The 57,671-nt window shown below is 36.2% G+C and carries 54 protein-coding genes, 1 riboswitch and 1 other annotated feature (2 of these 56 cut by a window edge); of the genes, 12 read left to right on the top strand and 42 right to left on the bottom strand.

Going from position 1 to position 57,671, the window contains the following annotated elements:
- Positions 1 to 427, top strand: partial view of an ABC transporter ATP-binding protein gene (locus tag IGJ32_RS10395; RefSeq protein WP_010720765.1) — the final stretch only. The gene continues 683 nt to the left of window position 1, outside the view; the window shows 427 of its 1,110 coding nt (coding positions 684-1,110); its start codon lies beyond the left edge, outside the window; the stop codon is at positions 425 to 427.
- Between the two features lie 171 nt (positions 428 to 598).
- Here IGJ32_RS10395 and IGJ32_RS10400 read toward each other — a convergent pair whose 3' ends face one another.
- The 6 genes from IGJ32_RS10400 to IGJ32_RS10425 all read right to left on the bottom strand — a co-directional run bounded on the left by IGJ32_RS10400 (position 599) and on the right by IGJ32_RS10425 (position 6,423).
- Entirely contained in the window at positions 599 to 1,225 is a 627-nt protein-coding gene (locus tag IGJ32_RS10400) for a hypothetical protein (RefSeq protein WP_010720766.1), read from the bottom strand.
- Between the two features lie 704 nt (positions 1,226 to 1,929).
- Positions 1,930 to 2,394 (bottom strand): hypothetical protein, encoded by a 465-nt coding sequence (locus IGJ32_RS10405; RefSeq protein WP_342082125.1) that lies wholly within the window; start codon positions 2,392 to 2,394, stop codon positions 1,930 to 1,932.
- A gap of 328 nt (positions 2,395 to 2,722) precedes the next feature.
- Entirely contained in the window at positions 2,723 to 3,613 is an 891-nt protein-coding gene (rsmA, locus tag IGJ32_RS10410) for a 16S rRNA (adenine(1518)-N(6)/adenine(1519)-N(6))-dimethyltransferase RsmA (protein WP_342082126.1), read from the bottom strand.
- Positions 3,606 to 4,172 (bottom strand): ribonuclease M5, encoded by a 567-nt coding sequence (gene rnmV, locus IGJ32_RS10415; protein ID WP_010720769.1) that lies wholly within the window; start codon positions 4,170 to 4,172, stop codon positions 3,606 to 3,608. The genes rsmA and rnmV overlap by 8 nt, the downstream gene beginning before the upstream one ends.
- Entirely contained in the window at positions 4,165 to 4,941 is a 777-nt protein-coding gene (locus IGJ32_RS10420; protein ID WP_010720770.1) for a TatD family hydrolase, read from the bottom strand. The genes rnmV and IGJ32_RS10420 overlap by 8 nt, the downstream gene beginning before the upstream one ends.
- Before the next feature lie 162 nt (positions 4,942 to 5,103).
- Complete coding sequence (locus IGJ32_RS10425) at positions 5,104 to 6,423, bottom strand: APC family permease (RefSeq protein ID WP_161651994.1); 1,320 nt, start codon at positions 6,421 to 6,423, stop codon at positions 5,104 to 5,106.
- 172 nt (positions 6,424 to 6,595) lie between these two features.
- On the opposite strand from IGJ32_RS10425, the gene IGJ32_RS10430 reads away from it, so the two are divergent.
- On the top strand, positions 6,596 to 7,183 hold the full coding sequence (locus tag IGJ32_RS10430; RefSeq protein WP_088745481.1) for a hypothetical protein: 588 nt from the start codon (positions 6,596 to 6,598) through the stop codon (positions 7,181 to 7,183).
- Between the two features lie 179 nt (positions 7,184 to 7,362).
- Here IGJ32_RS10430 and ribH read toward each other — a convergent pair whose 3' ends face one another.
- Genes ribH through ribD form a run of 4 tightly spaced genes read right to left on the bottom strand, consistent with a single transcriptional unit; the run spans position 7,363 to position 10,693 of the window.
- Positions 7,363 to 7,824 carry a 6,7-dimethyl-8-ribityllumazine synthase gene (gene ribH, locus IGJ32_RS10435; protein ID WP_010720773.1) on the bottom strand — a complete coding sequence of 154 codons (462 nt, stop codon included), beginning with the start codon at positions 7,822 to 7,824 and terminating at the stop codon, positions 7,363 to 7,365.
- An 18-nt stretch (positions 7,825 to 7,842) separates the two neighbouring features.
- Positions 7,843 to 9,018 carry a GTP cyclohydrolase II gene (gene ribA / locus IGJ32_RS10440; RefSeq protein WP_342082127.1) on the bottom strand — a complete coding sequence of 392 codons (1,176 nt, stop codon included), beginning with the start codon at positions 9,016 to 9,018 and terminating at the stop codon, positions 7,843 to 7,845.
- Complete coding sequence (ribE, locus tag IGJ32_RS10445; protein WP_088762121.1) at positions 9,015 to 9,635, bottom strand: riboflavin synthase; 621 nt, start codon at positions 9,633 to 9,635, stop codon at positions 9,015 to 9,017. Before ribE ends, ribA begins: the two co-directional genes overlap by 4 nt.
- A complete protein-coding gene (ribD, locus tag IGJ32_RS10450) occupies positions 9,620 to 10,693 on the bottom strand; it encodes a bifunctional diaminohydroxyphosphoribosylaminopyrimidine deaminase/5-amino-6-(5-phosphoribosylamino)uracil reductase RibD (RefSeq protein ID WP_342082128.1) in 1,074 nt (357 codons plus the stop codon). Before ribD ends, ribE begins: the two co-directional genes overlap by 16 nt.
- Positions 10,694 to 10,802: 109 nt before the next feature.
- Positions 10,803 to 10,936: riboswitch (FMN riboswitch) on the bottom strand.
- 344 nt (positions 10,937 to 11,280) lie between these two features.
- On the opposite strand from ribD, the gene IGJ32_RS10455 reads away from it, so the two are divergent.
- Positions 11,281 to 11,907, top strand: a complete 627-nt coding sequence (locus IGJ32_RS10455) for a helix-turn-helix domain-containing protein (protein ID WP_342082129.1) — start codon at positions 11,281 to 11,283, stop codon at positions 11,905 to 11,907.
- Between the two features lie 72 nt (positions 11,908 to 11,979).
- Here IGJ32_RS10455 and IGJ32_RS10460 read toward each other — a convergent pair whose 3' ends face one another.
- The 3 genes from IGJ32_RS10460 to IGJ32_RS10470 form a co-directional block, all read right to left on the bottom strand.
- On the bottom strand, positions 11,980 to 12,177 hold the full coding sequence (locus IGJ32_RS10460; protein ID WP_025480301.1) for a P-loop NTPase fold protein: 198 nt from the start codon (positions 12,175 to 12,177) through the stop codon (positions 11,980 to 11,982).
- Positions 12,178 to 12,455: 278 nt separating this feature from the next.
- Complete coding sequence (locus IGJ32_RS10465) at positions 12,456 to 13,298, bottom strand: nucleotidyl transferase AbiEii/AbiGii toxin family protein (RefSeq protein WP_034700623.1); 843 nt, start codon at positions 13,296 to 13,298, stop codon at positions 12,456 to 12,458.
- A gap of 12 nt (positions 13,299 to 13,310) precedes the next feature.
- Positions 13,311 to 13,904: a type IV toxin-antitoxin system AbiEi family antitoxin domain-containing protein gene (locus tag IGJ32_RS10470; RefSeq protein ID WP_010737159.1), complete on the bottom strand. Its 594-nt coding sequence runs from the start codon at positions 13,902 to 13,904 to the stop codon at positions 13,311 to 13,313.
- A gap of 379 nt (positions 13,905 to 14,283) precedes the next feature.
- Between IGJ32_RS10470 and IGJ32_RS10475 the strand changes: the two genes are divergently transcribed.
- Positions 14,284 to 14,451, top strand: a complete 168-nt coding sequence (locus IGJ32_RS10475) for a hypothetical protein (RefSeq protein ID WP_430610485.1) — start codon at positions 14,284 to 14,286, stop codon at positions 14,449 to 14,451.
- A gap of 23 nt (positions 14,452 to 14,474) precedes the next feature.
- On the opposite strand, the gene metG is transcribed toward IGJ32_RS10475, so the two are convergent.
- Entirely contained in the window at positions 14,475 to 16,484 is a 2,010-nt protein-coding gene (gene metG, locus IGJ32_RS10480; protein WP_342082130.1) for a methionine--tRNA ligase, read from the bottom strand.
- Positions 16,485 to 16,915: 431 nt separating this feature from the next.
- Between metG and IGJ32_RS10485 the strand changes: the two genes are divergently transcribed.
- Positions 16,916 to 17,194, top strand: coding sequence for a hypothetical protein (locus IGJ32_RS10485; protein WP_081128502.1), 279 nt, complete (start codon positions 16,916 to 16,918; stop codon positions 17,192 to 17,194).
- A 102-nt stretch (positions 17,195 to 17,296) separates the two neighbouring features.
- Positions 17,297 to 18,118 carry an NUDIX domain-containing protein gene (locus tag IGJ32_RS10490; RefSeq protein ID WP_010737158.1) on the top strand — a complete coding sequence of 274 codons (822 nt, stop codon included), beginning with the start codon at positions 17,297 to 17,299 and terminating at the stop codon, positions 18,116 to 18,118.
- A 310-nt stretch (positions 18,119 to 18,428) separates the two neighbouring features.
- Here IGJ32_RS10490 and IGJ32_RS10495 read toward each other — a convergent pair whose 3' ends face one another.
- From IGJ32_RS10495 to opp3b, 5 genes are read right to left on the bottom strand one after another with little or no spacing between them, the layout of a single operon-like run.
- Entirely contained in the window at positions 18,429 to 19,436 is a 1,008-nt protein-coding gene (locus IGJ32_RS10495; protein WP_034700625.1) for an RNA-guided endonuclease TnpB family protein, read from the bottom strand.
- A gap of 13 nt (positions 19,437 to 19,449) precedes the next feature.
- Positions 19,450 to 20,406: an ABC transporter ATP-binding protein gene (locus IGJ32_RS10500; protein WP_010720784.1), complete on the bottom strand. Its 957-nt coding sequence runs from the start codon at positions 20,404 to 20,406 to the stop codon at positions 19,450 to 19,452.
- The gene (locus IGJ32_RS10505) at positions 20,381 to 21,457 is read right to left on the bottom strand and encodes an ABC transporter ATP-binding protein (RefSeq protein ID WP_010720785.1); all 1,077 of its coding nucleotides are present in this window, start codon (positions 21,455 to 21,457) and stop codon (positions 20,381 to 20,383) included. The genes IGJ32_RS10500 and IGJ32_RS10505 overlap by 26 nt, the downstream gene beginning before the upstream one ends.
- Before the next feature lie 5 nt (positions 21,458 to 21,462).
- Positions 21,463 to 22,506, bottom strand: a complete 1,044-nt coding sequence (locus IGJ32_RS10510; protein WP_010737155.1) for an ABC transporter permease — start codon at positions 22,504 to 22,506, stop codon at positions 21,463 to 21,465.
- A complete protein-coding gene (gene opp3b / locus IGJ32_RS10515; protein ID WP_010720787.1) occupies positions 22,507 to 23,448 on the bottom strand; it encodes an oligopeptide ABC transporter permease in 942 nt (313 codons plus the stop codon). It lies immediately after the preceding gene.
- An 83-nt stretch (positions 23,449 to 23,531) separates the two neighbouring features.
- Here opp3b and IGJ32_RS10520 point away from each other — a divergent pair, with 83 nt between their 5' ends.
- A complete protein-coding gene (locus tag IGJ32_RS10520; protein ID WP_010720788.1) occupies positions 23,532 to 23,876 on the top strand; it encodes a DUF3899 domain-containing protein in 345 nt (114 codons plus the stop codon).
- Between the two features lie 79 nt (positions 23,877 to 23,955).
- Here IGJ32_RS10520 and IGJ32_RS10525 read toward each other — a convergent pair whose 3' ends face one another.
- Positions 23,956 to 25,620 carry a peptide ABC transporter substrate-binding protein gene (locus tag IGJ32_RS10525; RefSeq protein ID WP_010720789.1) on the bottom strand — a complete coding sequence of 555 codons (1,665 nt, stop codon included), beginning with the start codon at positions 25,618 to 25,620 and terminating at the stop codon, positions 23,956 to 23,958.
- A gap of 353 nt (positions 25,621 to 25,973) precedes the next feature.
- The gene (gene aac(6'), locus IGJ32_RS10530; RefSeq protein WP_081128496.1) at positions 25,974 to 26,522 is read right to left on the bottom strand and encodes an aminoglycoside N-acetyltransferase AAC(6')-Ii; all 549 of its coding nucleotides are present in this window, start codon (positions 26,520 to 26,522) and stop codon (positions 25,974 to 25,976) included.
- 550 nt (positions 26,523 to 27,072) lie between these two features.
- Between aac(6') and IGJ32_RS10535 the strand changes: the two genes are divergently transcribed.
- On the top strand, positions 27,073 to 27,684 hold the full coding sequence (locus tag IGJ32_RS10535) for a hypothetical protein (RefSeq protein ID WP_179299845.1): 612 nt from the start codon (positions 27,073 to 27,075) through the stop codon (positions 27,682 to 27,684).
- A 251-nt stretch (positions 27,685 to 27,935) separates the two neighbouring features.
- Here the strand turns inward: IGJ32_RS10535 and rlmN are convergent, their stop codons facing one another.
- The 6 genes from rlmN to IGJ32_RS10565 form a co-directional block, all read right to left on the bottom strand.
- Positions 27,936 to 29,009 carry a 23S rRNA (adenine(2503)-C(2))-methyltransferase RlmN gene (gene rlmN, locus IGJ32_RS10540; RefSeq protein ID WP_010737151.1) on the bottom strand — a complete coding sequence of 358 codons (1,074 nt, stop codon included), beginning with the start codon at positions 29,007 to 29,009 and terminating at the stop codon, positions 27,936 to 27,938.
- A 250-nt stretch (positions 29,010 to 29,259) separates the two neighbouring features.
- Entirely contained in the window at positions 29,260 to 31,701 is a 2,442-nt protein-coding gene (locus IGJ32_RS10545; RefSeq protein ID WP_034700630.1) for a DNA translocase FtsK, read from the bottom strand.
- Positions 31,702 to 32,047: 346 nt separating this feature from the next.
- A complete protein-coding gene (locus IGJ32_RS10550) occupies positions 32,048 to 33,484 on the bottom strand; it encodes a glycoside hydrolase family 1 protein (RefSeq protein ID WP_010720794.1) in 1,437 nt (478 codons plus the stop codon).
- A 272-nt stretch (positions 33,485 to 33,756) separates the two neighbouring features.
- Entirely contained in the window at positions 33,757 to 34,575 is an 819-nt protein-coding gene (locus IGJ32_RS10555; protein WP_010720795.1) for an amino acid ABC transporter substrate-binding protein, read from the bottom strand.
- Positions 34,576 to 34,591: 16 nt separating this feature from the next.
- Entirely contained in the window at positions 34,592 to 35,227 is a 636-nt protein-coding gene (locus tag IGJ32_RS10560; RefSeq protein WP_010720796.1) for an amino acid ABC transporter ATP-binding protein, read from the bottom strand.
- 11 nt (positions 35,228 to 35,238) lie between these two features.
- Positions 35,239 to 35,880 carry an amino acid ABC transporter permease gene (locus IGJ32_RS10565; RefSeq protein ID WP_010720797.1) on the bottom strand — a complete coding sequence of 214 codons (642 nt, stop codon included), beginning with the start codon at positions 35,878 to 35,880 and terminating at the stop codon, positions 35,239 to 35,241.
- A gap of 202 nt (positions 35,881 to 36,082) precedes the next feature.
- Positions 36,083 to 36,313 (bottom strand) — a binding site (T-box leader).
- A gap of 92 nt (positions 36,314 to 36,405) precedes the next feature.
- Between IGJ32_RS10565 and IGJ32_RS10570 the strand changes: the two genes are divergently transcribed.
- The gene (locus IGJ32_RS10570) at positions 36,406 to 36,891 is read left to right on the top strand and encodes a prolyl-tRNA synthetase associated domain-containing protein (protein WP_081128492.1); all 486 of its coding nucleotides are present in this window, start codon (positions 36,406 to 36,408) and stop codon (positions 36,889 to 36,891) included.
- A gap of 231 nt (positions 36,892 to 37,122) precedes the next feature.
- Here the strand turns inward: IGJ32_RS10570 and IGJ32_RS10575 are convergent, their stop codons facing one another.
- From IGJ32_RS10575 to IGJ32_RS10585, 3 genes are all read right to left on the bottom strand, one after another.
- The gene (locus tag IGJ32_RS10575) at positions 37,123 to 39,195 is read right to left on the bottom strand and encodes a DNA topoisomerase III (RefSeq protein WP_126343260.1); all 2,073 of its coding nucleotides are present in this window, start codon (positions 39,193 to 39,195) and stop codon (positions 37,123 to 37,125) included.
- On the bottom strand, positions 39,128 to 39,505 hold the full coding sequence (locus tag IGJ32_RS10580; RefSeq protein WP_010720800.1) for a DUF1033 family protein: 378 nt from the start codon (positions 39,503 to 39,505) through the stop codon (positions 39,128 to 39,130). Before IGJ32_RS10580 ends, IGJ32_RS10575 begins: the two co-directional genes overlap by 68 nt.
- Positions 39,506 to 39,628: 123 nt before the next feature.
- Positions 39,629 to 40,195: a TetR/AcrR family transcriptional regulator gene (locus IGJ32_RS10585; protein WP_034700638.1), complete on the bottom strand. Its 567-nt coding sequence runs from the start codon at positions 40,193 to 40,195 to the stop codon at positions 39,629 to 39,631.
- Between the two features lie 149 nt (positions 40,196 to 40,344).
- Here IGJ32_RS10585 and IGJ32_RS10590 point away from each other — a divergent pair, with 149 nt between their 5' ends.
- Complete coding sequence (locus tag IGJ32_RS10590; RefSeq protein ID WP_081128488.1) at positions 40,345 to 41,646, top strand: multidrug efflux MFS transporter; 1,302 nt, start codon at positions 40,345 to 40,347, stop codon at positions 41,644 to 41,646.
- Between the two features lie 301 nt (positions 41,647 to 41,947).
- Here the strand turns inward: IGJ32_RS10590 and IGJ32_RS10595 are convergent, their stop codons facing one another.
- The 11 genes from IGJ32_RS10595 to IGJ32_RS10645 all read right to left on the bottom strand — a co-directional run bounded on the left by IGJ32_RS10595 (position 41,948) and on the right by IGJ32_RS10645 (position 53,203).
- Complete coding sequence (locus IGJ32_RS10595; RefSeq protein ID WP_225792577.1) at positions 41,948 to 42,649, bottom strand: hypothetical protein; 702 nt, start codon at positions 42,647 to 42,649, stop codon at positions 41,948 to 41,950.
- A gap of 380 nt (positions 42,650 to 43,029) precedes the next feature.
- Complete coding sequence (locus IGJ32_RS10600; protein ID WP_342082132.1) at positions 43,030 to 44,157, bottom strand: aminotransferase; 1,128 nt, start codon at positions 44,155 to 44,157, stop codon at positions 43,030 to 43,032.
- 432 nt (positions 44,158 to 44,589) lie between these two features.
- Positions 44,590 to 45,711, bottom strand: coding sequence for a tRNA 2-thiouridine(34) synthase MnmA (mnmA, locus tag IGJ32_RS10605; protein WP_010720804.1), 1,122 nt, complete (start codon positions 45,709 to 45,711; stop codon positions 44,590 to 44,592).
- Positions 45,712 to 47,320: 1,609 nt separating this feature from the next.
- Positions 47,321 to 47,731 carry a hypothetical protein gene (locus IGJ32_RS10610; RefSeq protein WP_342082133.1) on the bottom strand — a complete coding sequence of 137 codons (411 nt, stop codon included), beginning with the start codon at positions 47,729 to 47,731 and terminating at the stop codon, positions 47,321 to 47,323.
- A gap of 278 nt (positions 47,732 to 48,009) precedes the next feature.
- The gene (locus tag IGJ32_RS10615) at positions 48,010 to 48,321 is read right to left on the bottom strand and encodes a hypothetical protein (protein ID WP_240273605.1); all 312 of its coding nucleotides are present in this window, start codon (positions 48,319 to 48,321) and stop codon (positions 48,010 to 48,012) included.
- 39 nt (positions 48,322 to 48,360) lie between these two features.
- Positions 48,361 to 48,645 (bottom strand): hypothetical protein, encoded by a 285-nt coding sequence (locus IGJ32_RS10620; protein WP_010720808.1) that lies wholly within the window; start codon positions 48,643 to 48,645, stop codon positions 48,361 to 48,363.
- A 98-nt stretch (positions 48,646 to 48,743) separates the two neighbouring features.
- Positions 48,744 to 49,523 carry a hypothetical protein gene (locus tag IGJ32_RS10625; protein ID WP_342082135.1) on the bottom strand — a complete coding sequence of 260 codons (780 nt, stop codon included), beginning with the start codon at positions 49,521 to 49,523 and terminating at the stop codon, positions 48,744 to 48,746.
- Positions 49,524 to 49,752: 229 nt separating this feature from the next.
- Positions 49,753 to 50,373, bottom strand: a complete 621-nt coding sequence (locus IGJ32_RS10630) for a hypothetical protein (RefSeq protein WP_081128478.1) — start codon at positions 50,371 to 50,373, stop codon at positions 49,753 to 49,755.
- Between the two features lie 402 nt (positions 50,374 to 50,775).
- A complete protein-coding gene (locus IGJ32_RS10635) occupies positions 50,776 to 51,414 on the bottom strand; it encodes a hypothetical protein (protein WP_207427193.1) in 639 nt (212 codons plus the stop codon).
- Positions 51,415 to 51,500: 86 nt separating this feature from the next.
- The gene (locus IGJ32_RS10640; protein WP_207427195.1) at positions 51,501 to 52,133 is read right to left on the bottom strand and encodes a hypothetical protein; all 633 of its coding nucleotides are present in this window, start codon (positions 52,131 to 52,133) and stop codon (positions 51,501 to 51,503) included.
- A 431-nt stretch (positions 52,134 to 52,564) separates the two neighbouring features.
- Entirely contained in the window at positions 52,565 to 53,203 is a 639-nt protein-coding gene (locus tag IGJ32_RS10645) for a hypothetical protein (RefSeq protein WP_178287237.1), read from the bottom strand.
- Positions 53,204 to 53,786: 583 nt separating this feature from the next.
- On the opposite strand from IGJ32_RS10645, the gene IGJ32_RS10650 reads away from it, so the two are divergent.
- Positions 53,787 to 54,080: a hypothetical protein gene (locus IGJ32_RS10650; RefSeq protein WP_207427199.1), complete on the top strand. Its 294-nt coding sequence runs from the start codon at positions 53,787 to 53,789 to the stop codon at positions 54,078 to 54,080.
- Positions 54,081 to 54,234: 154 nt separating this feature from the next.
- On the opposite strand, the gene IGJ32_RS10655 is transcribed toward IGJ32_RS10650, so the two are convergent.
- Positions 54,235 to 54,846 (bottom strand): metallophosphoesterase, encoded by a 612-nt coding sequence (locus IGJ32_RS10655; RefSeq protein ID WP_207427201.1) that lies wholly within the window; start codon positions 54,844 to 54,846, stop codon positions 54,235 to 54,237.
- 698 nt (positions 54,847 to 55,544) lie between these two features.
- Between IGJ32_RS10655 and IGJ32_RS10660 the strand changes: the two genes are divergently transcribed.
- A protein-coding gene (locus tag IGJ32_RS10660) for a bacterial Ig-like domain-containing protein (protein WP_342082047.1) crosses the window boundary here: on the top strand, positions 55,545 to 57,671 show its 5' portion. Its footprint extends 1,734 nt past the window's final position; 2,127 of the gene's 3,861 nt are visible here — the first part of the coding sequence; it begins with the start codon at positions 55,545 to 55,547; its stop codon lies off the right edge, out of view.

Consider the following 57,671-nt stretch of genomic DNA (forward strand, 5'->3'; position numbering starts at 1 on the left):
CAATATGTTCGTCGCAGGCTTTATCGGTTCACCCGCAATGAACTTCTTCAACGTTACTTTAAACAATGGAGTAATCAGTGACGGTCATGGCTTAAAATTAAAAATCCCTGAAGGAAAAAACAAAGTCTTAGTTGAAAAAGGCTATGAAGGGAAAGAAGTTGTTTTTGGTATTCGCCCTGAAGATATCCACAGTGAACAAGTGGTGTTAGAAGCACAACCCGAAGCAGTTGTTCATTCAGAAGTTGTTGTATCAGAATTGTTAGGTGCAGAAACCATGCTTTATACCCGAACAGGTACAACTGAATTTATTTCAAAAGTCGATGCACGTGACTTCCATAAACCAGGGGAAATGGTCGACTTAGCATTCAATATCAGCAAAGGACATTTCTTTGACAAATCAACTGAAGAAGTGATCGGATTGCCATAAAAATTAAAAAATCAGCTTTTGATGTAAATTTTGGCAGAAACTATGCCAAAAGCTAGAACTATAACAAATAAGCCGAAAATGCTGTGTTCATACACAGCACTTTCGGCTTATTCATTTTAAAGGAGTTATCTCTAGTTAAAGAGGAAAAACTGATTGATAATGGTACTTTTTTCAAGCCATTTTCTTGATTGATTTCGTTGAAGGTGTCTTCTGACTTACTTGCTTAGCTTTAGTGAAAACTGGAATATCAAAGTATTTGCTCAATGTTCCGGCTACAAAATAAGCAATATTGTAATCGACTAAACTATGGATCAACCCACCAATCCCCATTAGGATAAAGACTGTATAAAAATAGCCTTCAGAATAATAAGTTTCTGGCATGTTCCCTACAAAGAAAAAGACACTAACCACTAACATTTCCGCAATCGAATGAATGATACCTATCACAAAATTGAAACTTTGGAAGCGCCAGTTGGCTAAAGTAAATTGGCCATTTTTTAAAACGATTTCTGGTTTCTTTTGCAAATACCAAGAACCAATCACTGCAAAAATCAAATGAGATAATGCACGCAGCGCAATAATTACTGGTGTGGTCAAAAAGAAGCCAAATGTTGTACCCAAAGCAACGGTAATCGCAATTCCTGGTGAAAAAAACATCGCAATAAATATGGGTACATGAGAAGCCAAAGTAAAAGAAGCAGGTGGAATCATGATTTTTGGCATAACCATTGGAATAATGACCCCCATAGCTATCAACAAGGCAGAAATAGTCAGGGATCGTACTGATTTTTTTTTCATTTTTTTCTCTCCTAATGTGTCTTGACACATTTATGATGTCTTATTTTAACTTTAACAACAAGATGTGTCAAGACACATCAATCAGAAAAATGTTGAATGAGCCTTTTTCATGTATTCAATTATCCGACACCAGATAAAGTAAATTTTGAATGAAGCTTATACAAGAAATATGTTTTAAACTACAGTCTCTGCTAGCTACATCATCTCCTTCAATTTTTGTCTATATAGATGAAAGATAAATACAAAAAAGAAGTACGCCCTATGTACATGTCAACAACAATATTTCCTGGAACCCTATTTAGCCCCAGTATCATTCTAATTCCCTACCCTAAGGTATACACTAAAACAACGAGATACACTGGGCTCACCCTCTTGAAGTATAGTCCATTTTAATGGTTGCTGATTTTAATACAAAAATAAACCCGTCCACCCTCACTGAAGTTTATGACAGGTTTATTTTTGGTTGTTTTACTTCAATCAAAAAAATTTTTTTCTTTTTTATAAGGATAGCTCCACCAAAACAACAGTATGAACACGATAAAAAAAATTACTTTTAGATAGGCAGGAACATCCCTGAAATAAACTCTTACTGTTTTTCCAAAATCATCATTAATGAATAATCTAATGAAATTAGATACACAAAAAAATAGTGTCAGTCCCCAAAAAATCAGTCTCTTTGTTCCTTTCATTTTCTTACACTCATCCTATAAGAAAATGAAGCTAGCAGTCTTAACAGTCCAATGAGCTGCGGTTCTATTCCACCCATGATTCACTAACCAATTTTCTGCACCTTGTTCTAAATTATCTTGCCATTCGAATAAGTAATTAGTAACATCACTTACCGTTTTTTCACCTGTTTTAGCTACTAACCATTTGGCTATCTTTTTAATGACGGCAATTTTCCAGCGAGGAGTTGGTTGTCTATCGGACTCGTATTTTTCTTTTAATATTTGTAATTGCTCCACTTGGGATAAGTGAGCACCGGATACTAATCGTTCAAATTCTGCTTTCTTTTCATTTGATAAATCGTTGTAGTATTTGTCAAATTCGTTTGTGGCGGTAAAGTTTGTAGCTTTTTCTGAAGCAAATACATTGGAAACAGGGGCAATTGATCCGCCAACGGTAATCAATGTTAACCCCAAAACAATCGATTGGTTCATTTTGTTCATTACCTCACCCTTCTTTCTCCTTAGTAATCAAAATAAGTTCTAAAAATTCATCGTGTTCATTTATGATTATAGTATCGTTTTATTCTAAAAAAATTTATTTTCATAAGAAACTATTTTTCGGTCTAAACCGTTAGCCATTCTTAAATACATGAACGATTATGATCTTAAACTGAGATTACAGGAATCGGGTTACAGTAGTCATTTACTTATTTTTCAATTAGTGATGACCATCCAACTCATTTTATTGGACTTAGATAAACAAAACGCCTAAAAGCTAGCATGCTAGACTTTTAGGCGTTTTGCTTTCTTTATTGAATTAGATTAGAACTTAATTTTTCTCGCTCAGCTCTTCCATTGCATTACTTAATGCAGCAAATTCGGCTAATGAGAGGGTTTCTCCACGACGTTTAGGATCGATGTTAGCTTTTTCTAAACTAGTCGTTAACCAAGCTTTCGTTGCTTCATCTTTGCCATATGAAGATTGTAAGTTATTCCATAATGTTTTTCTTCGTTGCTGAAACGCTGCTTTTGTCAATCGGAAAAATGCCTTTTCATCAGTAACCGCTACAGCTGGTTGCTTTCTTCTGGTTAGTTTCAAGATAGCTGAATCGACATTCGGTTGCGGAACAAAAACAGTCTTAGGTACGATGAAAGCAACAGATGCTTCCATAAAATACTGTACAGCGATTGATAATGAGCCATATGCTTTTGTACCAGGCTTAGCAGAAATACGGTCAGCGACTTCTTTTTGCATCATCACAACCATTTCTTCTACTTGCAGATCTGATTCTAAGAAATGCATCATGATCGGTGTCGTAATATAATAAGGTAAATTTGCAACAACTTTGATCGGTAAAGCTTGTTCAAAATAGGTTGTTGCTGCCTGATCTAAATTAGTTTTTAAAATATCTTGATGAACAATAGTCACATTAGGATAAGGAGCTAACGTATCTTTTAACACAGGAATCAAGCGATCATCGATTTCAAAGGCAACAACTTGATTGGCATTACGTGCTAGTTGTTCCGTCAACGCTCCAATACCTGGACCAACTTCGATGACATTTGTTTGTTGATCGATTTCGCCAGTTTCCACGATTTTTCTTAAGATATTTGGCTCAGTCAAAAAATTTTGACCTAAACTTTTTTTAAATGAAAATCCATGTTTCAATAAGATTTCTTTTGTTCTAGAAGGTGTCGCAATATCACGCTGTTCACTCATGTTGTTCCTCCACTTTTTTCATTGCTTGGGCAAATTCTTCTGGTGTGATCCGAAACATTTTTAAACGCTTCTCCAGTTGTTTCCCATTGGTATAACCAATTCTTAATTCGTCCCCTAATTTTTCACGTTTTTCTTTTGCTTGCGCTCCCGCTATTAAACCATGAGAAATCAGCACTTGTCTAGTAATTTCCGTTTCGTCTTCCTCAAAAGATGGGGTGATTACTTTTTTCAATGCTTCTAAGATGGCCTCGTCACTAGCATGTTCAACGCCAAGACTTCCTTGTTTTTTGGGACGTGCTTGCTGACGAGGTAAGAAAGCATGTTTTGCCTGAGGAACGACTTCCATGATCGTCTTGCGGATTTTCTCGCCCGAAAAATCAGGATCAGTAAAGATGATTACACCACGTGTTTCCTGCGCATGTTCAATCTGCATGAGTATTTCATCATTGATCGCTGAACCAATCGTTTCGATCGTGTCGACGTCGACTACTTCTTGGAGTCTTCTAGTATCGTCTTTTCCCTCAACGACTACAATTTCTTGGATTTTTAATTTAGTCATTTTCAGCGATCCTAAATAGACGATGAGCATTTTTCCAAGTTTGGAGCGCCACTTCTTCTACCGGAAGATTACGTAATTCGGCAATTTTTTCAACTGTATAACGGGTATAACCTGGCTCGTTTCGTTTCCCACGATAAGGTACTGGAGCTAAGTAAGGCGCATCCGTTTCTACTAGCAATCGATCGAGTGGAACATGAGTGGCTGCTTCTTGAACATCTTGCGCTTTTTTGAAAGTCACGACCCCACTAAATGAAATGTGCATTCCTAAATCAAGAAATCGTTTGGCCCATTCAAAATCGCCACTAAAACTGTGCATGATTCCACCAATATCACGAATATCTTCTTCTTTTAAAATTTGATAAGTATCTGCTAACGCTTCCCTGGTATGGATACTGATCGGCAGATTCATTTCTTTCGCAATCGCAATTTGTCTACGAAAAACTTCAGCTTGCACTTCTTTCGGATCTTCCATCCAGTAATAATCTAAGCCGATTTCACCTAACGCTACCACTTTCGGCATCGTTAATTGCTCTTGTAATTTTTTCTCAACGTCTTTAGTATAACTTCCTGCTTCAGTAGGATGCCAACCAATAATACTATATATGTTTGAATAATCGTGACTAAGCTGTAATGATTTTTCGATCGTTGGGGTATCGAAACCTACTACCGCCATTTTTGTCACGCCCAACTCTTTGGCCCGTTCAATAGTTTCAGGAATATCATCATTAAATTGTTCCGCATTCAAATGGGTATGAGAATCAAATATCATTTTTTATCGCTCCTTTTCTTCATTACTTTAGCATATAAGTTGCTATGGCAGAAGTAGGAAAGACGAAAATCAGGTCAAATTTATTGAAATGCAAATTTCTAGTTGTAAATAAAAGGACTTAAGCAAGTTTCCTCTCTTAAGTCCTTTTACATGACTATTAAATTAACGCTCGACTTGTTTTTTCTTGTAATAATACACTGGGATACCTAGTAATGTGACAACGATCCCGATCATTGCCAAAGCTGTTTGAGTAAATAAAGTCATCCCTAAAATAAAGACAGCGCCAAAGATTGCAATCAATGGAATCACTGGATACAAAGGTACTTTGTATGGTCTTGGTAAGTCTGGTTGTTTTTTTCTTAAAACAAATACACCGATAAATATCAATAAGCTAAACAGCCACATAACAAAAATTAGCATATCAGTTAAAAAGTCGAATGAACCTAAACTCATCATAATGCACGCAATCACTAATTGAAAAAGTGCTGGAACATATGGCACTGTGAATTTTTTTGATAATTTCGTTAACTGTTTACTAAAAGGTAACTCACCTTCCAAAGCCATCGCATAAGGAATACGGATTCCGGTCAACGTGTACCCATTCAGTGCCCCATAAACAGAAATCAAGATACCGATCGTCACGATCTTTCCACCGATATTTCCAAAAATAACCGCTGATGCATCAGATGCTGCATTAAGGTTACCTGCAATCTGATCAATTGGCAGAGTTTTTAAGAAAACAAAGTTGATCAATAAGTAAACCACTGTTACAAAACTTAACCCTAAAATAATTGCTTTAGGTAAATCTTTTTCGGGACGTTTCATTTCCCCCGCCATTGCACCGACACCAAGCCAGCCATCATAAGCGAATAAAGTCGCTAACAAAGCACTACTCAAGCCTTCTGCAAAAGACACATCTTTCCCTGCTTCGAATGGGAATAGTTGGATCGTTCCACTACCTGGTGTCAACAGTCCCCAAATAACGATGACAGCTAATGGAATCAATTTGATAATCAGTGTCGCAGACTGGACAGTCGTACCCACTTTTGTTCCTAGTAAATTCAAACCAGTAACAGAAATAGCAGTAATAATCGCAATTAATAGAAGATAATCCGTAGATATTTGTAATAAGTTCGTCATTTGTGTCGCAAAAATAATCGAAAGCGCCGCAATATTCGCTGGAAAATAAATCAAGCTTTGGGACCAACCCAGTAAAAAGCTCGGTAATTTTCCATAAGCGGCTTCAATATATTTGACTGCACCACCCGTTTCTGGGATAGCAGTTGCTAACTCAGCTACCGTTAGACCAGCACAGATCGTTAAAAATCCTCCTAATAGCCATGCCAATAAGGTCAAACTAGTCGATTGTGTACTTGCCGTAACAGCCGCTGTTTTAAAGAAAACTCCTGCCCCAATTACAGTTCCCATAACAGTTGCTAATGCGCCAAATAAGTTGATCTCTCGTTTTAACTTGCCTTTCATTCACATTCCCCTTTTCCCCGCAGTTTTTAATATAATTTTCAGTATAACGGAGAATATTTTGTTTTACCATCATTTTTTTCAGTAAATTTATTGAAAGATACCACCTTAGACCTATGAATCCTCCATTCTCCTCACTTATAATTAATGTAGGTTAGATAAAGGAGGACCAATTATGGAATTTAATCGTTCTTACCCAAAACTGGCATCTTTCCTAAAGGATCATTTTGCCATTTCCAGAAAATCACAACAACAATCACTTTGGCATTGGTTCACGCTGATTTTGTTCGGGACATTTATTCTTGCTACTTTCACTCAACAGTTGCTTTTGTTGTTTAGCTTGATTCTGCTAGTTGCACTGATCAAAGGTCCCGGAATGATTCTATGGGGAGCCATTTATGCTTTTTTAATCAGCCTTTTTCCTCCTCTAGGTATCATTTTATCTGCGCTTTTCTTTCTATTGAATCTCAGTACTTTCACCAAAAATTGGCGAGTCACTTTAGTTGCTGGTTTCTTTTATTTTTACCCTGCAACGATCATGTCGTTAAGAACGCTCTCACATCTCGATAATCCTTGGTTCCTTTATAGCAGTTTATTCGCTGGGTTAGTGCTACTCCATTTGATGTTGCAAAAACTTTACCAACGCTATGGGATTGGCCGAACGATTTTTTGGTACATTGTATCGATACCTTTTACTCTTTTAAGTTTCTTGTTACCAACTCGTTTAAAAGAGCGATTCAAAAAAATCCCCTCAAAAAAATAGTGTCAATTTGTATAGCGACCACCTAAAGTTAGATTTTTTGGTCTAACTTTAGGTGGTCGCTTTAATGTATCTATTTCAAGCAAAACATACTAAGATTAATATTTACGTTTGTTACATTTAGTAAACTGAAGAATGCTATTTACACAGTAAACTCATCATACTCTAAAAAATAGGAATTCTTAAATTTGTTGTGAAAGAGAAATCATCTCAATTAACCCTTGCGCAGCTTCACTGCCTTTATTCCCTGCTTTCGTCCCTGCTCGTTCAATTGCTTGTTCAATGGATTCCGTGGTTAATACCCCGAACATCACTGGAATATTGGACTCCAGGTTAATATGTGCGACTCCTTTGGCTACCTCATTGGAAACCAATTCATAATGAGTAGTTGCACCTCTGATAACTGTCCCCAACGTAATCAACCCATCGTAACTGTCCTTTTTGCTGAGCTTTTTGGTAATAAAAGGAATTTCAAAAGCTCCTGGTACCCAATAAATATCAATTTGTTCTTCTTTCACACCGTGCCTTTTTAAATTATCCAAAGCTCCTTGTAATAATTTTTGATTGATAAATTCATTAAAACGCGCGACTACAATTCCGATTCGAAGATCCTTTGGAGAATAATTTCCTTCAAAAATTGTCATTTTCTTGCTCCTTTATTTTTATACTGATAAGTAATGGTGAAACTTATCTTTTTTTGTTTTTAAATAGGCTTGGTTTTCCTTTTTCGGAACGGTTTCAATTGGCACCCTATCGACAATCGTAATTCCATCTTGTTGTAACTCTATTACTTTATCGGGATTGTTTGTAAGTAAACGAATGGACGTTACACCAATTGATTTTAAAATTTCTGCTGCAAAGTGATAATCCCGTTCATCCGGAGCAAAGCCCAATTCAGTATTTGCTTCATAAGTATCCAATCCTTTTTCCTGCAATTGATACGCTTTTAACTTATTCCTCAATCCGATTCCGCGGCCTTCTTGACGAAGATAAAGAATAGCTCCAGTCCCCTCTTCCTCGATCATTCTCATCGCTTCATGTAACTGTTCCCCACAATCGCAACGCTGAGACCCGAAGACATCACCAGTTAGACATTCCGAATGAACTCGGACTAATGTAGGAAACTGACTATTTTGAATATCTCCCTTTGTTAACAATAGATGCTCCCGTTTTTCTCCGTCTTCATAAATAGTCAATTTGAAATCACCATAATCTGTTGGTAAATTTACGGTTATATGACTATTTTCTTCTAAATAATTTACCAACTCATCAATCGTAATTAAGGGTAATTGCCATTCTTCAGATAAACGGGTCAGATCTTTCATTCTTGCCATCGTTCCATCTTCTTTCAGAATCTCACAAATATAAGCAGCCTCTACACTATTAGCTAATTTGGCTAAATCAATTGCAGCTTCGGTGTGTCCTCGACGTATAAGCGTTCCGCCATCTACACTAATCAAAGGAAAAATATGTCCTGGTCTAAGAAAATCACTTGTTTTCGAATGAGGATCAGCCAATGCTTTAATGGAAGTAGCTCGATCAAATACTGAAATACCAGTCTTCGTATGTTTATGATCCACACTAATCGTAAAAGCTGTACCAAACACATCAGTATTATGAGTTGTCATTTCTTCTAAAGATAAGCGTTGCGCAATGTCATTAGAAATCGGCACACAGATTAATCCTCGACCAAATTTGGTCATGAAATTTACTGCCTCAGGTGTCACATATTCGGCTAAACCAACCAAATCTCCTTCTGATTCTCTATCTTCATCATCAGCTACAATGATTAATCCGCCCTTTTTCAAGGTCTTTATTGCTTCAGTAATATTCCTCATAATAAGTCCTTCTCCTTGTACATCTCAAATTTATTTCTCTGTGCCTTTACATATTTCCCAACGATATCCGTTTCTATATTCACAAGATGTCCTACACCTAAATTCCCCAGATTTGTTAAGGATTTAGAATGTGGAATCAGGCTAACAGAAAAGCTTGCTGTTGTTGTTTCCGTAACCGTTAAACTTACTCCATTAATTGCAATTGATCCTTGCGGAATGATTTCACCTGCATATTTGGTTGGATAAGCAAACGTCAAAATTAATGCGTTTTGATTCTCTATTTTCTTGATCAATCTTGTAACAGTATCAATATGTCCCGAAATAAAATGTCCTTCAAAGCGTTGTGTCATCAAAACTGCTCGTTCTAGATTTACCCTCTCTCCAACTTTTACGGTGGAGAAAGTAGTCCGTTTAAAAGTTTCAGGCATTATTTCAGCTTTAAAAAATGTGCTTGAAACCTCAATAGCAGTTAAACACACGCCATTGACTGCCATGCTATCTCCAATTTTGTAATCACTTAGTATACTGTTTGAAGCTTGGAAAGTGAGTTGGATCATTTGTTGGTTTCGTCTAATTTCTTTGACTTTTCCTTGCTCGGCGATTAATCCTGTGAACATTGCTTTCGTTTCCCCCTAACTCGAATGTCTTTTCCAAGCTGTTCAACTTCCAAAAATACTAATTGTTGTTCTTTAGAAACTAAACGTTCACTATGAAAGGACATCGGACTTTTTCCACCAAAAAGTTTGGGCGCAATATAACTGATGACTTCATCCCAGAGATTTTCTGCTAAAAAAGCATCATGAATTTTCGCTCCACCTTCTACATACAGCGACTGAACACCTCTTTTTTTCATGGTCTCAATAAAGAAGGTAAAAGAAAACTTAGGCGTATAAAAAATAGTTACATGGGGAAACAGTTCCTTTAGCTTAGGGTTTTCCGTAAATATCCAGACTGGATTTGTTGTCGTTTGAAAAAGATTGAGTTTAGGATTTTTAAGAACCCGCCCTCTACGATCCAAAACAATGCGCACTGGTGGAAAGTTAGTTACGATATCAGGCAACAAAATAGGGTTATCAACTAGAACGGTTTCGCTTCCCACTACGATTCCTTGATGTTCTCCTCGCTCTTTCCGTACTCTTGAGATTGCCTCTGTACCTGTTATTGAGTACCGCGAACCTTCCTTTAAACAAATCTTTCCATCTAGTGTAATAGCTTGTTTTAATGTGATATAGGGACGATCCCTTTCAAAAAAATGGTTATAAAAAGGGTTCAGTGCTCTACATTTCTCTTCTTCCACACCTACAATTACTTTGATCCCATGATTTTGTAAAAATTCTTTCCCTTTTCCTGCTACTAAAGGATTTGGGTCAAGTTGACCTATGACTACCGTTGAGATACCAGACTGAATAATAGCTTGCGTACAAGGCGGCTGTTTCCCTTGGTGGTTACAAGGTTCTAAGGTAACATATAGAGTTGAATTAAACAGTTCTTCGGGGGAATCACAATTTTGAATAGCATTTACTTCAGCGTGGGACTCGCCATATTGTAAATGGGCACCTAGTGAGAGTAGCTTTCCTTCTTTTACAATCGCTGCTCCAACTAATGGATTGGTAAAGGTATTTCTCTTTCCTTTTTTTGCCTCTTCAATCGCAGCCATCATGAAAGACTGGTGCATATCAATTCCCCCTTTCAACAAAAAAAGCCCTGCGAAATTAATCACAGGGCATAACTAAATAAACCTAAAGATAATCGATTTTAATACAAATAAAACCGATCTTCAGTCGATTTTTCTTCTCCCATCCAGACTTTAACTGTCGGTGCCAGATTCTCACTGGCTCAACCACAAAAATGTGGGTCACGGACTTCGAGTAAACTCGTCACCGTCGGTCGGGAATTACACCCTGCCCCGAAGAAATATTCAATTCGTTTAGAGTATATTCTTAAAACTTAATTGTGTCAACCTAAAAAATAGAGAGAAAATGGCGTATGGACGTCCTCGTTTATTTAATGCTAATCATATGATTAGAACAAGTATTACATATTTATAAAATAGTCTCCTAAAAATTGATTCATTTTACATAAATATCAGCTTTGTTATTTTCCGTCTTTTGAAATCGTTTACAAAAACTTGGTTATCTCGATTGTATGAAGTCACAATCTGTGACATCATGATAATAGTCATATTCCACAATTTCTGACTAATTGTACCTCTTTTTATGTTTAAATATAATTAAAAAGGAAAAAGAAATATAGGAGGTTTTTATGGAATTTGGAAAACTGTTAAAACAAGAAAGGAAGAAAATGAATTTGACCCAAGCGGATTTGGCTGAACAGTTAAATGTAAGTCGTTCAGCGATTTCAAATTGGGAAATTGGTAGAAATTATCCCGATATTCAAACAATTATTGATATATCTAATGTTTTAGGTGTATCTCTTGATTATCTTTTGAATGAAGATCAAAAAATAATGGAAGCCGTGGATAATGATTTAACAAAGAAAAAAAAGATAAAAAAGATCTCTGTTATTTTGGCTGGATTACTATTAGTGGCTATTGGGACTATCATTTTTCTTTTATATCCAAAAAAACCTACGATAAGTTTTGTTAAGGATGTTCTTCCAAAAAATTCTGAAATTTCCACCTTAAAGAAACATGAAATAAAGGAAGTTTTTCTTGAAGACCATCAATTAAAAATTATTTTACATATCACAGGAAATGAAGCTGGGTATTATGTAGAAAGTGGTGCTGACGAAATGACAGTTAGCCTCTATAAAACAAAAAATAAATCTTTGAAATCAAATAAATTTATCCCATACGATGGAGTGTTTACTATCGATTTAATCGAATACCCTCGCTTAAAAAATATTTATATCGCTTATTCTCCTAATTAATTTATTATTAATTTCGTCAGTTTAAAATCAAGTTAATAAGTCCTAATTTTGATAAATACTGTCAATAGTCATTCAAAAATGTCGGTGTGTCCAAAACGACATTCTTGAATGACTATCGACAATCTCATCTTTCAACTCCCACAATTTTAAAAATATAAAATTTTTTTCTTCTGCTTGATTGCTTACCATATTTAAACATTCAGTTTTTCCAGATCCCCAAGTTCCATTTAAAAAAAATGTCTTTTTTTCTTTAATTAATTTTGAAAACATTTTTACTGCTTCTGTAGTATCAATTTTTTCTAACTCTATTTGCTTTATGACAATCCCCTCCTAAGAAATAAATTTCCCAAGTGTATCTTTTTTAATATATTTCAGTTCATTAGAATTATATATAGTAAAAATAGTTTGCGATTCACATAGCTGCCAAATAAGAATTTAGCACAATTTGGTACTAATACTAACTAGCGATTTATTTCCTATTGCTCAACTTAGTTATGGTACTATACGTTCTAAAGTTACATTATTTATCAGCTTAATCTCTTCGTTTCTCAATTTTCAATTTTAATCATGCTTTTCATTAGGTGCTCAATTTCGTTGACTGTATCTGTAAATGAAATGGATTTCGCAAACGTGTTAACTGAACGATATTTTTCCCACTGTTCTTCCAAGTAGTCGTTTCCTCTGATCTTTTCCATTTCTCTTTCATAATAAAAAGACAAAGATTCGGTATCTCCACGTTTTGTGAATGTATTTCGAACACTTTTATATAACTCTTTCGTATCAATATTTTCTAATTTTGGTATGGTAAATAAGTCATAGTAATCTTTTACTCTCGAATTATCTGTACCAAAGCTGAACGTAGCACTTAGCTTTTCTGCAATAATTTGTTCTGTTGGATAAGCTGGAATCTCCACTTTTTTATCTTCAAACATTAATTGGTGATAGTGTGTATCTACTTCAGGATAAATAGAATCTCCTGTTGTCACGTCCATTTTAAACGGCACACGCACTTTCTCTAAATTAGCCACCAATTTAATTTGAAATCCAGGATAAAAATCGGCTTCTCTTGTTTCCTTCATTCCTTGAATAGAGAAAACAATACCTTCTTTCGTGGGCTTCCTAATCAAATCATTAAAAATATTCTTCAATTTTTCTTCAGTTAATTTGCTATTTCTAAATGTCGTGTCGATATCAATTGTTGTCCTTCTATCGATTCCATATTTTGATCCTAATAAAAAGCCACCTTTCAAAATGAAGTCATTTTTGTACTTTGATTCAGAAATTTGTTCAATTAAACGATCCATCATAAAATGCCGTTGTACTAACTGTGCATTTAGCCCTGTACTCTTTGCTAAATTTCTGGTTTTTGATGCAAATTGTGTCGGTGTCATCTTTTCCCTCCATTAATATAAGCTTTGCATGTGGTATTTCATTTCTTTTTCTACATGTAGTTTTGTCATATAATCTCTTAATTTGCTCGGATCTCTCAATGGATCTTCCATGTACTCTTTTAATGCTGCTAATTTCATTTCGTATTCAATTTCATATCTCGGATTCCAAATATCACAAAGTGTACGCTCTTTATCATACATAGTAATAGGATTCCCTTGGAAGGAAGTTCCCTCTACTTTTCCTAGCTCATAAACTTCTTTCTTCACGAAATGAAATTGTAACTGCTGCTCTTTTGTAATTGAACGATCAACATTGTATCCATGGGGAAAAGTTAAATGAATGAATTTCGGCATATTCGTAGAAAGCTGGTAAATATCTAAAGTCGTTTCATGAGAAAAGATTCCCCTGGAAAATCGTTGCTGAAGCCAAAATAAATCATCTATTCCATGACCATCCTCTACATAATAACCACGATCAACTTTGATCAATTTTCCTTTATTCACCAATCTTTGTACAGTAGTTGCTGCGATTCCAAATTTTCTGGCTTCCTTCATAGATAAATTTCCATCGCGAATAGCCAACAATTCTTTCAATTTATCTTGCATTTACTTACCTCTTCTTTCGTTACAAATACACTACTTAAATTATATCATGGTAGTTTAATTGTAACAAGATGAACTTTGATGTCGATGAAATTCGCCAACATCTTTTTTATGATGTAAAAGGGTAAAAAAGACACCTGGAATCCTTTAGAATTAATTTGACGAATCAATTCATAGGAGGACTCAAAATGGCTTATACTCAGCTTATCGAAGGACTTTAAATATTCTAAACCTAACTATCTATTTCGAGGTAAATGATTTAACAAAAAAATATAATGGCAAATTTAATTGATTGGCAAAGATACTCTTCAATACACGCCCGAAGAATATCCGCATTGTCATTTGTCGTCCCCTCTAGGATCATTTGTTAGAAGGAAAATTATTGCGACGATTTATGATTCGTCAGGATAAAACCAACCAAATAAAAAAGACAGAAAGAAGTATTTCTTCTTTCTGTCCAAATTATTCTAAGATTATTCTTTACCAACATCATTTGACTACACTACTTTTTATGATGATTGGCTTACCATTCACGCTTACTGATTATTGACCTAAATCATATGGATGTTCATCTTACCCAATTTCTGAACCATTTGGCATTGATTTTGGCGCTTCGACTACTTGTAACGTGCCATCTGGTGCTTCTGCAGAAAGAATCATCCCTTGACTGATTTGTCCACGCATCTTACGTGGTTTCAAATTCGCTACGATCACTAGTTTTTTGCCGATCAATTCACTTGGATCAGGATAAAATTCAGCGATACCTGATAAAATTTGGCGGTCTTGGTTATCTCCCGCATCTAAACGGAATTGCAATAGCTTATCTGCTCCTTCAACTTTTTGACAGTTGATGACTTCAGCTACTTTTAATTCCACTTTTTCAAATACATCAAATTTGATTTGTTTGTCTTTAGTTGAAACAAGCTCAGTTTCTTCGGGGTCCCATTTCACTGATTCTTCATTCGTTTGTGTTCCTTCAGACATTTTCGCTTGGATATAGCTAATTTCTTCTTCCATGTCCAACCGTGGGAAAATTGGTGTACCTTTAGCAACCACTTTTGTTCCAGAAGGAAATTCGCCAAAGTGCAAGCCTTGAAGATTCATCGTTTCTGGGTCTAGTCCTAATTGATTAAAGATTTTAATTGGCGTTTCTGTCATGATCGGTTGCAATAAGATCGCAGTGATCCGTAATGATTCTGCTAGATGGATCATTACACTCGCTAATTCTTTTTTCTTGTCCTCGTCTTTGACTAAAACCCATGGCTCTGTTTCATCGATATATTTATTTGCACGAGAAATCAAGACCCAAATTTCAGCTAATGCCGTATTGAACTCCATTTTTTCCATCGCATCATGATATCGTCCGACGACATTTGCAGCTGTTGTTGATAATTCACTATCAAAAGGCGTCACTAAAGAAGCATAGTCAGGAACGATCCCATCACAATATTTATTGATCATTGCAACGGTACGATTCAATAGGTTTCCAAGATCGTTCGCCAAGTCATAGTTGACCCGAGAAACAAAATCTTCTGGTGTAAATACGCCATCTGAACCAAATGGAACAGCACGAAGTAAATAGTAACGTAACGCATCGAGACCATAACGTTCAACTAGCATCTCTGGATAAACCATGTTTCCTTTTGACTTAGACATTTTTCCGTCTTTCATCAACAACCAACCGTGACCAAAGACTTTTTTCGGTAACGGTAAATCTAATGCCATCAACATGATTGGCCAATAGATCGTATGGAAACGGACAATTTCTTTTCCAACCATATGGACATCTGCCGGCCAATATTTTTGGAATAAGCTATCATCATCAGAGCCGTAACCTAATGCAGTAATATAGTTGGATAACGCATCGATCCAAACATAAACGACATGTTTAGGGTCGTCTTTCACAGGGATCCCCCAACTAAATGTTGTTCTGGAAACAGCAAGATCTTCTAACCCTGGTTTGATAAAGTTATTGATCATTTCTTTCTTACGAGATTCTGGTTGGATAAATTCAGGATGCTCTTGGTAATACTCTAAAAGACGATCAGCATATTTGCTCATACGGAAGAAATAAGATTCTTCTTTGACTAATTCGACTTCATGCCCACTTGGAGCTTTCCCACCGATTACATTTCCTTCTTCGTCTTTATAAACTTCTGCTAATTGTGTTTCAGTGAAAAATTCTTCATCCGAAACAGAATACCAGCCTTCATATTCGCCAAGATAAATATCGCCTTGTTCAACTAGACGATCAAAGATTTTTTGAACAGCCGCTTTATGATAATCATCCGTTGTTCGAATGAATTTGTCATAACTGATATCCAGCGTTTTCCAAAGTTTTTTCACATCCGCAGCCATCTTATCGACATAGGCTTGTGGTTCAACACCTAATTCTGCTGCTTTTTTTTCTATTTTTTGACCGTGTTCATCCACCCCAGTTAGATAAAACACATCAAAGCCCATCAATCGCTTATAACGTGCAACTGCATCACAGGCAATCGTTGTATACGAATTACCAATATGCAGTTTGCCACTTGGATAATAGATTGGCGTCGTAATATAAAAAGTTTCCTTTTCTGCCATGGGGCTCTTCCTCCTTTATCGCATGATGCGAATTCATTTCCTTGCTAGTATACCATAAATCAAAAAGACTGCGACGATTTTTTCGCTACCCTCTAACAAATGCCTTTCCTCTTTATTATTTTCCTAGTAAAACATGCTATAATAATTAATAGTGTGTGAGAAGAAACCTGGGAATCAGTAAGTTTCGTTTTTAGTAAGCAGCATGTTTACATGTAGGTTATCTCTCACAATGTCACGGAATCTTGTAGCAGTTCCGTTGTTTTATTTTGACGAAACATAGCTTCGACTTAATAGCTGCTTATAGGAAGAATACATCGTTCTCCCTTCTAAATAAACCTTTTTATAACAACCCAAAAGCAAGTGGATCTGAAATAGGTTGTTTATGTTTACGACTAATAGACAGTTCATTGTCCAAGAAAGGCTGAAATTTTATGCAAAAAAAACATCTTTATTTTACAATCAGTATTGCACTGCTTTCAGTGTTACACTGGCTGTTCAGCTATTTTTATATACGATTATATGGTTATTTTAACCTCCAAGGAAGCTTGAATCAGTTTCTTTTATTTACCCAAGTTTTTCGTTTTGTTCTCAATTTTTATATCATTTTTTGTGGGTATGTAACGCTTCGTGAAGAAAATAGAAAACTGTTACTAATCTATTTACTTTTCTTCTTCTTCAATTTACTCCTACCGTTTTTATTCCCTATCTAAGTATAGAAGTCTTTCTCCAAGGAAAACTTTGGTTTTTTTTTGGAGTCTGCTAAAATAAGATAAAAGTATATTTAAACAAGAACGTCATCAGGAGGTTAAAAGATGAAACAATTTGCTTCTAAAGAAGAGGAAAAGTTATATTATGAACATGAAGCAAGTGAAGCTGATTTTCTTGACTGGTATCAAAAGCAAGAACGCCCAGAATATGACAAACCTTCTTTGACTGTTGATATCGTGTTGATGTGTTACAACAAGGAAGAAGACCAGTTAAAAATTTTACTGATCCAAAGAAAAGGGCATCCCTACCGAAATTCATGGGCTTTACCAGGTGGTTTTGTCCAAAAGAATGAATCCACTGGTGAAAGTGTCTTACGTGAAACCAAAGAGGAAACGGGTGTCGTGATTTCTCAGGAAAATATTGAGCAGCTACACACCTTCAGCACACCGAACCGAGACCCTCGAGGCTGGGTCGTGACTGTCAGTTACTTGGCTTTTATTGGTGAAGAACCGTTGATTGCTGGTGACGATGCAGAAGAAGTCCGATGGTTTACCTTGACACGCCAAGGAAACAAAATCCATCTAACGAGTGATGAAGTTGCTATTTCTTTAGATTTACTGACAAGTGAATCTTCTGGCAAAGATACTTTAGCATTTGACCATAGTGAGATCATTACGAAAGCATTTAATCGAGTGACAAATAAAATGGAACATGAACCACAAGTCTTACAAGTATTAGGTAAAGATTTTACGATCACAGAAGCCCGAAAAGTATTTGCAAAGTTTTTAGGGATCGATTTTAAAATGATTGATCATTCAAATTTCAAAAAAGCGATGCTGCAATATTTTGATGAAATTGGTGAACGACCAGTAGGAATTGGTCGTCCATCCAAGATTTATCAGTTGAAGCCTGGAAACTATGAATAAGATGAAGATTTCAGAAAGCTGAAATACCAAAGATTTTTATTGGATTTTTCTGCAATCATTAATACCTGAGCAATCACCCATTAATGACCATCTGATGGATAAATACTTCTCATAAATAAGCCGAAGAATTACACAAAAGCAATGCTTTTGGTATTCTTCGGCTTATTTTAGAGGTTAGCCAGAAAGGTCATTACCTCCTTGTTTGGTTTATCATAATTAGTGAGCTTTTCTTGAGAAGAAAATTCCTAGAAACAAAAACAGCAAGTGTTTTTTATCAACAAGGCGATCCCTAGCGCTCCTACCAGTTCATTTATTCAAAAATCACTTGTTTCCCGATTTTTTCTAGTTCTAGACTTTTTTTAATCACTAAAGGATCGGTTTGTTCATTCATATTGATCAAAATCAACGTTTTGTTATACCAGTTTGCTTTATACCTCAACTTAGTCACTAATTTATACCAATCTTGAAGTGAGAAGTCTGACAAGAAAGTTTCATTAGGGACAGCTTCTACAAACAAATAGTCATAATAACGAATCAATTTGCCAGATAACTGTTCCAAATAATTTTCTTTTTGAAATTTTTGTTTTAAATAAAGATCCATTACTTTACGCTTTTGTTTTTGATAGTTCTTCGATCGTTCCAAACGAGCTTTTCGTTTCTGAGCTGCCCGTCCCTTAATCCCTAATTTTCTCTTAGCCAGCTGCATTTCTTTTTCAGTTTTTTTCAACAATGGTAATGGTACATCAACTGGAGAGGATGTCTCGATTAGTTTTTGCGGATCATAAGCCACACCGATCCAACGACGAGACTCTGTTATTTCTTTCGCTGAAACCTCACAGAGTAAAGAAACATAAAAAGCTTCATTATACCGTGAGGAGATCGTCGCTGAACGAATCTCTCCTTCGATCGGTCGATGGAGGTTTACCTGAATGAGTTCTTTCTGTTTTGGCAGTTTTAGATACTTATCTTTCAAATAAATTGTGCCTTTTTGATTATTTGTTGTATAAGACTGCCACATACTTTTTTTATTTTTCAATTTTGGAAAACTGGCACGTTTTTTAAAATAATTACGAAACGCACGATCTAGATTTAGTTGTGCATTCGCAAGCGCTAAGCTGTCTGCTTTTTTTAAAAAATCATATTGCTTTTTTAAAGAAGCAGGAGTCAGTGTATAATCGATGACACCTGTTTTAGCGTAGCTTTCCTGACGGGCTTTTAGTAAGTGGTTATACGTAAAACGAACACAGCCAAAATTTTGAACAAACCATTGCTTTTGTGAAGCCGTGGGATAAATTCGGAATTTAAAGGCTTTTAGCATCAGCACTTACCTCCTAAGACGTCACAAGTAAGCTCGCTTCTTTTTGCCGTTTCAATTTTTTTGCGTAATAAGCCACTTCTTGCTCTGTCGCATAGACAAAATGCTCTGGGGCAATTTCTCTTAATGTCCGTTTTTGCCCATCTTCTGGTTCTGGTTGATACTTGATTCTTTTCCGCTGTCTTTCATGATCGGGATCTGGTAGTGGAATTGCAGATAATAAACTTTCCGTATAAGGATGAACGCCATGATGGTAAATCTCATCACTTGTTCCCATTTCCAATAAACGACCGTTGTGCATGACACCGATCCGATCACTGATATGTTTGACCATGGATAAATCATGAGCAATGAATAAGTACGTTAGTTGTTGTTGTTTTTGCAGATCCTGTAATAAATTGACCACTTGTGCTTGAATCGATACGTCTAAAGCCGAAATCGGCTCATCACAAATAATAAAACGAGGGTTAACTGCTAAGGCACGTGCAATACCGATCCGTTGACGTTGTCCTCCTGAAAATTCATGAGGATAACGTGTACCATGGCTCGGATTCAATCCTACCGTTCGAAGAAGCTCATCTACTTTTTCTGAACGTTCTTCAGGAGACTTGACCAATCCATTGACATCGATCCCTTCTGCAATGATGTCACGAACTTTCATTCGGGGATTCAATGATGCATAAGGGTCTTGGAAGATCATCTGAACCTCACGGCGAAACTTAGCCATTTCTTGTTTTCCTTTTAGCTTGGTGACATCTTTTCCATCAAAGAAAATCTCGCCATCGGTCGGTTCATTTAAGCGAATGACTGTCCGCCCAGTGGTTGATTTACCACTACCTGATTCACCAACTAAGCCAAAGGTTTCCCCTTCATAAATATGAAAGCTAATATCATTGACTGCGTGAACTTCATTTTTCTTTCCAATATTGAAATATTGTTTTAGACCATTAACCTCTAGCAGTTTTTTTGGCATTCGTCATCCCTCCATTCGCTTTTTGCTTTTCTTCAAAAATCGCCCAACGACGTTTGATTTCTTCAGGTGGCTCTACTTTTGGTGCTTGAGGTGCTAAAAGCCAAGTTGCTGCTTGATGTGTTTTTGATAATTCAAAAAATGGTGGTTCTTCTTCTGCATCAATCTGCAAGGCATATTCATTCCGTGGATAAAAGGCATCGCCTTTAGGTGGATTCAATAAATCAGGTGGTGAACCTGGGATCGCATAAAGTCGTTCATTCGCACTATCTAAGGTCGGCATCGAACCTAACAAGCCCCAAGTGTAAGGATGTTGCGGATGATAAAAAATTTCTTCCGAGGTACCGACTTCAATGATCTTTCCGCCATACATCACCGCTACCCGATCCGCTACATTTGCTACTACACCTAAGTCATGTGTGATAAAGATAATCGAGGTATCGATTTTCGTTTGGATTTCTTTTAGCAGTTCTAAAATCTGGGCTTGAATCGTAACATCTAATGCTGTTGTTGGTTCATCAGCGATCAAGATCTCCGGGTAACAGATCAACGCAATCGCAATGACGATCCGTTGCCGTTGTCCTCCTGAAAATTGGTGAGGATAACTGTTGATCCGTTTTTCAGCCTCAGGAATCCCGACTAAGTTTAGTAATTCCAATGCTGCTTTTTGTCCTTCTTTTTTCGAAACTTTATTGTGTTTTCTCAAGGATTCAGCCACTTGTTTCCCAATCGTCATCGTAGGATCGAGAGAAGTCATTGGATCTTGGAAAATCATTGCGATTTCTTTCCCACGAATTTTTTGCATGGCTTTTTCTGATTGATCGACAATATTTTTTCCTTTGAATAAAATCTCGCCCGAATCGATCGTAGCATTACTTGATAACAATCTCATGATACTTCTGGTAGTGACTGATTTCCCACTACCAGATTCTCCAACAATTGCTAGAGTCTCGCCTTTGTTTAAATGAAAATTGACACCGCGGATCGCTCGGACTTTCCCAGCGTACGTATCAAATGAGATTTGCAAATTTTTAACTTCAAGAACTTTTGTCATATTCCTCACTCTTTCATTTTAGGGTCAAAGGCATCACGTAATCCGTCAGCTAGTAAATTGAAGCCGATCATGATAACAGACAACGTTGCCGCAGGGATCCATAATAGATATGGCAGGTACAAGAAAGTTTTATAGCCATCACTCAGCATTGTTCCCAATGAAGCAGATGGTGGCGTTAGCCCCAAACCAATGAAACTTAAAAAGGCTTCAAAGAAAATTGCCGATGGAATACTAAACATCATTTGAATAATGATTACACTGGAAATGTTCGGTAAAATGTGTTTGAAGGCAATTTTCAATTTCGATTCACCTAATGTCATACCAGCTAACACATATTCTTGATCTTTCAGTTTCAGGGTTTGCGCTCGAACGATACGAGCCATCGGAATCCAGTTCGTGATCGCCATTGCTGCCACGATGGAAAAAATACCTGGTTCAAAAACAACCAACATTAAAATCATGACTACCAGATTAGGAATCCCAGATAAGATCTCTAAGAAACGTTGCATTCCGTTGTCGATTCGTCCGCCTAGCAGACCAGAAATCAGCCCATAAGCAACACCGATCGTCACATCTAATAATGCAGCAATAAAAGCGATCAGTAAGGAAATTCGTGTTCCCATGAATAGACGACTTAATACATCACGTCCTAGACCATCCGTTCCTAAAAAGAAATTCACATTTGCTGGAACATTTGCTTGGGCATATTTATCGACTAACTCACCACCAACCATCGCTTTTCCATTCAATCCATCGATATTTAACCCTGGAATACGTGGGGGTAAATTGATGTAATCAATATTTTGTGCCGTTGGGTTGTGTGGCGAAACAAAGATCGTAACGATCGAGATCAAAATGATCACTGATAGTAAAATCATCGAAACGACTGCAGCTTTGTTTTTCTTTAAACGTCGCCAAGAATCTTGAATGAAATTTAGCGATGGAGCTGCAATTTGTTCTCGTTCTTCTTCAGTGTTTTTTTGTAGCGGAAGAAATTTATCTGCAGGAATATCTGCTATTGTTTCATAACGTTTTGGTATCAGTTCCATCTAGCTTCGACTCCCTTCTGAAACACGGATTCTTGGATCAACTAAACCATACAGCAGGTCAACGACTAAAATCACAAAGATCAACATAAATGAGTAAAGGATCGTTACTGCCATGATCGTTGGATAATCATTCGTCGTGATCGATTTAACGAATTGCTCACCAATACCGGGGATGGCAAAAATATTTTCAACTACTAACGAACCAGTCATCAAAGCAACTGCTAACGGTCCTAACAATGTCATTAACGGGATCAAACTATTACGAAGACCATGTTTAAAGGCGATCTCCCAACGGCTTAATCCTTTGGCTCTCGCTAATTCCACATAATCGCTGTGTAATACTTCGACCATTTCTGTTCGGATAAAACGAGCTGAATCGGCTAAAGGTGACATAGCCAATGCAATGGTTGGAAGGATCGTATAAATGAAGCCGTCCCATTTAGCAATCGGCAGTACATGCAAGCGGATCGCAAAAATATATTGTAATAAGACTGCAAAAACAAAGTTAGGGATCGAGCGACCCAAAATAGCAACCAACGTGGAAGAAGTGTCTGCCCAAGTGTTTTGCTTCATTGCTGAAATCGTTCCTAAGATCGTACCGATCACTGTTCCAAAAATAATCGCTTGTAGTCCTAGTTGTAATGAAGGTCCTACTCTACCAGCTAATAAATGAGCAACAGGCTGATTTTTAAATTGGAAAGAGATACCGAAATCTCCTTGAAGTAAATTTGACAAGTAAATACCATATTGGACGATCACAGGTTTATCCAGTCCAACTTGTTGATTCAACATAGCGATCGTTTCAGGACTCAAGCGCTCTTGGTTGGTATAAGGTGTTCCTGGTAATAATTGCATTAAGAAGAACGTGATTGTGGCAATCAACCAAAGCGTAATGGCCATAAAGAAGACACGTTTCAATACATATTTTAGATAACTATTCACTAATGTTTCCCCCTAGCTTTTGACTTCTGACAAATGTTTCGCTACATTATTAATGAATGAACCAAAGATAAAGGAGCAAACTGATGAAAAAGAAGTCTCTTCCCTACCTGATTGCTGGTGTCTTGATTCTCCTGATTATTGTAAAAAATAGTTTGAATCATCAACTAACACTCACTCAATTATCAAATGATTTATTTTTATGTGCGATGCCGTTTTTGATTATCGGCGGATTTTTATGGGTTTTTTCCTCGGGTTTCTTTGATCATTTTCAACGATCGATCTATTTAGCCCGAACAAGAAACCGCAAGAAAAAACCAGAATTTTCTTCACTCTCGTCTGCCAGCTATGGTATGTATACCTTTTGGCTGATCATTGCCGGAATCTTGCTTGCTCTTTCTATCGTGCTGGTGATTTTTTCGTTTCTATGATACGTAACCTTTAAAAAGTGGAGAGAGATTAAGACAACTGCCTTAATCTCTAGTCCGCTTTTTTTGTCTTAATGTTTGCCTATTCTTCTACATAAGTCCATTTGTAATCCCATGAAGCTCCTGCAGCGTGGTGGACAATTCCTTTGACTTTTTCATTGACTAAGTGTCCTTCTGCTTTTTGGTAAACTGGGATCACACCCATATCGTCTGACATGATTTTAGTTGCTTCTTGTAGATCCGCCCAACGTGCTTGCTCATCGCCCGCATCTTTATTCCCTGAGTCATCTACTACTTTGTCGTAGTCCGCATTACTCCATTGCCCACGGTTATAAGAGTTACCTGCAACAAATAGGTCCGTAAAGCTGCTTGGATCAGCATAGTCTGCTGCCCAACCGCCTAATACAGTATCAAAATCACCTGAAGATGAACGGTCTAAACGAACGGAGAATGGGACTGGTGTTGGTTTAACTTTTACGCCATCTAAATTTTCTTGGATTGAGTTTTGGATATACTCGATCACTTTTTTCGATGCATCATCATCTGAAGCCATCAAATTGAATTCAAGGGAATCAATGCCAAGTTCTTTTTTCGCTTTTTCCCAATATTCTTTTGCTTTGTCTTTATCGTAAGAAACAAGTTTGCCTGCTTCTTTCGCAAAATCTTCATTTGTTTCTGGATTTTTAGACATGTCCGCTGGGATCAAGCCAGTTGACACAACCGAGCCATCTCCTAGAACTTGTTTCACTAACGCATCACGATTGATTGAGTATGAAATAGCTTTTCTTAAGTTGACATTTTTAAATGGTGAATCAGCTTCACGTTGGTTCAACTCAATATAGCTCGTACGTGCTTCTTTGACTGACGTATATGCTGGATCATTCGCATTTTGTTGAGCGAGTTCCCCTGAAAGGATGACGTCATCTGCTTGTCCGTCTTTAAAGAGATTCAACGCTGTAGAAGATTCTTTGACCACGCTAACTTTGATTTCAGATAACTTCACTGCATCTTTATCCCAATAATTATCATTTTTCTTGTATGACCATTCAGTATCTGTCCCTGGTCCGTCAAAATCTGTTAAGGTAAACGGTCCATTGTATACTGCTTTATCGCTTGCTGAAGCGTAAGCATCACCGTTTTCTTCCACCACTGATTGTTTTTGCGGGAAGAATGATGGGAAAGCAAGTAAATATTGGAAGTATGGCGTTTGTTTCGTTAATGTGATTTCTAATTCATGATCGCCTACTGCTTTGATTCCTAATTCTGATTTATCTTTTTTGCCTGCTGTGATTTCTTCTGCATTCGCTACTGGAGCAAAAAGATACGCATATTCAGAAGCTGTGGCAGCATCCACTGTACGTTGCCAACCATAAACATAATCAGCCGCAACTACTGGATCACCATTGGACCATTTAGCGTCTTCACGCAATTTGATCTTGTAAGTCAACCCATCTTCACTAACTTCTGCCAGTTCACTCGCTCCTGCTGGTTGTGGTTTACTATCCTTATCTAAACGATAGATTCCCTCATACACATTATTTAATGCAGTGAAACTAATTGTATCCGTTGCTAAAGATAAATCTGCTGTTGGCATTTCTTGAGGTACGACTAAATTGAATACTCCGCCTCCATCTGTAGAGTTGCCACTCGCTGAATTACTACTTTTTGTATTTGCACTTCCGCCATAACAGCCTGCAAGTACCAGCCCACTCAAGGCTACAACACTAAATGCCCATTTCTTTTTCATTTCCCGTACCCCTTTTGTCGAAATTTTCAGAATAATTAGTTTTTTCTGAGTTGTTTAAGAGTTTAATGAATAATTATTAAAAAAGCAATACTTTTTTCTCGGTTTTTTTTTAAATAATGTCATTATAGTGAAATATTTATTGTTCTTTTCTGAAAATACACTTATTTTATAAGGTTTTATTTCTACTTGATAAAAAAATAAAATAATTTTCATCAAAAAAAAATAAATCGTAAAAACAGCTATAATGTTCGGATTTAGCTCATAAAAAGATTATAATTTTTTATTCTAACAAAAAAACACTAATACTAGAGAACAAAATGGATCGTTCATTTCTCTAATATTAGTGTCTTAATTTATTCCGTTGGCTCTCTTTTGGCCACTCGTTTTGCTAACCAAATATCAGGCTGGTTCCACCCATTCGCATCTGGGATCACACCGATGATCTGATAGCCAAGTTTCTCATAAAATGTATAGGGATGATGATTGATATTTTTGATTTCTTGTAACTTTGCAAAGGTATCTTCAAATAAATCCGTTTCAACTAAATTTGTTTGTCCTTCAACATCATCTGTCCCTAGATAGATGACCAGGCCACCATATGAAGCGACTTCTTTTTCCAGATAGGAAACCAATCGTGTCCCGATTTGTTGTTTGCGATGCGCGCTTGCTACTACCAAAGGATGTAACTCCCACCCTGTTTTGCCATATTGAGGGATCGCTCCAACAAAACCGACCAATTCCTCCCCTTCAATCGCCGATACAGCAATCCGTTCTGGAACCATCAACTGTTCGACTTCTTTCATCGGCTCTGTCCCATACTCATCAGGCCAAGTCAATCTTAAAAGATCTGCAAGCTGATCTCGCAAGACAATATTCTCACGATCAAACTCACTGATAATCATCGCTATCCCTCCCTTTTCTGCCTATTTTAGCAGTACTAGAAAGAAAAAAGAAAAGTTTATGCTTAAGGTCGTGAAAGAAGCGTTCAGCTCCGAGCAAATAAGAGAGGATTTTTTAAAATAGCTTCTCATATTTTAGAAAATCATCGCTTATTGCTGAGGAGTTGCTTCTTGAACGCCGTGAAGGAGGTCATAACAGAAACGATTTACTTTAAAATTTTGCTTTTTTAAATAGATAATAGAAAACGAAATATCAATTTTTATGTTTAACTCTCTCGAAATAAATAAAAATACATATAAGCATCTTATAATAAATAAATACCAGACCCAACATTTCAATACATTTCGTTATTTTTTATAATTATAATAAAGAAATATTGTATATAAAAGTTGACAAAAATTTAATTTAAAAATAAAAAAATTTAAAAAACAAATGATATAAATATTATATTTTAATAAAAATTAAATACTGATTTAATGTATAAATATGTATATTCTATTAAGATTATTACAACAAGTGCTTGTTACCAAAAAAATAGGAGAGTGATTATAGATGGAATTACATGTATCAAGAAATTCAAAATTTTTTTGTTTGGCAATGTCATTTTTGATGGTTTTAAGTCTACTGATTAGTACAGGTACAGTTGTTTATGCCAACGAGAGTACTTCCCCTGAAGAATTTCAAAAACAATTGAGTATGGATATCAAAAATAATCGATTACCCCTATTATCTGAGGATCAAAAGCAAATAGAAATCAACAAAATTGCTAAAGAGCTAGCGTTTATGTTTGAAAAAGCACCAATAAAAAATAGTGTTGGTGAAGTTATCGGAATTAATTTCACTAGAATTGAATCACAATTTCCTGAACAAATTAACTCAAATTCATATTATCTATTTAAGCAATTTTTCGAAAATGAACGCTCCATGCATGAAATCGATTCTATAAATGGAAGAGGCTTTACCGATTGTATGGGCAAGAGTATTAAAGAGTATGTAGGAGATACGATCTATATGAGTCTAACTGCTGGTGGATTATGGGCATTGATCCAGAAAAAAGCATGGCAAGAAATAGCTGCTCTTGTTTTTGAAGTAGCTGGTGCCGAATTTACCATCCCAGTAGTAGTTGCTGCTTTAGGCTTAATGAGTATCAAATGTTTGGTATAATGAATAATAGAAAGTTTCTGATATTTTTATCATTATCAATCATCTCAAGTCTCGCTGTCTTGAACGTGACAAAAGATATTCTGTATGCATTATCCTGTTTCGTTCTCTCATGGATATTGTATGGCATTGGGATGAACCGCAAGAACAAACAGTAATTTGAGGTTCTAAGAAAACTCAGCAAAAGACGACAAAGCATAAGGCTTTGTCGTCTTTGTTGTTTCTTCTCCATGGATGCTGGATATTAGCTAATGCTATTTAGTCGTTGCTTTTTCTTTTTTCATTTGTTTACTCCGTAATTGACCACACGCAGCGTCGATATCTGTACCGTGTTCTTTACGGATCACGCAATTGATGCCATTCTTTTTCAATACATCATAAAATTTCAGCACATCTGCTTTAGGACTGCGAGAGTATTGGTCATGTTCACTGACTGGATTATAAGGGATCAAATTCACATACGTTAATTTCTTTTTGTCTTTTAATAGATCCGCTAATTGTTGTGCATGCTCCGGACGATCATTGACTTGATTCAACATGATGTATTCAAACGTGATTCGTCGATTGGTTTTTTCAAGATATTCATCTACTGCAGCCATCAATTTCTCAATTGGGAAACTCCGATTGATCCGCATGATGGAGGTCCGAATCTCGTTATTTGGTGCATGTAATGAGATCGCTAAATTGACTTGCAACCCATTATCAGCAAATTCTTTGATCTTATTTGCCAAACCACTTGTTGAAACAGTAATGTGTCGTGCGCCAATTGCCAACCCTTTGGCATCATTGATGATGTGTAAGAAGTTCATGACATTATCATAATTGTCGAACGGTTCGCCAATGCCCATCACAACCACATGGGACACTCTTTCTCCTTCTTGTCGTTCATCAAAATAGTGTTGAACCATCATGATCTGTGCCACGATTTCTCCAGCTGTCAAATCTCGATTCTTTTTTAACAGACCACTTGCACAAAAAGTACAACCAATATTACAGCCGACTTGTGTCGTCACACATACAGATAATCCATATTCTTGTCTCATCAAGACTGTTTCGATCATATTTTTATCTGGTAATTCAAATAGATATTTGACTGTGCCATCCGTTGCTTCTTGAACCACTATTTGTTTTAACGGATTGATCACAAACTGATCCGTTAACTTTGTTATCAAGTTTTTTGACAAGTTGGTCATTTCGGAGAAGTCTTTGACACGCTTTTGATAAAGCCATTCCCACACTTGGGCGGCACGGAATTTTTTTTCGCCGTTTTCTAAAAACCAATTGGTTAATTCTTCGATTGTTAAACCATAAATGGATTGTTTTTCCAAAATCGTTTCCCTCTTTTTTTCAAAGTATCGCTACATACTATAACTGATTCTAACAACTAATGCAATAGTTCACAAAACAAAGATACCAAATCTTAGGCTGTTTATGAATGCTCCTCCTTTTTTAGCTATCGTTTTTTTGATTTTTATGAATAAGTGATCAATCTCATAAAAAAACCGAAGAACACCCAAAATTACTTTTGGCGTTTCTTCGGTTTCATTGTTAGAACTGACAAGCACATACGCACTTTTTCTATGTTTCGTGATCCGTTGGCATCATATCCATTGGTTCTTCGACTTGCTCAATGAAGACTTTTCTTGGCTTACTTCCTTCTGAAGGTCCTACTACGCCATGTGCTTCTAATTCATCGACTAAGCGTGCTGCCCGATTATAACCAATTCTAAATCTTCTTTGCAATAATGAAATACTTGCTGTCTGCATTTCAATGACAAGTGCTTTAGCTTCTTCAAATAATTCATCTTGTGGTTGTTCTGCGGTACCGCCTGATTCTACTTCATCAGAAGGCATCATTTTTTCTTCATAATGTGCTTCTTGTTGATCTGTTACAAAGTTGACCACTCGTTCTACTTCGTGGTCAGAAATAAACGCACCTTGAACCCGTATCGGTTTGTTTTCACCCATTGGCAAGAAGAGCATATCCCCACGTCCGAGAAGCTTTTCCGCACCATTGGAGTCAATGATCGTACGTGAGTCCGTTCCACTAGAGACTGCAAATGCCATACGAGAAGGAACATTTGCTTTGATGATCCCTGTGATAACATCCACACTTGGACGTTGGGTCGCTAAAATCATATGGATTCCCGCTGCCCGTGCCATTTGTGCCAAACGAATAATAGCATCTTCGACTTCATTGCTGGCAACCATCATCAAGTCAGCTAATTCATCCACGATCACCACGATAAATGGCAAGGTAGGATGTTTCGTTCCATTTTCCAAGTTTTTTTGTTGGACAAATTCATTATAACCAGTAATATTTCTAACACCAGTAGCAGCGAATTTTTCATAACGTTCTTCCATTTCTTGAACGACTTTCTGCAACGCTTGAGCAGCTTTTCTCGGGTTAGTCACAACTGGCGTCAAAAGATGAGGAATCCCATTGTACATGTTCAATTCCACCATTTTGGGGTCGATCATCATCAATTTGACTTCATGGGGTTTTGCTCGCATCAAAATGCTGGTAATGATCCCATTGATAGCTACCGATTTCCCACTACCTGTCGATCCGGCTACTAATAAGTGAGGCATTTTAGAAAGGTCTGCGGTTTGGACTCGCCCAGAAACATCTCTTCCTAATGGCACTTCTAACAGCTTATCTGGATGATTGGGTTGCGCTTCGATGATTTCTCTAAATGACACCATGCTGATCTTGCTATTCGGTACTTCGATTCCGATCAATGATTTACCTGGGATCGGTGCTTCCATCCGAACATCTTTAGCCGCTAATGCTAATGCAATGTCATCCGTTAAACTGACGATTTTACTTACTTTGACACCCACTGCTGGTTGGACTTCAAATTTTGTCACAGAGGGTCCTAAACTTGCTTTGACGACTTTCGCATCTACGCCAAAACTTTGAAAAGTTTGTTCCAAGACTCCGATATTTTTCTCGATTTTTTTATACTCGTCACTTTGATCCGTCGTTTTTACTGAATCGAGTAAATCGATTGACGGTAACTCATAATCTTGATTTTCCTGCTCTGCTTCGATTTCAAATTCTAATGCTGTCCCATCATCTTCTAAGCTCTCTGCTTCTAACGGTTCAGATGCAGTAGGCGTTGTGACCGTTGGCTCTGCTTTTGGCATATCCATTGTCGCAGATGGGACAGTTCCTTGAAAACTATCGATCGGTACAAAACTGAGTTGTTCGGGTTCATCATCTGCTATTTTTTCATAAGAAGGCGCAGACTTTGCTTGTTGTTCAGCGGAACGACGTTTTTCCAGCTCAGCAATCTCAGCTTCTGCCGCTTCTTTTGCTGCTAATTTTTTCTCTTCTCGTGCTTTCGCTCGTTGCTTTTGCCGTTCTTCTTTCGCCGCTTGTTTCTTCGCTTGCTTTGCAGGATCTCCTTCCAGCAGTTCTTGCATTCGTTCTCCCATCACTTGCAAGCTATTGACTAATTGATAGCCTTCGATATTGCTAAATAAAATTGCACCACTTATTAATAATAAAATGGCAACAAAGTAACTACCAGGTTGAGCAATCAAGAAATACGTAAAATTATAGAGTGCTGCTCCAACCATCCCACCACCAACATTACTGCTGACTCGAGCATGCTGGATGTCACTTGCTAACAGATCCCAAGTGGTTCCTAGAATGTTTGGTTCGCCACTATGGAGTTTTCCGAATAGATGGGCATGTAAAAAGAGAAGAATTCCTAAGTAAAAAAGAATGCCTCCAAACCACCGACGGCTTTTTCCGATTTTAAAATCGGTATTTTTTACAACGACCCAAAAACCTAAAATAGCTAATAATATACAGAGAAGCTGATAAGTGTTCCCTGCAATGATCCGAAAACCATTTGCCACTAAAATACCTAAAAAACCTAGTTTTAAAAAGCCAAATACGGCAAATAAGATCAATGCAAATCCGATACTGATCGCAAGAAGTTGTTCCTGCTGCTGTTGTTGCTTTTTCGTCTTTTTCTTTTTCTTTGCAGGACGTTTTTTCTTTGCCATTTTTATCCCTCATTTCATCAAGTTCCATTATACAAAAAAAAGCGAGGGAACAAAAGTTTTGTTTCTAAGTTTAAAGTTTTTCTTTTCGAACACTGTATTTATGCCAAATACTTTAAGAAACTTTTTCAAATAACCAATGGCTAGATCCTGCACCCCTATCGAGAAACTATGATAAAAAAACCGAAATTCCACAAAAACCAAGAAAGTTTTTGGGAATTTCGGTTCATTCAATTCATTTGGTTCATTCAGTGAACTCAATGAAGCTGGAAAGTTTTATCCTCACTGCTTCTATTTTTAGAAAAAAGCGATTACGCTTTATTTCCCTGAACGTTTACTATCAAAAAGGTCAGATCGTTGAGCCATTTTCTTTGATCACTTGTTGGTACCAATAATAACTATCTTTCTTGTAGCGATCCAATGATCCTGCTTGAGTTTCATCTTGATCGACATAAACAAATCCATAACGTTTTTGGTAGCCATTCAACCAACTTAACAGATCAGTGTAAGACCACGTACAATAGCCAAGGACTTCAGCACCATCTGAGATCGCTTCTTTAATCGCTTTGACATGACTTGAAAGGTAAGCAATACGATACTCATCGTGGATCTTTTTATCCTCTGTCAATTCATCGTATTCCCCTAAACCATTTTCAGTAATCAATACAGGCATCCGGTAGCGACTCGTAATCCTTCTTAAAGCGATCCTCAATCCTTCTGGGTCGATCTCCCAATCCCAATTCGTACGTTCAACGAAAGGATTGTCGACTTTTTTGTACATCCCTGGGACGCCTGTTTCTTCAGAAGATCCTTTTTTCCCAGTGGTATTCATTTTGCCAGCTCCTACACCATCCAACGGATTAAAGGCATTGGTCGCTGTTTGATAATAGTTGATCCCCAAGAAGTCTGGTTTAGCAGATTCAAGCAGTTCTGCGTCTCCTTCAACCATTTCAGGTGCCCAGCCACGTTCTTCTAAAAATTTCATAGCGGCGATCGGGTACTTGCCCCACATGTAGACATCCATCCAGTAATGAGCCATCAAATCTTCCGCATTTTCTGCAGCTAAAATATTTTTAGGATCGCTGTTGATCGGATAATTAGGTGTGTAAGCAAAACTTGGACCGATTTTACCTGGCATTCCTAATTCATGAAACTTATTGATCACTGCTGCATTTGCTAAGTTAGCAATATGGTTCACTTGATACATCCGTTTTGGATCAGTAACACCTGGTGGATGAGCAGCTAATAAATAGCCTAGTGAAGTAAAAATATTTTGTTCATTCAAGCTGATCCAATAATGGACTTTTCCTCGAAAAGCATTAAATAATGTTTCAGCATAATTAGTGAAATCTTCAATGATTTGGCGTGATTCCCAACCTGCATACTCATCTTGCAAGGCTTGTGGAAGATCCCAATGATACAATGTCAACATTGGTTCAATCCCGTTTTCAATCAACTCGTCGATCAGCTCTTCATAAAAAGCTAACCCTGCTTGATTGATTTCCCCACGACCATTAGGAAAAATGCGAGTCCAAGCAACTGAAAAACGATACGCTTTCAATCCTTGTTCTTTCATTAAAGCAATATCTTCTTTAAAGCGATGATAGTGATCAACCGCTAGATCGCCGTTTGTTCCTTTAAAAGTTTTCCCTGGAATACGGACAAAACGATCCCAGACCGATTCTCCTTTGCCGTCTTCTTGCCAGGCTCCTTCAACTTGATAAGCCGCTGAGGCTGATCCCCAAAGAAAGTCTTGGGGAAATTCAGTTAATTTTTGGTGTTCCATCAATCTCTTCCTTTCTTGCTTCAATCCTTACTAAAAAAGGATAACACGAAACCCCTTTCAATACAAAAGGAGAAATCAATCATTGAACAATTTTATGATCATTGGAATTTTTCAGACAAAAAATAAGCAAGAATTTTTTAAAATATGTGTTTCAAAAATTCTTGCTTATTCATTTGGCGCAGGTTAATTTCATAGGTTTTATCGTGTGAACTGAGAGACACTCAAATTACCACGCTTCTTTTTAAGATACTCAATGATGTTAGATTGCCTGTTTACTTCTGAACGGGTGTCACATCTTCACCAAACCATTTGTCTGAGATTTGTTGGAATTCTCCTGTTTTTTCTAATTCCGCAATCCCTTCATTGATTTTCTTCACTAATTCCTTGTCTTTCTTTCGGGCACCCACGACAAAATCTTCGCTTTGATAATCCCCTTTGATCATATTGAACTGATCCAACTCATTTTTTTGCTTCAAGTAATAACCAGCATATACTTTATCCATCAATAACCCATCGATCCGTCCACTCTTCAAATCGATCAATGCTTCATTAAAGCTATCATATAAAACAGCATCCTGATTTTTTACAATATCTTTTAATATTTTTGGTTGTTTGATAAAGGCATCATAACCAGAAGAACCATTTTGAGCTCCTAAGATTTTGTCCTTCATTTGAGCAAAGCTGGTGATCCCTGATTTTTTCGTAGTGATCAGGACTTGTTCGTTTTGCATATAAGGTTTTGAAAATTGGACTTTTTTGGCTCTTTCAGCTGTTTTAGTATACCCATTCCAAATGAGATCAATCGTCCCATTATTCAATTCAAACTCTTTCATGGACCAGTCAATGGGTTGGAAAACGACTTTGATGTCATATTCTCTAAAAACTGCTCTAGCAAGGTCAATATCAAAACCTGTTAGTTTTCCTTCTTTATCACGAAACCCCATCGGTACAAAGGTGTCATCTAACCCGATGATGATCTTTTTTTCTGATTGAATCGTTGACCAATTGTCTTTATCTGTCTTTTCATTCCTACAACCAGAAAGAAAGACGATCCCTGCAACTATCGCAAGTAGCAAACTGATTTTTTTCATCAAGTGTCCCTCCTTCTTACTTGTTTGGGATGACCTTCACGAGTTGATCTCCCACATTTTCCGCAAACACTAAATCATGGGTTACGATGATTTGTGTCACACCTTCTGCCTTCAATGAGACGATCAAGTTTTCTACTTGTTGTCGCAGCTCAGGGTCTAAGGCACTTGTCGGTTCATCATAAGCAAGAACTCGAGGATTCATTGCCAAGGCACGTGCGATCGCTACCCGTTGTTTTTGACCGCCAGATAATTGATAAGGATAGTTGTTGAGTAAATCACTGATCCCAAGTGAATCGGCTAATTCCTGTGCTTTTTTCGTATACGTTTCTTTCGATTGCTTTAACACCATTTTAGGCGCTAAAGTGATATTGTCAAAAATACTTAAGTGTGGAAACAGTTGAAAATCTTGGAAAACAACACCTACGACTTGCTCTTTCGTTTTCAATTCAAATGGGTCAAAGGCTACACCATCCAGATAAAATTCCCCACTGTCTGCTTTTTCCAATCCTGCTAAGATTCTCAAAAGTGTCGTTTTCCCTCCACCAGAAGGACCGACGATCGCCATGGTTTGACCATCTGGAATGACTAGATCTAACGCGTTGATTACTTTCTTTTCTCCAAATGCTTTACTTACTTTCTTTAATTCAATCATGTCCATTCCTCCTAGCGATAATAGTTTAATTTTCCTTCTACTTGTTTCATGATGATCGTTAAGATACCGGTTAGTGCCAGGTAGATGAAAGCCACACCTAGTAATGGTAGCAATGTTGCATCACGTTCCATCGCAATCTTCCCTGCTCGCATAACGTCTCCTAGTCCTAAGATATAGATCAATGAAGAGTCTTTCACTAAGTTAATCACTTCGTTCCCAACCGATGGTAAAACGATTTTTGTCACTTGTGGGATAATGATTTTTGTGACGGTTTGAAAAGGACTCAACTGTAACACTTGCGCAGCTTCATATTGTCCTTGGGGAATCGATTGAATCCCCCCACGAAAAATCTCAGCAAAATAAGCGGCATAATTTAAAACAAAAGCCAATAATGCTGCCTCAAAACGGTCAAAGACGATCCCGATCGTTGGCAATCCATAAAAAACAAAAATCAATTGTAGTAATAACGGTGTACCACGCATGACCCAGACATAGGTCTGCAAGATATAACGAATTGGTTTAAAATGTAAAGACAACCCTAATGCTAAAATGATCCCTAATGGCAATGAACCAATCAAGGTAAAAATAAATAATTTCAACGTTGTAAGAGCCCCTACTAATAGTTGTGGCATGACTTCCAGCAAATAATTCATTTCTTTCTTCCTCCTTTTAAATAAAAAAATCCCCTTGACTCTCGTCAAGAGGACGCATCACACGTGTTCCCACCTCTGTTTGTTTCTTTTTCACAAAAGAAACCTCACGCAGTCATTCCAGAAAATGAGGTAAAACAAAAGTAATTGTTGTTGGACATTTACTTCACACGAAAATAAAAAAAAACGTCCTTCGGTCAAATGACCAAAGGACGTAAATTACGTGGTTCCACCTTTTTTTGCTAGTCCCTCACGGAAACTAACCTTATCTGGTCATCAAGCAATGACCGCAGCTGTAACGGGCTTCCCGGATTTTCCTACTGTATTTCAGAAAATCGACTCCAAGATGTGTTTCACCATTAACTGCTATCTCTTTCCACCTGCCAGAGACTCTCTTCAAACATTTAATCGCTACTCTTCTTTTCGATGTCGTTGATTTTAACTTACGTGTAATTTACACGATTATTTTTCTTTTGTCAATTATTTTTTTATAATGAATGAAAGAAAAAGAAAGGAAGCGATCAATCGATGGTTTTGGCTACTGAAAAAGAAGCCTATCAATTACTTGATTTACTAGGCATTCCCTATCAAAAGGTGGATCATCCACCGATTACTTCTGTCAAAAATCTGCCATTTACACTACCAGGACCTCAAGTGAAGAATCTCGTATTAAAAGCAAAAAAAGGGAAACAAATTTATCTTGTTATCTTACCTGATGAAAAGCAGGCAAATTTGAAACAACTTGCAGAACAGCTGAATGAGAAGCGTTTGTCTTTTCTTTCAGAAGAACAGCTCCTTGATTTATTAGGGGTAGCTCCCGGTACTGTTACACCTTTTGCATTGATGCATGATCAAGAAAAAGCGATTCAAGTAGTCATTGACTCAGCCATTGATCAAACCTCTACCGTAGGATTTCATCCAAATGTCAACACAACAACATTGATCTTATCGTTTTTAGATTTCATCAAGATTTTAGAATACCTTGAACATCCACCTATCTACGAAGATTTATAAGCACGGCTATTTGTGATAAAAAGCCCAACATACAAAAAATGAGGTTCCTCCTAAAAATTGTACGTAAAAACAACAATTTATAAGAGGAACCTCATGACTTATGTCTCAGACTAAGCTTCTTTCACACTCTAAACCATGTTACATAAACAGCAATCACTTGAAACCAATCACCATTTTTTAACATACAATAGTGGTCTCAAAAACCATTGCTGATTTTCAACAAACGACACGCTATTTCTTCATTGCTGCTTTTAAAGCTGCAGCAAGTGGGCTTTCTTCCGGTTCTTCTGCTTGCGTGTACTTTTTCAATAAACGACGTTCTTCGTGCTTCGTCATTTTTTTCTTTTGCTCTTTTTTATCTAACATTTTTTCGGTCGTCCCATCATATTTACAACGGAAATAAGCGCCATTTTTGCCTTCGATGATCTCCATTTTCCGATGACATTGTGGACAACGATGGTTCGAGACTTTTGGATCTTTTCTTCTACGGTAATGACAATCTTGATTCGTGCAGACATAGATTTTGCCATCTCGAGTATTTTTTTCTCTAAGATTGGAGCCGCAGTCTGGACATTTTTTCTGTGTGATCGAGAAATCTTGGTAAGATTGTTTACTTGTTTTGATTTCTTGTACCAATCGTTTTGTTTCTTTTTCAATGCCCCTTAAAAATTGGCTGGCTTGTTTTTGCCCCGCTGCAATTGCTTCTAAGTCTTTCTCCCAGCTTTCTGTTAAATCAGGGGTCACTAAGGAAGGATTGACTAATTCCAATAATTGCTTTCCTTTTGGTGAGACTTGCAAGCCTTGCGGTGTTCGTTCCATCAATTCCGATTTGATCAACTTTTCAATGATTTCAGCACGAGTTGCCGGTGTTCCTAAACTATGTTTTTCCATAAGTCCTAGTAAACTCGCCTCTGTCAAAGGCTTAGGCGGTGCCGATAGTTCTTTCTTGATCGTAAATTCTGGTTGGATACGCATTCCCTCCACCCAGTCCACTTCATTGCTCTCCTTTTGACTGACATCTTTCCAGCCAGCTTGAAGGACTTGATTTTGATGGAATACAAATTGTTCTTTGCCAAATGTCACAGTCACTTTTGTTTGACTGATTTTGTGTGGCTCAGCGAATAAACCTAAGAATCGAGTAACAATCATTTGATAGATTTTTTGTTCTTCGTTGCTAAGTTTCTCATAGCGTGGACGATTTTCAGTTGGTAATAACGCATGGTGATCAGTGACTTTACTGTCTTGGAAGACTTTTGTTTGTCGAACAACTGCCCCATTTTTTAAATACTGTTTCACTTCTGGAGAAAAATCGCTGACCGCCTGTAAACGCTCTTTCATCGTACTTTTCATATCACTCGTCAGATATTTGCTATCTGTACGAGGGTACGTCACGATTTTATGCGTTTCATATAAACTTTGGACCAGTCCCAAAGTTTTTTTAGCAGAGTAGCCATAACGTTGGTTTGCTTCTCGCTGGATCTCCGTTAGATCATAAGGTAATGGTGCCGGCTCCACTTTTACTTTTTCTTGGATGGCTGTCACAGTCCCTTTATTTTTAGCTAACTCTTTCACTAATGATTGAGCTTCTTCATGAGATTTCAATGCGAACTGATTTTTTTGAACCATCTTTGCTTGTTGTTTTTGCACATCTAATAAAATTGAAAAATAGGTTTGTGGTCTAAATGTTTCAATTTTCCGTTCTTGTGTTCTAACCAATGCGAGTGTTGGAGTTTGAACTCGACCAGCAGATAGATTATCTTGATACTTCACAGTCAGCGCCCGTGTTACGTTCAATCCTACTAACCAGTCAGCTTTTGCCCTAGCTAGCGCCGAATAATAAAGTGCATCATAGTCTTTTGCGGGCTTCAATTGTTTGAATCCTGTCTTGATTGCTTTATCTGTTTGGGAAGAAATCCAAAGACGTTTCACTGGTTTATTGAAGCGGACATATTCCAAGATCCACCGAGCAACCAATTCCCCTTCTCTTCCGGCATCCGTAGCGATCACAGCCTCTGACACATCTTTACGTTGCGCCAATTGCTTGATTGTTTTTAATTGGTGACCTGTTTTAGGCAGTGGTTTGATTCCTAAATTTTTAGGAATCATCGGCAACGTTTCCATTTGCCAACTTTGCCATTCTTTATTGAGGTCTTCAGGCATTTTCAGCCCTAACAAATGACCAAGGGCCCAAGTAACAATCACCTTGGGTCCTTCGTAATAATTTTTGTGTTTTTGATTAGCACCAAGCACCTTGCTTAGGTCTTTCGCAACGCTTGGTTTTTCCGCTAGAATTAGTTGTTTCATAAAATTCCTTTCTGCTTTCTAAAGTGATTGGCTGATGATTTTTCAATAAGGCTAACCCTTTATATTGTTGAAGATCATCATCACATTCTTCACACCAGCGCTCGTCTCCGTCATTCCAGAAGGCACTTAGAAAGTTGCTTTTTGCATGGATATATTCGTATTTATTTTTGATTGCAAGCCATTTTTGTTCATAATTAACCTGTGCTTCTTCAAAAGAATCAAATGTTTCTTCTACTTCGATATCCTCTTCCCAATTCTCAAAGAACCACCAAGGCTCATTATCTCCGAACATTGTCACTACTTGATACATACTCGTGCTCCTTCTCTACGATTTTACTAGACTCATCTTAGACACTTTTCAAGAAAGTTGCAAGAAATTTCTCTTATAAAAGGGACATTTTATGAATTTGTCTATTTTAAAGAAACGTACTACTTATTTACTTGGTAAAGTGGCAATAAAGTCATTGATCATCCAAGAATAACTCTCTTCAGGAGACACAGTTGCTTCCTTTGTGAAATAGCCTAAAAATCGTAAAGACAAATAGCCATGGATGATACTTCGCAATTCTCTGCTGCGATGCGTTTTTTCTTTTCGGGTCAAGTCAAAGGCATCAAATAATTGTAGAATGATCTGGTTCGTTTCATAGATTCCTTCTAACAAAATCTCCTCATTGGTGTGAGGGACACTGATCAGTAACTCGTAAACGGCCTGGTTCGCAAAAGCAAAAGACTGATAGACTTGTGCATAGACACGCAGCGCCTCTGCTCCGCTTTTTCCAACCAAAGAACGACGCAACGCATCGTTTAACTCTTGTAATAATTTTGCAGTTAATGCGGTCTTTACATCACGCATATTTTTAAAATGATTATAGAGGGAAGGAGACTTGACGTCTAGCGCCTTAGCCAGGTGTTGAAAAGTGACTTGTTGAACATCCATCTCTTCCGCTAGTCCACGAAAGCAAGCGATGATTTTTTCTTGAGATAGATTTCTTTTTTTCATTTCGTTGTTCCTCTCGTATGTTAACTACTTAACAACTTTAGTTTACCATGAAAAGCGAACTTAAAAAAGAGGCTTCCATTGATAAACTACACATTGTAGTTTATAATAAACGAATGTAAATGAAAATTTTCAGAAAGAAGGACATAACAGTGACCACACGCATCAAAGAAAAATTATTTAGGAAAAGAGAAACTTGGGAACAAAACTTATTTGTCTTATGGTTTGGGACTTTTATGGCAGGAATTGGGTTTAGCTTAGTCATGCCGTTTATGTCACTATACATAGATACGTTAGGTAACTATAGTACGTCGCAATTGAATTTTTGGAGTGGGTTGACCTTTTCTTCTACGTTCTTCGTCACCACATTGATTTCTCCTTGGTGGGGCAAATTAGCCGATCAGAAAGGCAGAAAATTGATGCTCTTGCGTGCTTCCTTAGGGATGGCTGTCGTTATTGCCTTGATGGGTTGTGTGACCAGTGTATATCAACTTGTTGCACTTCGGTTGTTACAAGGGATCTTTTCTGGTTACATCAGTAATGCCACTGCCCTTGTCGCTACTGGTACGCCGAAAGAAAAAAGTGGTCAAGTCCTAGGAACATTGGCTACTGGTTCCGTCACAGGAACATTGCTTGGTCCTTTACTTGGGGGGATTTCAGCCTCAGCATTTGGTTATCGTCCAACTTTCTTCATCACAGGAATCATTTTATTTCTCGTCTTTTTATTGAGTCTCTTCTTTGTTCATGAAACATTTGTACCTATTAAAAAAGAAAATATGGCTTCTGCCAAACAAATATTCAAAGAATTGAAGTATCCCCATGTCGTGATTGGTATGTTCGTCACAACAATGATTATTCAAGCTTCGAATAATTCTATTAGCCCAATCATTAGTTTATATATTCGTCAATTACTAAATGGACATGGCAGTGTCACACTGATTAGTGGGATCATTGCTTCGATCCCAGGAATTGCCACATTGATCGCCGCTCCTCGTTTTGGTCGCTTAGGCGATAAAATCGGGAGTGAACGTATTTTAGCTATTGGCTTAGGGTTTGCAATTTTAGTTTATATCCCAATGGCCTTTGTCACGAATGTCTGGGAACTGGCTGCGTTGCGTTTTTTGATCGGTATTTCAGATGCTTGTTTGCTTCCAGCTGTCCAAGCTTTGATCACCAAATATTCCCCACATCACGCCGCCGGTCGGATTTTTAGCTACAATCAATCCTTCCAAGCAACTGGGAATGTCGTTGGTCCAATGATTGGTTCGAGCGTTTCAAGCGTGTTTGGTTACCGAGGAGTCTTTCTTTCCACTTCTTTACTTGTTTTAGTGAACTTCTTACTAGTACGTCGTAACACACAAGAAATCCATGACAATGAGCTTGTTGACTCATCAGAAACATCCGATACACCTGTCCTTTCTTCAGACAAACACACACAACCTCATGGACATTGATCGCTTACTAATAGTCAATCTGGATAAACAAGAACTATCGTCATATTCCAGATTGAAGAGACCCCCAAAAGCTCAATTGGCGTTCCATTGCTTTTATTTACATTTGGAAACAAGGAGCAACGATTGATATCGATTTAGATTGATAAAATTTGGAAAATAAAGGACAAGGTGTCAATAATAGGAAAGATAAGTCTAATTTTGATGTTATAAATCAAAATTAGACTTATCTTCTTTTTGAGAAAGGATTATTGTTCCACACTCATAAATTTTATATTTTCTAAGTTATAAATGAATGATCATTTTACATATTACTGTCAATCCAAGCAGTATCATTACCTACTCGAAGATAAAGGTACATTGACTTAGTGAGCCCATTGCTAGACAAGGCACCTTTTACTCCACCATATGCTGAATAACCTGCTTGTTCTTTTTTTCTAAATATCCCACTAGAAATCGGAGACCAAGAGCCAAAACCAGCAAAGTTTACACCATAGATTCTATCAATTTGATCATATCCACCTTGCACACTTGTATAATCAGCTTTAAAAACTAATTCAAACCCAAATGAAAATCCATGAATAGCTGTCCCTTTACAAATAGAATACCCAGATCCGCTAGTCCAACTTCCACCTTCTCTCCAAGTACTACGTTTTTGATTTGTATTTTGAGAGTCTTCAATATCCTTTGCGATATTTTCTATTACACTATTTTTATTGACTATATTTCCCTCTTCATCATAAAATACTGCATCCGTAAAATCTACCTGAATCTTTTCAAATGTGCTTGTCGTTCTGTTATTAGTATAATTTTTTGTTTCAAACACATATTTGCTTATTCTTGAAGTTTTTTGTTCCAAATTATAAACATTATCAAGACTTAATTCTAATGGTTCATTGGCTTGTGATGAAATTATATCTGAAGCATGAACATTAGTAACACCATTAAAACATGTTAAAGCTGTAACACTTAATATTCCTAATCCAACCATCTTCCTAAAAAACATTTGCATTCCTCCTATAGTATATGATATTATTTTCCACAAGGTTATAATAACACTTATTAAAAAATATACAAAGAAAACGCTCTCTTGTAGTAAAATAAAGCTTTTTTATAAAAAGGAGAATAATTAAAATGGGGAATTTAATTATAAAACTCGTGTTATTTTTTAGACTTATTTTTACATTTTTAGTTATTATTTTAGTAGTCCTCTCTATCACTTATATTATAAAAAATTTGAAGAACAAAAAATAAAAAAGAGCGTGTTTGGCAACATCCAAAATAATTATTTTATTCCTAACAAAATTGATAAAAACACACCTTAAATTAAAGAGACCCCCAAAAGATAGACCAAAAAATCTAACGTTTGGAGATCTCTTCAATTTCTCAAGCTTTGTTATTTCCACGTTCTTTTAGATATTCTGAAAGTAAGGCTAACCCTTTTTCTAATGTTTCTTTCCTGCAACAATACCCTAAGCGCGCATGCTGAGGCACCCCATAGGCACTACCAGGGACCAGTAAGACACCAGTTTCTCTCAGAAGATCAATACAAAATTGCTCATCATCTTCTGTTATGTTCAAGCGAATGAATGACGTTGACACGTGATTCGGCAACACTAATTGGACATTTGGTTCATCAGCCAGCCATTTTTCAACGATGGCTAAATTCTCCGAAACGATTTTTTTATTTCGTGCAAGGATCTTTTCTTTATTCCTCAGTGCGTGAACCGCTAATGCATCTGACAAAACACCACCGCTAAGTACTAAATAGGTATGGTATTTTCTTAAACGCTCAATGATTTCTTGATTCGCTGCTACCCAGCCGATGCGTATACCAGGAACAGAATAAGTCTTTGACAATGAATTAGTCGTGATCCCCTTGTCATACAGATCCACGATTGAGACAAAATCTCCCCCTGCTAATGGGGCATACACCTCATCCATCAAAATATACGCATCGACTTTTTCGGCAATTTCGATAATTTCTTCCAATGTTTGGCGATCCAACAATGTACCTGTTGGATTATTGGCACTGTTTAAACAAATCATTTTAGTATTTGGTTGGATCACATCAACTAATTCCACACTATCAAAACGCCATTCCTCTTCTTCTGTGAGTGGTACGAAATCAACAGTTGCACCTAAAGATTTGGGTAAGTCATACAATTGCTGATAGGTTGGCAACATGGAGACCACATGATCTCCTGGTTCAATCAATCCATACAGCGCCAAAAGGTTCGCCCCAGTCGCCCCATTGGTTTGAATAATGTTTTCTGAAGAAAGCGATTGATACAAAGAAGCGACTTCTTTTTTGAAAGTTGCCGTCCCCTCGCTCCACCCATAATCCAACGACGTTTTACTCAAAGATTGAAAAAAATCAGTAACTGTCGTTCCGTCTAACCCAATCAGTTCTTCTAACGTCAGTGCTTCGATGGAACTTTGTGCAAGGTCATATACTGCTTCTTTTTCCCACTTATTCAACCATTCTTCCAGTCCAAAATGTGTGATTTCCATCTTTTTCGCTCCTTTTGCTTTCTTCAATATTTTTGATTCACTACTTTCTATTCATCGATACTCAAACAAACCAAGAAACACTCGTCGCTCCTAGATGCCATGTAAATGAGATAAACGATCGGTTTCCGATTTTATTATACTCTCTTTTTAAAAATAACGCTTTCAAATAGATAGAACCGCCTGTTGAAAAAGTCGCCTGACACTGTTTTCTTCAGAAAAAATTATTAGACAAAAATCTGAAAACTCTTTGCTTCAAAAACCCCTTACTGATATTTCAGAAGACACTCTAGCAAAAAAAACCGAGGAATACCAAAAATAGGCGAAACTATTTTCGGATTCTTCGGCTTATTTCTCAGAACTAAACTTGTCTTAACTCTTTTCTTGTTCTTCTAACAAAAGAAAGTTGTTCAAAGAGCTGTTCGCAAGCAAGATTTACACATATTGCAAGACTTTTTCTTTATTGTAGGCATGATCAATCAAGCCACCACCAAGACACTCCATTCCATCATAAAAGACGACAGCTTGACCTGGTGTGATCGCCCGTACAGGTTCATCAAAAATCACTTCGGCACGATCGCCTTCTAATAACCGAACCGTTACCGGCACATCTTGTTGGCGGTAGCGGAATTTAGCTGTACATTTAAATTCCTTTGGCATTGGTTCATTCGTTGTAAAATGGATTTCGCTCGCATCAAGGCTTGTTGCATATAAGGCAGGATGATGAAATCCTTGTCCTACATATAACGTATTCGTTGCAAGATCTTTTCCGACTACAAACCAAGGTTCTTGTGATGCACCGCCACCACCAATCCCTAGGCCTTGTCTTTGACCGATCGTGTAATACATCAATCCAGCATGTTGACCTTTGACTTCACCATCAAGTGTCACCATATTTCCTTTTTTAGCTGGTAAATAATTACTTAAAAATTGTTTAAAATTCTTTTCGCCTATAAAACAAATCCCAGTGGAATCTTTCTTTTTAGCAGTTGCTAAACCTGCACGTTCCGCAATTTCACGTACTTGTGTTTTTTCCATACCACCTAGTGGGAACATTGTTTTCGCTAATTGTTCTTGTGACAATTGGCTTAAGAAATAAGTTTGATCTTTGTTGTTATCTACACCGCGAAGCATATGTGCTACGCCATTTTCGTCACGCACTACTTGCGCATAATGCCCAGTCGCTACGTATTCAGCACCTAGATCCATCGCATAATCTAAAAATGCTTTAAATTTGATTTCTTTATTACACATCACATCTGGATTAGGTGTCCGTCCTGCTCGGTATTCAGCTAAGAAATATTCAAATACACGATCCCAATATTCTTTTTCAAAATTGACAGAATAATAAGGAATCCCGATTTGTGAAGCAACTTTCGCTACATCCTTATAATCTTCCGTAGCTGTACATACACCATTTTCATCCGTGTCATCCCAGTTTTTCATAAAGATCCCAATGACGTCGTAGCCTTGTTCCTTTAGTAAAAGTGCTGTTACAGATGAGTCGACACCGCCACTCATCCCAACGACAACGCGTGTCTTGCTGTTGTCTTTCATGGTATCACCATCATTTCAATTAGATTTTCTGAAATCATCTACGAGTTGAAGGTCGCAACTTTTCAGTGCTTTACATTATACGATATATTTTTGAAAATTTCATCCCTTATTTATCAAAGTATCAGTATAGCCATTTAATCACTTTTAAAAAAAAGAAAATTGGAATCGTCTTTCTATCATTTGCTTTTGTTCAGTCGATTGCTCATAGTTAAAGACTATCCACATGAAGAAAATAAGCGTAAGGAAAGAATATAAGTAGCAAACAAATAATTGAGGATTAATAGCACCATCTTTGTTAAAAGATATACCTGATACATTAAATAAAATGATTTTTCTTCTTTTCAATTTGTATCATTTTTTTCACCCCCCAAAAAAAAGCCAGCCCAAAATACAGATTAGGTTAAGGAAAATAATGATTCTTTTTAAGAATTTGGATTCAATTTTTGTGGATAAAAACAAGTTAACCCCTCCGATGATCCAACAACTCATCATCACGAATATAAAAAAGACGTAATGATAGTTGTTGATACGTGGAATGAAGTACAAACTAGTCAAAACAATCGGACTAAGTAACAAAAACGATGTTAGCATTGTAGCTTTTTTTAATTTTAATGACGGCATCTTTTTTCTCCTTTGAAATAAAAGTGATGTTTTTTGTTTATTTGTTTTGTAAAAAGTTAAGTAAATAACCTATAATTTCCATAAGTTGCATAAAATTGAAATATGTAAAAAATGGATAGTTGGTAAAAAGTAAGATCCCTCTTATTTTTTGATGGCTAACCTTGGTGGAGCAGTAGAGCCCAATTATTTCCAGGTATAATCATACTCATGATTAAAAACAGTCCTTGGGGGCTATTTACTCCATAATAAAAATGCACACATACTAAGCTACTAATTGACCAAAACATAGACAAACCTAGACATATTAAATAAAATTTTTTATTCACTTTTTCCCTCCTTTCATCCGCTATGACAATAAAGCCAAATCCAACCATAGATACAAATAAGATTAAGTATAATCACTAATCTTTTTAATCCTTGAGAAGCAATACTTTCAAAAAAAGCAAGCTCCCTCTACTGCATCTCCAACAAGAAACAATCGATCGCATAAGAAAATCAACGTTGTATCTTGTACAATAAGCATAATAAAACCAAGGGATATTCCTAAAAAATATAGCCTTCTATTAATAAATAAATTGCTTAAAGTAGGTGGTGAAAAACTAATTACTACCTGTTAGCCAATTAATTTTTTGCTTTTCCCCCACTCTTAACTTATTCTTTATAGCCAAGAAATTTCGTTAATCAAAAGAACCACGTGAAAATAAGTAGCAAAGAAGTAACTAATGCCTACTAATGCACACTTGATTTTTCCATCCTCGAGTTGTGCAACAAGAATAAGACCAACCATATTGCTTGTTCTTTTATAACGACGGGCATAGCAATTAAAATAATACAAATGCTTAATAAACTTAACGAAACAATCATACAGGTTTTACTTTTTCTAGAAACATTCATACATCTCCTTTTTTATCGTCTAGACTTTTTTCGTTTACATTTATTTTTCTCACTTTTTATACAATTTCAACCGTTCTCATTCGTCAATTTATCCTTATAAATCAAAAATTATGTAGAGCAGAAAGACCACGTGAAAATAAGTAGCAAAGAAGTAATTGATCCCTAGTAATACCCACTTAATTTTTCCATCCTCGAGTTGTGCGGAAAGAATAAGTCCAATCAAGCCAAAGTAAGTCAGTAAAATCAACGCCCCAATTATCTCCCAAGAAAAATGTCCAGCTAATAAGTAATTCCCCCAAATAAAACAGGCAAGTGAAAATAGTAATGGTAAACTAACTATAACCATTTTTCCCCATTTTTTTTGTGAACTAAAAAATAGCATCGTTGATACAAATAAATAGCACAATCCTACCATAATTATTAACCAACCAGAGGGTTCAAAAATAAAAAGTCCTAAAACGATAAAAATGGCAAGTCCATGGACACAAAGAAAATGGACAATCACGACGAATCCTCTTAAGAACTTAGACCGGCTACCTCTCGAAAAAATCAAGCTGACTCCACTCAACACGCAACAAGAATAATAGGATAAGAGCAACCACGCTGCTTGTTCCTTTATAACGAATGGCACAACACCTAAAGCGATACAACTACCTAACAACCCCAACGAAACAATCGTACAGGTTTACTATTTTTTGAAATCATCCACACAGCTCCTTTTTTATAGACTGGATCTAATTTCAATAGAAACATTTCTCTCACCGTTCATTGCTTGGTTCTTACTCATTTAAGTTCGTTTGCTCTTATTTTTACGCTCATTGCCAAAAAAATTTCACAAAGGTATTGAAAACGACAAGTATTTGCAAATGGGTAGCAAAAAAAATAATTGATCCCTAATAAGAACCATCGCCAACGTGTCTGTCGGATCTTCATTGATAAGTAAATTCCTGTAATACCAAGAATAATCATCAATAATTCTAAAAATAACCCTTCGATATCTAAGTAAAAATCATAAATATAGTACAGCGTTAGGAAACAACTAATCGATAGAATCATAGCAAGACATAGCCCTTTATGGTCAACTATTTTTTTCATCTTTTCTCCTTCAATAATTTTTAAAAATGCCAAACCGATTCAATTAAATCTTCGCCAAATATCAAACCAATTATCAAGCCAGCTATACAACCAATTATAGAGACTGATAAAATTTAAAAGGATCACTACTATTTTTAGATAATTAGATTTGATCTTGGTAGCAAAGAAAAGGCTAGCGCCACCTAATAACCAACACGTAATCCTCACTAACAATAGAAAATTAAGCTCATCTGTTTGGATATAGCCAACATAAGCAACACTAAAAGATAACGCTAATAAAACAAATGAAATGATGGTACAGGTTTTACTTTTTAATGGGATCATTTTCTTCTCTCCTTTTCATTCTTCAAACACATTTTTTAGTATTTTTAATAAGAATACTCATCTCTCCTAAACACTTGCCTTTGTCAAATACCTGATAGTTATAGACCAAAAATCCAAACGACGATATGGAAATAGGTTGCAAAAAAATAATTGATCCCTAAGAGAACCCACTTGACTTTTCTATTCTCGTTCTTGAGGTTCGCCGCAAGAATAAGACCAACCAACCCAGACAAACTTAGTAAAATCAAAAATCCAAGCGTACGCAAATAATCCCCAGAGGTAAGGTAACTGTAGTGGACCCTGATAAAAAAGCCAGCTGACAAGATCATTGGTAATCCTAAACAAATGATCGCTACTCGTTTCTGATCTTTTGTTTTCAGTAACCAGATAGATAGTAGCAAATAAGCAATTAGCGCAATAAACCAATCAAATCTTGCAATACTAACAAAGCCGATAAAAATAAATACGACTCCAAAAACACAAGCAAAATGAATGAAAGCTGCCCATCTTTTTAAAAGTTTTGAATGCACACCAGTAGAAAAAAGCAAACTTAGTCCACTGAGTAAACAACAAAGATAATAGATGAACACTAGATTGATCTCTATAAAAAGTCCGACTGACAAAGCCATTGGCAATCCCAAACAAATGATCGCCTCGCGTTTCTGATCCTTTTTTTTCAGTAGCCAAATTGTTAGTAGCAAATAGGCAATTAAATCATTTCTTTGAATGCCAATAAAACCGGTAAAAATATATAAAACCCAATAAAGACAGCCAAAATGAACGATAGCTGTCCATTTTTTTAAAGGGGGGGCATACACTCCGGTAGAAAACAACAAACTAAGTCCACTGAGTAAAAAGCAAAGACAATAGATTAACACTAAACTTACTTCTGAAAGGTTGTGAAAAGATTTCACAATTATCCCAACAGAGCCCCTCATTACCAATAATGTACCTAGAAAAATGCTACAGACGAAGAAAATCATGGAATACTTCGTACAGGTCTTACTTGTTAGCGACAACATCCACACTACTCCTTTCTAAAAAAAACCTTTTTATATTCTAACAAGCTACTTTCCTTTCCAGTAATCGATATGTATGTAAGACGTCTCAATGAAGAAAGATGTAGATATGGTAATAAGTTGCAAATAAATAATTAATACCCAAAAGTATCCACTTGGCTTTTCCCTTATCGAGCTGCGCTGAAAGAATCAGACCACTTAAACCTGATAAATGAAGAATGACTATGTATCCAATGGTGTCCCATGACCATCGTCCCCCATAAAGGATTAGTTCGTAATTGAGCTTGATAAAAAAGCCAGTTGAAATAATCATCGGTATCCCGAAGAAAGTGATCGCTAGCCATTTCTGCTTGCTTGCTGTCAGTAAAACGATAGCTAGGAACAAATAAAGAACGATTAAAAAAAGTACATGGAAAAGAAAAGCAAAAATAAAGAGAGAAAACCAATAAACACTACTAAAATGAATAATCGCCGCTGTCCGTTTTAAAATTTTTGAATGCGTACCTGTAGAAAAAATCAAACTGAGCCCACTGAGCAAACAGCTAAGATAATAGAAAATCATCAGACTTCCTTCTGGAAGATCACTTAACGGAATAAATCCATAAACTTTACCAAGCAAACCAACAATCATCAACATCATTAAGAAAAAACTACCGATTAAGAAATTTCTTGAAACCTTTATACACGTTTTACTGTCTAGCGATAGCATTTGTACCACTCCTTTTTTATTTTCCTAACTAATTTTTTAAAAATGTAGCAAAAAATAAACCAACCAATCCTGACACCATAATAAGAAAGAACGGAACCAACATTCTAAAACCAAGATAATACAGAACAAATTAAGGAATATAATGATTCCTTTCAGTTCTTCATATTTTGGTGGAATAATCAAATTGATCCCACCACTAATCTAATGCCCATATATGTAAACGAAAAAAATGCTGGGTTTGCCTTCATGTCAGGAATAAAATAACTCCCCTTTCTTAGGTGCCCACTGATTATCTAAAAACAAACATTTTATCTTTCCATCTCGTTGTTTCCCTTTGGTATTTTTTCAATAAGAACGGTTCCCTCTTTCAATCACTTGCCTTTATCGACTATCTGATTATAGTTATAAACCAATAATCAAAAAGACGATATGGAAATACATTGCAAAAATATAATTCAACCCTAAGAGTATCCATTTGACTTTTCTGTTCTCGTTATTGATGTTTACTGAGAGAATGAGTCCAATTAATCCAGACAAACTCAGTAGAATCACATAACCAGTCCATTCCCAGCTAGCTCCAGAAGTTAGTAGATCGTAATTGATTTTGAGAAAGAGCCCTATTGAAAACAACATCGGTATCCCCAAGCAAACGATTGCTACTCGTTTCTGACTTTTTGTTTTCAATAACCGGATGGACACGAATAAATAGGCCATTATCGCAAGGATAAAAATGAAACCTTGAATGATCATTAAACCAATCCAAAATAGACCAATGAAATAAACACAACTAAAATGACTAATTCTAATCAACCATTTTAACTCTTTTGAACGTACACCGGTCGAAAAAATCAAACTGATGCCACTAAATAAACAGCAAAGATAATAGAAAAAAAAGCCACTTATTTCTTGATAATGACTAAATGGAGCAAATCCATGCTCCCCTGCTATCCTACTCACTACTAGTAAAAAAATGGAGGAAATACTACAGATTAAGAAAATCACTGTAAACTTGGTACATACCTTACTTGATAACGGCAACATTTACACTACTCCTTTCTAACAAAAAACCTTTTTATATTCTAGCAAGCCACTTCCCTTTCCAGTACTCGATATGTATGTAAGACGTCTCACTGAAGAAAGATGTAGATATGGTAATAAATTGCAAATAAATAATTAATACCCAAAAGTATCCACTTGGCTTTTCCCTTATCGAGTTGCGTTGAAAGAATCAGACCACTTAAACCTGATAAATGAAGAATGACTATGTATACAATGGCGTCCCATGACCATTCCCCCCCATAAAGGATTAGTTCGTAATTGAGCTTGATAAAAAAGCCAATTGAAATAATCATCGGTATCCCGAAGAAAGTGATCGCTAGCCATTTCTGCTTGCTTGCTGTCAGTAAAACGATAGCTAGGAACAAATAAAGAACGATAAAAAAAAGTACATGGAATACTTCAACAAAAAGAAAACCGAAAATAAAGAGAGAAAACCAATAAACACTACTAAAATGGACAATCGCCGCTGTCCGTTTTAAAATTTTTGAATGCGCACCTGTAGAAAAAATCAAACTGAGACCACTGAGTAAACAGCTAAGATAATAGAAAATCATCAGACTTCCTTCTGAAAGATCACTTAACGGAATAAATCCATAAACTTTACCAAACAAACCAACAATCATCAACATCATTAAGAAAAAACTACCGATTAAGAAATTTCTTGAAACTTTCGTACACGCCTTATTATTTAGCGATAACATTTGCACCACTCCTTTTTTATTTTCCTAACTAATTTTTTAAAAATGTAGCAAAAAATAGACCGATCAATCCTGATACCATGATAAGAAAGAACGGAACCAACATTTAAAACCAAAATAATACAGATCAAATTAAGAAAAATAATGATTCCTTTCAGTTCTTCATATTTTGGTGGAATAATCAAATTGATCCCACCACTAATCTAATACCCCTATATGTAAACGAAAAAAATGCTGGATTTGCCTTCTTGTCAGGAATAAAATAAAAACTTATGAAAACAATCGAAATAGTTAATAAAATTAATGGGACTTTCGTATAATCCTTACTTTTTAGTGAAAAAATACAATAACTCCCCTTTTTTAGGTGCCAACTGATTATCTAAAAAAACATTTCATCTTTCAATCACTTGCCTTTATCGACTATCTGATTGTAGTTATAGACCAATAATCAAAATGACGATATGGAAATAAGCAGCAAATATATAATTCAACCCTAAGAGCATCCATTTGACTTTTCTGTTCTCGTTATTGATGTTTAATGAGAGAATAAGTCCAATTAACCCAGACCAACTCAGTAGAATCACATAACCAATCAATTCCCAGCTAGTCCCCGAAGTTAGTAGCTCGTAATTGATTTTGAGAAAGAATCCTGTTGAAAATAACATCGGTATTCCCAAGCAAACGATTGCTATCTTTTTCTGATTGTTTGTGTTTTTTTTCAATAATCGGATAGATAGCAGTAAATAAGCAATTAGTACAATGAAAAAATCATATCTTTTGATACCTACAAAACCGATAAAAACGAGAACAATACAGTAAACATAGCTAAAATGAATGAAAGTAGCACTTCTTTTTAACGTTTTTGAATAGGATCTTGTAGAAAAAAACAAACTAAGCCCACTTAGTAAACAACCAGGATAATATATGTATGCTACATTTTTGATACCTACGAATAATTGATTAAACATGCCGTTGCCGTAAAAAGCCATTACTAGTAAAACCAACGGCAAAATACTACAAGCCAAGAAAATCTTCGAAAGCTTCGTACATGTCTTACTTGTTAATGGTAACATTGCCTCACTCCTTAAAAGTTCATCTGTTTATGTATTTTTGATTGACTGTTCTAAACACCTCTATCCCAAACCATATAGACCCTGACATGGATAGCACCAAACCAACTAGATAAGCCTTCATTCTCATCTTCTCCTTTTATATTAATGAACAAAGTAAAATAGAATTATCATAATCTGTAAAAAAAACATTTATAAAAAAAACTACCCTTTTACCATTTTTTCTAGAAATAATCGATTACAAAATCTAGATTCAGCAAAAAAGTTATTTTTAAAAAACGTTATTTTAAATTAAATAAAAACTAAAATTTAATAACAAATAATCATTATACACATTAACTAGGTTACACTTTTTTTATTACCCCTTCTATAAAACCCTAAATAAAAGCTAAAAAAACAATAAAAATGCTCTGTATTTATCATAAAAACAAAATAACAACGCTTACAATCTTATTTTAATTTATTTCATTCTAGCTGTTATGTCTCGTATTTCACGTCAATAAAAAACATAATCAACAAGCTTTTATAGATGCTGCATTATTTTTTATATGTTATTATTTTATCATGAAACTTAGGAGGAATACCCGTGAAATTTAAATTCTTTTTTATTGTCACCTTTTTATGGACACTTTTGTTTGCTGTTCCTGTCACAGATACCCATGTAGATACCACAACTAATGATCAGCTGACTGAATACGATGATTTTCCCAAAAATAAATATGCTCCCTTTAGTCAAACCTTTGAACAAAAGCCAAATTACGATATCTATGATTTATTGAATACCGCTCAGCCCAGAAATATTATTTTTGGGAGAGAACGAGCGTTTTTTTCCAGATATAGTTTCTCTACATTATGTCATGATCGTGAAATAAATTTATGAAGAGATTCATCTGATTAACGACAAAGAAAAACCTTTCGTTACATTCAAACAATCAAAGTAATATACAAAGGAATTAAAAAAGGCTCTTAAGTTCGCCTTATCAGACGAACTTAAGAGGCCTATTTTTATAGACTAGCAGAAGTATTTCATGCCCTTATTTTTGTTTCAGACGTGCTAATTCTTGTTGTTTAGCTTCGTAAATTTCTTCAATGTCATCTTCTGATAATGGGGTGCCAAAGAGTTGTTGCACTTTCAATAGTTCTCTTTCTGGCGCATCTACACCGACATTCACATCATTACCGATCGGTACACTATAATGATGGATATGTCCGTGAAGATTACGGATACTATCGTTTGGTCCCAGCAACATTGGATAATGAGTCAAATAGTATTGCTGATGATTGAATTTGATGATGGTTCCGACATCATAAAAATAAAATTTTTTTGAACCAACCTTGTTTCCTGGATCATGTTTTTCTAAATATCTGAAAAAAGCACGACTGTCATGATTTCCCTTGATCAAATGGATTGTCCCGTTGAGTTGTTGCACCAACTCCAGTATGTCTTGGCTACCTTTTTCATATTGTGGGTGCATCGCCAGATCGCCTAAGTGATACACATGATCGGTTTCTTTGACAACTTTATTCCAGCTATTGATTAGTTGCTGATTCATTTCTTCCACACTAGCAAATAAACGAGGGGCAAAATCATTTTTGCCTAATAAGTTTTTATGAAAAAAGTGCATATCACTAATAAAAAAATTCATATTGACCCCTTCTTACTTCCTTTTCTTTTAGGGTAAACAATCTAAGACAAAGTTACAACTGTTTAGATTCCCACAGTCTCTCTCAAATCATACCAAACTAAACGATGTCTCTTACCGTATTTCCACTTCTCCCTCCACATTTTTTCAAAACGAATATTATTTCACCATCAAAACCTAATTATACAAAAGTTATTTTTAAATATTTATAAAATAACAAATAAATATAATAATCACTCTATATAAAAGCCATTGTTAATTATTGTCAAAAAAACAATGTCACAATCACAATATATTCAAAAACGCCTTTTCAAAACCTTAAATTTTGATATAACTATGTTCGATCTAACTATTTATTTATTCTTGTTATGCATAACAACCGACAGAATAAAAAACATTTGTAACTATAAAATATAAGTAATTAAATCATTTTTATATGTTATTATATTGTTGAAATACCAAAGGAGGGGTGCTCTTGAATGTTTAGTGCGATAACCTTATAAAATCTTTCCCTATTGTCCTTGCAAGTTTAGTATTAAACGCTTATTTCTTTTTTAGACAACACCATTTTTCAACCAAAATCCAAGCGAAGGTACCATGTTTACTTTCTGTTTTTAGAACTAGAGTATGTTTTTTATAAGGTATCAATGATCAAAGAATAAAAATAAATAATACTTAATTGAGTATAAGGAGGAAAATTCATGAAAAAGTTACTCTTATCTTTACTGCCGCTTACGATGCTATTGAATCCTGCCAGCTCCGTCATTACACACGAGATGAATGAAGTCACTCTACCGCTTATTTCATATACCCAAAACAACAAACAGACACTTCAAGAAGTCAAAGACTCGAACAATCTAGAAACCAAAGTAGATGCGTTAAATTTAGCTAATGATTCTAAAGCAGCATTAGCTTGGAGCAATCGTCATTTTCCAACAGTTTTTAATGAAGACATTAAATTTATAACCGGTATCAACAAAAAATTACGAATAAAATACCTGAACAGATCTGAGTACTACCAACCACAGCAAAATATAAAACTTCTTGACGATCTGTTTCTCACACAAGCATCAGAAGATATTAATTTATACGCAAACTTTACACCGGATGATTTCGGAATCAATTCAGAGTATTTTATTAGCAATCCCGATAAAATCTATCAATCCATGTTAAAAAATAGCCGTTATGGTATTGACCATGGTTACCTTCTGGGCAGTTTGACTAAAAATAAACTGAATCTTGAAAATAATGAGTATATCCAGATGAAAATTACTGTACCTAAAGGAACGAAGATGATGAGGGTTGGAACGCTCTTAGACTCAAAATACGTATTACCAAGAGAAAGCACTTTGCATTATACCCTGTCCAATTTTAATCAAAAAGATAAGACTATCACCATCAATGCACTGTTGGTCGATCGAAGTGAACTTGAACATGAGACAACCGAGTTAGAAAATAAGTTGAACCACGAAATGAAATCGCTTTACAATACTCCTTCTAACCTTGTTAAGTTGACTCCACTAGGCTTAAATGCCGGACTCGTCCTTACAAACAGCATTCGCGTCATTTCACACACCTTGGATTCTTTAAGCTCGAATCATATTCTTACTGAGAATTTACTAGAAAAGGAAAAACTTCATTTTACAAATGGTTTATTCGTTCATACAGAAGCATTAGAGAAGTTAAACCAGTACTATCCAGCGGAACAATGGCAACAAGTTTTTGAACAGAACTATGACCTAAAACATTTGGGACTTACACAATCATGGGACGACGATAAAGGTTATTTTAGTGACAGTGACAGCGTGATTACTTTTTCTCATTACGAACCAACCGATAACTTACCTCAACTAGATGTAAATAAAACCTTATCATCTACAGTCATACACGAAATTTTTCATTACCTTATTGATTTAAAAGATAGATTTAAACATAAAGAACTTTTCAAAGATGATCCCATTGCTTTTGAGACTAAAATAAAACAGCTGAAAGAAGCTGAAATAAATGAATTAGTAGCATTGTTAAATAGTTCTTATGCAAAAAGTAATTGGGAAGAATTTATTTGTGAAGCTTTCGCAGCAAAGTTCAATCCTGACAAGGAAATAAGTAATCGTTTTAAACAGGAAGTTCCGAAAACAAATCGAATGTTAGATATTTTATTTGATGAAGCACCACCATCAGCGCCTAATCATTTAAAAACAATCGAAGTCGGTGGTAATTCTGCCACTTTAACCTTTGATCATTCTACAGATAATACTGGTGTTGAAAAGTATCAGATCTATAAAAATGGAGAACTTACTAAAACTGTACTTGCTCCAAAAGATGCAAATGATCTTTCCTATCCTGATCCTGGAAAACACTCGCAAAATTTAAAAGTAACATTTGATGATCTTGAACAAGCAAAAGAATATGAGTTTTATGTTGTCGCAGTTGATGATGCGTGGAATGAATCTGAAAAAAGTTCTATACTAAAAGTAACAACACGTGACGTTGAACCACCAAAACTAACTGGACCTTTAACAGGGCAACCTTTAGTAAGCAGTGCCGCAAGGTTTAGCTGGCCTCCTCCAACAGATAATCAAAAAGTAAAAGAAGTACGGTTATACCGAAGACACTCCTCTTCATTACTAGTCGAATATACTCCGTCTTTCTTAACAACAAATGAAACATTTTTTATTGTTCCCGAAGGCACCAATTACTATACAGATTTCACCGTTGAAAAAGGGCAATCTTACACCTACTATATGACTGCTATTGATGAAGCTGGAAATGAGTCAGAACAAAGTAATCAAGTTATCATTCGAACAGAGGATAAGCATGATGAAAAG

The sequence above is a fragment of the Enterococcus sp. DIV1639a genome, from assembly GCF_050530445.1.
Classification (GTDB): Bacteria; Bacillota; Bacilli; order Lactobacillales; family Enterococcaceae; genus Enterococcus_B; species Enterococcus_B hirae.

Excerpts from the sequence above, each read along its gene's own strand:
- IGJ32_RS10400 (WP_010720766.1), bottom strand. The coding sequence starts at position 1,225 with ATGAAAAAAAAATCAGTACGATCCCTGACTATTTCTGCCTTGTTGATA.
- IGJ32_RS10405 (WP_342082125.1), bottom strand. The coding sequence starts at position 2,394 with ATGAACAAAATGAACCAATCGATTGTTTTGGGGTTAACATTGATTACC.
- rsmA (WP_342082126.1), bottom strand. The coding sequence starts at position 3,613 with ATGAGTGAACAGCGTGATATTGCGACACCTTCTAGAACAAAAGAAATC.
- rnmV (WP_010720769.1), bottom strand. The coding sequence starts at position 4,172 with ATGACTAAATTAAAAATCCAAGAAATTGTAGTCGTTGAGGGAAAAGAC.
- IGJ32_RS10420 (WP_010720770.1), bottom strand. The coding sequence starts at position 4,941 with ATGATATTTGATTCTCATACCCATTTGAATGCGGAACAATTTAATGAT.
- IGJ32_RS10425 (WP_161651994.1), bottom strand. The coding sequence starts at position 6,423 with ATGAAAGGCAAGTTAAAACGAGAGATCAACTTATTTGGCGCATTAGCA.
- IGJ32_RS10430 (WP_088745481.1), top strand. The coding sequence starts at position 6,596 with ATGGAATTTAATCGTTCTTACCCAAAACTGGCATCTTTCCTAAAGGAT.
- ribH (WP_010720773.1), bottom strand. The coding sequence starts at position 7,824 with ATGACAATTTTTGAAGGAAATTATTCTCCAAAGGATCTTCGAATCGGA.
- ribA (WP_342082127.1), bottom strand. The coding sequence starts at position 9,018 with ATGAGGAATATTACTGAAGCAATAAAGACCTTGAAAAAGGGCGGATTA.
- ribE (WP_088762121.1), bottom strand. The coding sequence starts at position 9,635 with ATGTTCACAGGATTAATCGCCGAGCAAGGAAAAGTCAAAGAAATTAGA.
- ribD (WP_342082128.1), bottom strand. The coding sequence starts at position 10,693 with ATGCACCAGTCTTTCATGATGGCTGCGATTGAAGAGGCAAAAAAAGGA.
- IGJ32_RS10455 (WP_342082129.1), top strand. The coding sequence starts at position 11,281 with ATGGAATTTGGAAAACTGTTAAAACAAGAAAGGAAGAAAATGAATTTG.
- IGJ32_RS10460 (WP_025480301.1), bottom strand. The coding sequence starts at position 12,177 with ATGTTTTCAAAATTAATTAAAGAAAAAAAGACATTTTTTTTAAATGGA.
- IGJ32_RS10465 (WP_034700623.1), bottom strand. The coding sequence starts at position 13,298 with ATGACACCGACACAATTTGCATCAAAAACCAGAAATTTAGCAAAGAGT.
- IGJ32_RS10470 (WP_010737159.1), bottom strand. The coding sequence starts at position 13,904 with ATGCAAGATAAATTGAAAGAATTGTTGGCTATTCGCGATGGAAATTTA.
- metG (WP_342082130.1), bottom strand. The coding sequence starts at position 16,484 with ATGGCAGAAAAGGAAACTTTTTATATTACGACGCCAATCTATTATCCA.
- IGJ32_RS10485 (WP_081128502.1), top strand. The coding sequence starts at position 16,916 with ATGCAAAAAAAACATCTTTATTTTACAATCAGTATTGCACTGCTTTCA.
- IGJ32_RS10490 (WP_010737158.1), top strand. The coding sequence starts at position 17,297 with ATGAAACAATTTGCTTCTAAAGAAGAGGAAAAGTTATATTATGAACAT.
- IGJ32_RS10495 (WP_034700625.1), bottom strand. The coding sequence starts at position 19,436 with ATGCTAAAAGCCTTTAAATTCCGAATTTATCCCACGGCTTCACAAAAG.
- IGJ32_RS10500 (WP_010720784.1), bottom strand. The coding sequence starts at position 20,406 with ATGCCAAAAAAACTGCTAGAGGTTAATGGTCTAAAACAATATTTCAAT.
- IGJ32_RS10505 (WP_010720785.1), bottom strand. The coding sequence starts at position 21,457 with ATGACAAAAGTTCTTGAAGTTAAAAATTTGCAAATCTCATTTGATACG.
- IGJ32_RS10510 (WP_010737155.1), bottom strand. The coding sequence starts at position 22,506 with ATGGAACTGATACCAAAACGTTATGAAACAATAGCAGATATTCCTGCA.
- IGJ32_RS10520 (WP_010720788.1), top strand. The coding sequence starts at position 23,532 with ATGAAAAAGAAGTCTCTTCCCTACCTGATTGCTGGTGTCTTGATTCTC.
- IGJ32_RS10525 (WP_010720789.1), bottom strand. The coding sequence starts at position 25,620 with ATGAAAAAGAAATGGGCATTTAGTGTTGTAGCCTTGAGTGGGCTGGTA.
- IGJ32_RS10535 (WP_179299845.1), top strand. The coding sequence starts at position 27,073 with ATGGAATTACATGTATCAAGAAATTCAAAATTTTTTTGTTTGGCAATG.
- IGJ32_RS10545 (WP_034700630.1), bottom strand. The coding sequence starts at position 31,701 with ATGGCAAAGAAAAAACGTCCTGCAAAGAAAAAGAAAAAGACGAAAAAG.
- IGJ32_RS10550 (WP_010720794.1), bottom strand. The coding sequence starts at position 33,484 with ATGGAACACCAAAAATTAACTGAATTTCCCCAAGACTTTCTTTGGGGA.
- IGJ32_RS10555 (WP_010720795.1), bottom strand. The coding sequence starts at position 34,575 with ATGAAAAAAATCAGTTTGCTACTTGCGATAGTTGCAGGGATCGTCTTT.
- IGJ32_RS10560 (WP_010720796.1), bottom strand. The coding sequence starts at position 35,227 with ATGATTGAATTAAAGAAAGTAAGTAAAGCATTTGGAGAAAAGAAAGTA.
- IGJ32_RS10565 (WP_010720797.1), bottom strand. The coding sequence starts at position 35,880 with ATGAATTATTTGCTGGAAGTCATGCCACAACTATTAGTAGGGGCTCTT.
- IGJ32_RS10570 (WP_081128492.1), top strand. The coding sequence starts at position 36,406 with ATGGTTTTGGCTACTGAAAAAGAAGCCTATCAATTACTTGATTTACTA.
- IGJ32_RS10575 (WP_126343260.1), bottom strand. The coding sequence starts at position 39,195 with ATGAAACAACTAATTCTAGCGGAAAAACCAAGCGTTGCGAAAGACCTA.
- IGJ32_RS10580 (WP_010720800.1), bottom strand. The coding sequence starts at position 39,505 with ATGTATCAAGTAGTGACAATGTTCGGAGATAATGAGCCTTGGTGGTTC.
- IGJ32_RS10585 (WP_034700638.1), bottom strand. The coding sequence starts at position 40,195 with ATGAAAAAAAGAAATCTATCTCAAGAAAAAATCATCGCTTGCTTTCGT.
- IGJ32_RS10595 (WP_225792577.1), bottom strand. The coding sequence starts at position 42,649 with ATGTTTTTTAGGAAGATGGTTGGATTAGGAATATTAAGTGTTACAGCT.
- IGJ32_RS10600 (WP_342082132.1), bottom strand. The coding sequence starts at position 44,157 with ATGGAAATCACACATTTTGGACTGGAAGAATGGTTGAATAAGTGGGAA.
- mnmA (WP_010720804.1), bottom strand. The coding sequence starts at position 45,711 with ATGAAAGACAACAGCAAGACACGCGTTGTCGTTGGGATGAGTGGCGGT.
- IGJ32_RS10615 (WP_240273605.1), bottom strand. The coding sequence starts at position 48,321 with ATGAAAAAAATAGTTGACCATAAAGGGCTATGTCTTGCTATGATTCTA.
- IGJ32_RS10620 (WP_010720808.1), bottom strand. The coding sequence starts at position 48,645 with ATGATCCCATTAAAAAGTAAAACCTGTACCATCATTTCATTTGTTTTA.
- IGJ32_RS10630 (WP_081128478.1), bottom strand. The coding sequence starts at position 50,373 with ATGCTATCGCTAGACAGTAAAACGTGTATAAAGGTTTCAAGAAATTTC.
- IGJ32_RS10635 (WP_207427193.1), bottom strand. The coding sequence starts at position 51,414 with ATGTTGCCGTTATCAAGTAAGGTATGTACCAAGTTTACAGTGATTTTC.
- IGJ32_RS10640 (WP_207427195.1), bottom strand. The coding sequence starts at position 52,133 with ATGTTATCGCTAAATAATAAGGCGTGTACGAAAGTTTCAAGAAATTTC.
- IGJ32_RS10645 (WP_178287237.1), bottom strand. The coding sequence starts at position 53,203 with ATGTTACCATTAACAAGTAAGACATGTACGAAGCTTTCGAAGATTTTC.
- IGJ32_RS10655 (WP_207427201.1), bottom strand. The coding sequence starts at position 54,846 with ATGAATTTTTTTATTAGTGATATGCACTTTTTTCATAAAAACTTATTA.